Below are 47,954 nucleotides of genomic sequence, written 5' to 3' on the forward strand. Positions count from 1 at the left end.
GCAGAAGCCGCTATCAGGCGATATTCGCCAGCAGCTTTTCCCACTCCTTGTTTTCCTTCTTCGACACGCCGCCCAGCAGGTCGATGGCCTGGCGCAGACGGTAGCGGGTCAGGTCGGGGCCGAGGATTTCCATGGCATCGAGCACCGACACCGAGCTGGCCTGGCCAGTGATGGCGGCAAACATCAGTGGCATGGCATCGCGCAACTTGAGCTCCAGCGACTCGACCACCGCCTGGATGCAGGCGGTGATGCGGTCTTTCTCCCATTGGCGCAGGCTTTCCAGCTTCCACAGGATCAGCTGCATCACCTGGCGCACCTGGTCGGCCGACAGTTTCTTGCTCTCGAACAGCTTGGCGTCAAGCTTCAATGCACCTTCGAAGAAGAAGCCACCCAACGGAGCAACTTGGCTGAAGGTTTCAACCCGGCCCTGCACGTGCGGGGCGATCTTCATCATGTAGTCGCTGTTGAAGGCCCACTTCTGCACGCGCGCGGCGAACTCTTCCACCGGCAGCTCACGCAGCCACTGGCCGTTGAGCCAGGACAGCTTCTCGATGTCGAAGATCGGGCCACCCAGCGAGATGCGCGACAGGTCGAAGTGCTCGACCATCTCCGCCAGCGAGAACTTCTCACGCTCGTCCGGCATCGACCAGCCCATGCGGCCCAGGTAGTTGAGCATCGCTTCGGGCATGAAGCCCATGCGCTCGTAGAAGGTGACCGAGGTCGGGTTCTTGCGCTTGGACAGCTTGCTCTTGTCCGGGTTGCGCAGCAGCGGCATGTAGCACAGCTTGGGCTGCTCCCAACCGAAGTACTCGTACAGCTTGATCAGCTTGGGCGCCGAAGGCAGCCACTCTTCACCACGCAGTACATGGGTGATGCCCATCAGGTGATCGTCGACCACGTTGGCCAGGAAGTACGTCGGCAGGCCGTCGTTCTTCATCAGCACCTGCATGTCCATGCGGTCCCACGGGATCTCGACATCGCCGCGCAGCATGTCCGGCACCACGCAGATGCCTTCGCTCGGCACCTTCATGCGGATCACGTGCGGCTCGCCGGCAGCCAGGCGGCGCTGCACTTCTTCATCGCTCAGCAGCAGGGCGCGGCCGTCGTAGCGCGGGGTCTCGCCGCGGGCCATCTGCTCGGCACGCATCTGCTCCAGCTCTTCGGCGGTGCAGAAGCAGTAGAAGGCGTGGCCCGCATCGACCAGCTCCTTGGCGTACTTGGCGTAGATTTCGCCACGCTCGCTCTGCCGGTAGGGGCCGTGCGGGCCGCCGACGTCCGGGCCTTCGTTCCATTCGATGCCGAGCCAGCGCAGGGCGTCGAAGATCTGCTGTTCCGACTCGCGGGTGGAGCGCAACTGGTCGGTGTCTTCGATACGCAGGATGAACTCACCGCCGTGCTGCTTGGCAAAGCAGTAGTTGAACAGGGCGATGTAGGCAGTGCCGACATGGGGGTCGCCAGTGGGCGATGGCGCGATACGCGTGCGAACGGTGGTCATGGAGAGTCTCGAACGAAGATTCAAACAAAGGCGGGATGTTAGCAGGGAGCGGGCACTGGGCTCCAGCAATGGCGCTATCGTCACTTGTGACGGTGCCGGTTGCGGTTGTTAAATTTGCTTACACTTTTGGAACCATAGTCCTCATGCCCGCCCAACTCAAACGTCGCCTGCTGATCTTCATCACCCTGGTCGCACTGATCGCCCTCGCCTTCCTCGCCCACTGGTACTTCAAGGGGCGCTTCTTCGAGAGCACCGACAACGCCTATGTACAGGGCGAAATCACCCGCGTATCCAGCCAGCTCGGCGCGCGCATCGATGACGTAAAGGTGGAAGACAACCAGCACGTCAACAAGGGCGACCTGCTGGTACGCCTTGAAGCGGCCGACTTCGAACTGGCCGTGGCCCGCGCCCGCGCCGCGCTGGCTACTCGCGAAGCGGAACGGGTGCAGGCGCAGAGCCGGCTGGCACAGCAAGGCAGCCTGATTGCCGCCGGCCAGGCCCAGGTGGCCGCCAACCAGGCCAGCTTCGACCGCTCGCAGCTCGACCTCAATCGCGCCCAGGCCCTGCGCAAGCCTGGCTTCGTTTCCGAAGAGCGGGTCACCACCCTCTCGGCGGAGAGCCATGTGGCCCGCTCCCAGGTGGACAAGGCCCAGGCCGACCTCAAGGGCCAGCGCCAGCAGGTTGACGCCCTGAGCGCCGAACTCAAGCGCCTCGATGCGCAGATTGCCAATGCCCGCGCCGACCTGGCGCAGGCCGAGATCAACCTGACCCGCTGCGAGATCCACGCGCCGATCAGCGGCACCATCGGCCAGCGCAGCGCGCGCAACGGCCAGGTGGTGCAGGCCGGCGCCTACCTGCTGTCGATCGTTCCGGACCAGGACATCTGGGTGCAGGCCAACTTCAAGGAAACCCAGATCGGCAAGATGCACCCTGGCCAGCGCGCCGAACTGCTGTTCGACAGCTACCCCGACACCCCGATCGAAGGCCGCGTCGACAGCCTGTTCGCCGCATCCGGGGCACAGTTCAGCCTGCTGCCGCCAGACAACGCCACCGGCAACTTCACCAAGGTGGTGCAGCGCATTCCGGTCAAGCTGACCTTCGCCGCCGACAACCCGCTGCATGGCCGCATCCGCCCGGGCATGTCGGTGACGGCCACCGTCGACCTGCGCAGCCAGGACGACAGCCGCGATGGCCGGTGACCAACTGCTGCGGCCCAGCGCAGAGCCCACCCGGCGCGACTGGATCGCGGTGATGAGCGTGATGCTCGGCGCCTTCATGGCGGTGTTGGACATCCAGATCACCAACTCTTCGCTCAAGGACATCCAGGGCGCGCTGTCGGCCACCCTCGAGGAAGGCTCGTGGATCTCCACCTCCTACCTGGTGGCCGAGATCATCATGATCCCGCTGACCGCCTGGCTGGTGCAGCTGCTGTCGGCCCGGCGCCTGGCGGTGTGGGTGTCGCTGGGTTTCCTGGCCTCGTCGCTGCTGTGCTCGATGGCCTGGAACCTGGAAAGCATGATCGTGTTCCGCGCCCTGCAGGGCTTCACCGGCGGCGCACTGATCCCGCTGGCGTTCACCCTGACGTTGATCAAGCTGCCGGAGCACCACCGCGCCAAGGGCATGGCCATGTTCGCCATGACCGCCACCTTCGCCCCGTCGATCGGCCCGACCCTGGGTGGCTGGCTGACCGAAAACTGGGGCTGGGAATACATCTTCTACATCAACATCCCGCCGGGGCTGCTGATGATTGCCGGGCTGATGTACGGGCTGGAAAAGAAAGAAGCCCACTGGGAGCTGCTGAAAAGCACCGACTACGCCGGGATCGTTAGCCTGGGCTTGGGCCTGGGCTGCCTGCAGGTGTTCCTTGAAGAAGGCCACCGCAAGGACTGGCTGGAATCCAGCCTGATCGTCAGCCTGGGCAGTGTCGCCCTGGTCAGCCTGATCCTGTTCGTGATCCTGCAGCTGTCCCGCCCGCACCCGCTGATCAACCTGCGTATCCTCGGCAACCGCAACTTCGGTTTATCCAGCATCGCCAGCCTGGGCATGGGTGTGGGGCTGTACGGTTCGATCTACCTGCTGCCGCTGTATCTGGCACAGATCCAGGGCTACAACGCCCTGCAGATCGGCGAGGTGATCATGTGGATGGGGGTGCCGCAGCTGTTCCTGATTCCACTGGTGCCGCTGCTGATGAAGGTGATCTCGCCGAAGCTGCTGTGCGCCCTGGGCTTTTGCCTGTTTGGTGTGGCCAGTTTCAGTTCGGGGGTGCTCAACCCGGACTTCGCCGGGCCGCAGTTCAACCAGATCCAGGTGATCCGCGCCCTTGGCCAGCCGATGATCATGGTGACCATCTCGCTGATCGCCACCGCCTACATCCAACCCCAGGATGCGGGGTCAGCGTCGAGCCTGTTCAACATCCTGCGCAACCTCGGCGGCGCGATTGGCATCGCCTTGCTGGCGACCTTGCTGGATGCGCGGGCCAAGGTGTACTTCGACTACCTGCGTGAGGCGCTGGTGCCGAGCAATCCGCAAGTGGCCGAGCGCCTGGCGCAACTCACCGAGCGGTTGGGCAACGACACCGCGGCGCTGGGCAAGCTCAGTGAGATCACCCACCAGCAGGCGATGATCATGGCCTACAACGATGCGTTCCACTTCGTCGGGATTGGGTTGGCGGTGAGCATGCTGGCGGTGTTGTTGACACGCAAGTTGCCGCAGGGGTTGAAGGCAGGGGAAGCGCACTGACGGGTACCGAACATGGGTAATGCGCTGGCTTCTTCGCGGGTAAACCCGCTCCCACAGGCAGCGGGTAACCTGTGGGAGCGGCGGTTCGGCGCCCCGATTTATCCGCGAAGAAGCCAACACCGATACCGGCTGCTCAGCTGGCGATCAGGCGCTCGCGCAGCTTGCCGATCTCGTCGCGCAACTGCGCGGCGGCCTCGAACTCCAGGTCGCGGGCGAATTGGAACATCTTCTCTTCCAACTGTTTGATGCGTTTGGTGATCTCGGCCGGGGTCTGCAACTCGGCTTCGTAACGCCCGGCCTCCTCTGCCGCCTTGGCCATGCCCTTGCGCTTCTTGCTGCGCGCACCGGGCACGGTGGCACCTTCCATGATGTCGGTGATGTCCTTGACCACACCCTTGGGCACGATGCCGTTGGCTTCGTTAAATGCAACCTGCTTGGCCCGGCGCCGCTCGGTCTCGTCGATGGCGCGCTGCATGGAACCGGTGATGTTGTCGGCGTAGAGGATTGCCTTGCCGTTGAGGTTGCGCGCCGCACGGCCAATGGTCTGGATCAGCGAGCGCTCGGAACGCAGGAAACCTTCCTTGTCGGCATCGAGGATGGCCACCAGCGACACTTCCGGCATGTCCAGGCCTTCGCGCAGCAGGTTGATGCCCACCAATACGTCGAAGGTGCCCAGGCGCAGGTCGCGGATGATCTCCACCCGCTCGACAGTGTCGATGTCCGAATGCAGGTAGCGTACCCGCACATCGTGATCGGCCAGGTAGTCGGTGAGGTCTTCGGCCATGCGCTTGGTCAGGGTGGTGGCCAGCACCCGCTCGCCCAGGGCGACGCGCTTGCCGATTTCCGACAGCAGGTCGTCCACCTGGGTAAGCGCGGGACGCACTTCGACCTGCGGGTCGACCAGGCCGGTGGGGCGCACCACCTGCTCGACCACGCGCCCGGCGTGCTCAGCTTCATAAGGGCCGGGCGTTGCGGAAACGAAGATGGTCTGCGGGCTGACCGCCTCCCACTCGTCGAAGCGCATGGGGCGGTTGTCCAGTGCCGATGGCATGCGGAAGCCGTACTCCACCAGCGTTTCCTTGCGCGAGCGGTCGCCTTTGTACATGGCGCCGACCTGGGGCACGGAAACGTGGGATTCGTCGATCACCAGCAGTGCATCCGCCGGCAGGTAGTCGTACAGCGTGGGTGGCGGCGCACCGGCCGGACGCCCGGAAAGATAGCGCGAGTAGTTTTCGATGCCGTTGCAGTAACCCAGTTCGAGGATCATCTCCAGGTCGAAGCGAGTGCGCTGCTCCAGGCGCTGAGCTTCGACCAGCTTGTTGTGCTTGTGCAGGTACTCCAGGCGCTCCTTGAGCTCTTCCTTGATGCCCTCCACCGCTTCGAGCAGCGTTTCGCGCGGCGTGACGTAGTGCGACTTGGGGTAGAAGGTGAAGCGCGGCAGCTTGCGGATCACCTCGCCGGTCAGCGGGTCGAAGGCGGCGATGTTCTCCACCTCGTCATCGAACAGTTCGATGCGGATGGCCTCCAGGTCCGATTCGGCCGGGAACACGTCGATCACATCGCCACGCACGCGGAAGGTGGCGCGGGCGAAGTCCATCTCGTTGCGGGTGTACTGCAGCTCGGTCAGGCGCCGCAGCAACGCACGCTGGTCGAGCTGGTCGCCACGGTCGACGTGCAGGACCATCTTCAAGTACGCCTCGGGGCTGCCCAGGCCATAGATGCACGACACGGTGGTGACGATGATCGCGTCGCGCCGCTCCAGCAACGCCTTGGTCGCCGACAGGCGCATCTGCTCGATATGGTCGTTGATCGAGGCATCCTTCTCGATGAAGGTGTCCGACGACGGCACGTAGGCTTCGGGCTGGTAGTAGTCGTAGTAGGAGACGAAGTACTCGACCGCGTTGTTCGGGAAGAACGCCTTGAACTCGCCGTAAAGCTGCGCCGCCAGGGTCTTGTTCGGCGCCAGCACCAGGGTCGGGCGCTGCACCTGCTGGATGACGTTGGCGATGCTGAAGGTCTTGCCCGAGCCGGTCACGCCCAGCAGCGTCTGGTGCGAAAGCCCGGCCTCGATGCCCTCGACCATCTGGCGGATGGCCTCGGGCTGGTCGCCGGCCGGCTGGAATCGGGTGACGAGCTGGAACTCGGACATGACGGACCTCGTGAATGTCGCGGCAACTGTAAATTTAGCCAGTAGTCTATACGCAAATGCGCCCGCCGGGCGCGGCTTTCAAGCCCGGCCCGGCAGCCTGCATGGCAATGGACCGGGCAATTCGACCAATGGTCGAAAAATATTTGCGCAAACAACTGGAAAAGCTGCGCCAGACTGTCGCAGTGACCGGGCGGTATCACTATACTGACTCCCCGTTTGTGCACCGCTTCAGTGCATTCGGCTGGAGCGTGGCAACCCCTATCACTCTCCTATCCGAGCCAAGGTAACAATGAGCCTGTTTTCCGCTGTCGAGCTGGCACCCCGCGACCCTATCCTGGGCCTCAACGAAGCATTCAATGCCGACCCACGTACCGACAAGGTCAACCTGGGCGTAGGTGTGTACTGCAATGAGGAAGGCCGCATTCCGCTGCTGCGCGCGGTGATCGAAGCCGAGACTCAGCGTGCCGCCCAGCACGCCTCCCGCGGCTACCTGCCGATCGATGGCATCGCGCAGTACGACCAGGCCGTGCAAAAGCTGATTTTCGGCGCCCAATCGCCACTGCTGGCCGCCGGCCGCGTAGTGACCGTGCAGGCTGTCGGCGGTACCGGCGCGCTCAAGATCGGTGCCGACTTCCTCAAGCGCCTGGCGCCGGGCGCCGTGGTTGCCATCAGCGACCCGAGCTGGGAAAACCACCGCGCACTGTTCGAGACCGCAGGCTTCCCGGTACAGAACTACCGTTACTACGACGCCGCCAGCCACGACGTCAACCGTGCCGGCATGCTCGAAGACCTGAACAACCTGCCCTCCGGCTCGATCATCGTGCTGCACGCCTGCTGCCACAACCCGACCGGCGTCGACCTGTCGCTGGACGACTGGAAGAACGTGCTGGAAGTGGTCAAGGCCAAAGGCCACGTGCCGTTCCTCGACATGGCCTACCAGGGCTTTGGCGACGGCATCGCCGAAGACGCCTTCGCCGTGCGCCTGTTCGCCGAGTCGGGCCTGGAGTTCTTCGTGTCCAGCTCGTTCTCCAAGTCGTTCTCGCTGTACGGCGAGCGCGTCGGCGCGCTGTCGATCGTCACCGCCTCGAAAGACGAGAGCACCCGCGTGCTGTCGCAGGTCAAGCGCGTGATCCGCACCACCTACTCCAACCCGCCGACCCACGGCGCGACCATCGTCGCCACCGTGCTGAACAGCCCTGAGCTGTGCCAGATGTGGGAAGCCGAACTGGCCGAGATGCGCACCCGCATCCATGGCATGCGCAAGCAGATGGTCGAGTTGCTGGCCGAGTACGGTGCCAAGCGCGACTTCAGCTTCGTTGGCCGCCAGGCCGGCATGTTCTCCTACTCCGGCCTGACCGTGGAGCAAGTGGCACGCCTGAAGAACGAGTTCGGCATCTATGCCCTGGACACCGGCCGCATCGCTGTCGCAGCCCTGAACCAGAGCAACATCCACGTGGTCACCAAGGCCATCGTAGAAGTACTGTAACTCCTTGATTGCCAAGGGGAAGCTTGACTTCCCCCTGGCAACCGGTAAGATACGCCGAAATTCCGCGATAGCTCAGTCGGTAGAGCAAATGACTGTTAATCATTGGGTCCCTGGTTCGAGTCCAGGTCGCGGAGCCAAACAGCGTTGCAAAGATTGCCTCCACAGTCTTTGAACACCCGAAGAACCCGCCGCCTGGCGGGTTTTTTCGTTTTGCCGTGTAGCTGCTTGCCGCTGCTTCCAACCGTGTGAACGCTCTCAATGGCCAGCCCAAATCAGCTTGCCCGTGGCAACGCCTGCACTGTCTCGCCAACCAGGTAGGCACTGCCGGTTCTTTTGCACACGCCCCTTGTTTTCCAAGTGCCCTGAACTATCGTCTGCATGCGCATCCGGCGCCTCAACGACAGGGAGTCAAGATGGAAACCAAGCAGACCGCCCAAAATGCCCAGCAAGCGGTGGAACTCGTTGCCAACCAGGCCATTCTGGCCAGCCAGCAAGGCACCTTCGCAGTTGGTGGCTGCATCATCGACAATGCCACCGGCAACGTGCTCGCCGCCCTGCACAACAATGTGCTGATGCCCTACCCCGGCAGTACCGCGCAACCGCCGTTCCTGCCCCACGATCCGACCGCCCACGGTGAACGACAGCTGGTGGACTGGTATTTTGCCAACCGCCAACGTCTGGGCCTGCCAGCGCCGGAAAAACTGACCGTGGTGACCACCCTCGACCCCTGCGCCATGTGCGCCGGCTCGCTGCTGACTGCCGGCTTCAACGTGGCGGTCAGCGCCATTGACACCTACGCGGGGATCAACTTCAACAGCCAGTTCGATTTTCCCAGCCTGCCACCCGCCGTGCGCCAGAAGGCGCAGGCCAGTTGGGGCTACTATGCGGTTGCCGCGCCGATCAACCGCCCCTATCAGGGCGCAGGCAGCGGGCCGGTCTATGCCGGCTGCGGTATCGATGCCGCAGCCTTCAGCCTCACCGGTTCGATCTTCGACGCCAGCGTGTCCAACGTGCGTGACGCTAGCAACAACAGTGGCCTGCCACCTGACCAGTTGCGCAACCCGAGTTCGCTGCCCGCCGACAGCAAAGTCCGGCAGGCCCTGGCCGCACTGAGCCCCTGGAGCCTCAAGGTGAGCAGCGCCAACCCGCGCATGCCCGGGCAGGAACTGGCCCGCCCACTGATCGAAACCGCCCGGCAGGCCGACACCATGAACGCCGTGGCCTTGCTCGACCCGTTCGGCAACCTGTTGGCCTGCCTGGGGGGCGTGGAGAAGCAGTCGCCAATCCGCACCGCGTTCATGGAGACCACGCGTGGCTATGCCGAACTGCGTTGGAAGCTGATGAACGACAACGACCCTGCTGTACGCGCCCAGGCGAAGCAATGCCTCACACACCCCAAATACGGCACCTTCGTGTTCCTGTATATCCCTGACCCGGCGACCAGCCAGGCGGTGATGACCTTTGGCGCCTACGGCTCAACCATGGAAGGGCCGGTACCGCAGTCATTCCCCTCCAACTTGCAGTATGTGCTACTGCCTGCCGGCGTCAGTGCCCAGGCCGTGGCGCAACTGGCGCAGAACCTGCCGCCCTTCTATACCCAGAGCGTCCAGGTGGCACCCAGCCAAGTGCTGGACACGGCCCTGATCAGCGCCGTGCAGCGCGAACTGTAGCCACGACGCCCAGACGGGCGACTCATCGGGACAGGGGTTCGGTCACTGGCCGCCCCTCGTCCACCAGGCTCCACACCAGCAGCTTGGCCGGCGCGGTCTTGCTGGCATTGCTCGATACGCTGTGCACGGTGCCGGGCGCTTCGTACCAGAACTCGCCAGCCTTGTAGGTTTTCTGCGGCTCGTCGTTGAGCTTCGAGACGACTGCACCTTCCAATACATAAGCCATGACCGCGCCTGGGTGCTGATGGGCGGGCGATGCCTGGCCCGGTGCGTAGCTGACGGTGAGCATCACCGCTTTCTTGCCAGGAGCATTGCTGGGCAACTGCTCCTGGAGAATCTTCACCTGGTCGGGATGCTGCGCGTCACCATGCGCCCAGGCAGGCACGTTGGTACCCAGCAAGCCGAGGGTGGCAAACACGCAGAGGGAAAGACGGGGAATGCTCATGAAGGGAATCTCCTGATTGGCTGTGGCCCTCAGGTTATGCCCCGCCCGCTACAGGAGAAACGGCCAATCCGCGGAAAAAGCAGGAGGCCGATCTTCGCTCAGGCGTCGCGCCCGATCGGGTAGAACCGGCCATGGCTCCACACCCCGAGCCACTGCTCGCCCTCGATGGTCTGCGGCACCGCCAGCTCCACCAACTGGTAGAACACGTTGCGGTGAATCAGCGCCTCGAGATTGCCACGCATGAGCACATAGGGCGCAGGCTCCTGGGTGATCGGGTCGATCACTACCCGCAGCGGGTTGGCCGGGCCGGCTTCGACCTGATCGTCGACGTTGCTGGTGAAGCGCAGCACCTGCTGCTCGCCACTCCCCTGCACATCCAGCAGCACCGCCACGAAGGGCGCGTCATCAACGCGAATACCGACTTTTTCCACCGGCGTGACCAGGAAGTAGTCGTCGCCATCGCGGCGGATGATGGTGGAAAACAGCCGGACCATCGGCTTGCGCCCGATCGGCGTACCCAGGTAGTACCAGGTGCCGTCACGGGCGATGCGCATGTCGATGTCGCCGCAGAAATCCGGGTTCCACAGATGCACCGGCGGCAGCCCCTTGTGTGCGGGGATCTGGCTGAGGAGATCGCTGGCCTTGCCGGAGTCGGTCATATCACGCTCGCTTACTTGCTCATGCCCAGGAGGCTACGAGCGTACTCGCGCATGGGCGCGGCAAGCAAATCCTGCGGGGTATTGTCGTGGAACGTCAACAAACCGCCACGGCTCTTGATGCGCGCGGTATCGATCAGGTAGCGGGTGTTGGTCTCGATCAGCATCATCTGCACCACGCCAGTGTCCCAGCCCAGGCGGTCGACGGCCTGTTCGTCATACCACTCATCGCCATTGCCGATACGGTCGTCGGTGCGAGCGAAGCGGGTGTACAGCACGTAATCGGCGCCGACCGAACGGGCTTCGGCGATCGCGTCTTCCAGGCCGAGCGGGCCCTGGGCGCGGCGCACCAGCGGGAAATACTCGATGAAACTCTTGAAGGCTTCCTCGGCCACGGCGTTCTGGCGCGGCTGCGGCCCCTTGCCAGGCGGCATGAACGCGCCCTGGCCAATGAAGATGAACGAATCGGGCTGCAGACGAATTGACAGGGTACGGGTGGTGTTGCTGTGGTCCAGCAGGCCCACGTCGCTCATCTGGTCACGGACCTCCTCCCCCATGTCACTGACTTTCATGCAACCGCCCAACGCCATCAGCGCCAGCAGCAAGACCAGGCTACGCATCTTTCCTCCAGAGGCCGGTGACGAAAAACCGGCGAATAGCCGCCAGATGCAGCTTTTGCGCCAGAGTCAGCCGCCGATCACCTTCATCACCATCACATCGCCGGAGAACGCCTGGTCCTGCTTGTCCGCCAGTGCCTTCACCAGCAAGCGCTGCAACGCTGGCAGGGCCTGGTGGCGCGGCTTGTCCAGCAGGTCGCCGACAAAGTGACGGTTGCTTGAGGACAAGCAACCATGCAACCAGCCGGTGGACGACAAGCGCAGCCGCGAGCAGGCGCGACAGAAGGGTACGCTCTCGTTGGCGATCACCCCGAAGTGCCCTTTTCCGGGTATGCGATAACGCAGCGCGGTCGCATCCACCGGGCGCTGCGCCTGCTCGAACTCATGGGCTTCGCCGATCAGCGCGAGCAGTTGCTCAAGCCCCACGAACTGCTGCCCGAAGGCGTTGCTGTCACGGGCCAGGTGGCCCATGCGCATCAGTTCGATGAAGCGCAGCTCGTAACCCTGCTGCAGGCAGTAGTCGAGCAGCGGCAGTACCTGATCGAGGTTTTGCCCCCGCATGGGCACCATATTGACCTTGATCGCCATGCCGGCAGCGCTGGCCTGGGCCATGCCGTCGAGCACGCTGGCCAGATCGCCGCCACGGGCAATACGGCGAAACGCCAGGGGGTCGAGGGTATCGAGCGAGACATTCAGCCTGCGGATGCCGGCAGCAAGCAGAAGCGGCAGTTTGCGGGCAAGCAGTTGGCCATTGGTGGTGAGGCTGATGTCCTCCAGCCCGAGCCCGGCCACCGCGGTCAGGAAGCCCTCGAGCCGCGGGCTGATCAGCGGCTCGCCGCCAGTGATGCGCAAGCGCTCGACACCGGCGGCCTCGACCAGATAGGCCACGCCGCGCCCCAGCGCCTCGGCCCCCAGCTCGTCCTGCGCCGCCACCAGGCGCTTGCCGTCGGGCACGCAGTAGGTGCAGGCGTAGTTGCAGGCAGCAGTCAGGCTGACGCGCAGGTTGCGAAAGCGCCTGCCTTGACGATCGACGATCATGGGGTGACTCCGGCATGGAAGAAACGAACCGGCAAAACCTGACTCATAAATCAGGTTTTTGCAAGTCTTCCTGTCGAAGGCTGAATCACGCGATGCTCGCCGAGGGCCGGCAAGCACCGCCCGGGCCGCTTCAGTTCGCGGTTTCTGGGTCGCGCTTGCGCTTGTTGCCCATGCGCACGCCGATGTCCATGAGGAACTGGAAGAAGCCTTCCTGATCTTCCAGCACGTTGCTCCAGAACGGCGAGTGGTACAGCGCCACCGCACCGTGGACCAGCGCCCACGCCGCGCAATAGTGGAAGTACGGCGGCACGTCCTCGAGCTTGCCTTCGCTGATGCGGCCCTTGATCAGCTGCGTCAGGCGGTCGAAGTTGGAGGCACGAATGCTGTGAAGCTGCTCGACCATTTCCGGCACCTGGTTGCCCTTGACCACCTTTTCTTCCAGGCGGTCGAACAGGCGGTAGCGCTGCGGATCGCGCATGCGGAACTCGAAGTAGGCGCGCGACAGCGCCTCTTTGTCACGGTCGACGTCAGCGGAATGCAACAGCTCGTTCAGGTCACGCTCATAGTCGAGCATCAGGCGCAGGTAGATCTCCGCCTTGGACTTGAAGTGCTTGTAGATCGTGCCTTTGCCGATGCCGACGGCGTCGGCGATCATCTCGACGGTGACACTGTCTTCACCCTGTTCGAGAAACAGCTTGAGCGCCGTATCGAGGATTTCCTGCTCGCGGCGGCGAAATTCACGGACCTTACGAGGTTCTTTGTGCATAGGTAGGACTAGGATGACAATCGAAGCGGATTATTATGCCTAACTGGCGGCAAATTGCACGGATCTTCCAAGCATGTCTGTGTTTCTTGATGAGTTCGAGCAGGCTCCGGGCCTGTGCTACCTGAACCACGCGGCCATCGCTCCATGGCCGCGCCGGGCCACTGATGCCGTGGCGCGCTTCGCCCGTGACAACCTGCAGCGGGGCGCCAGCGACTACCCGGCCTGGCTGGCCACTGAACGACGCCTGCGCGAGCGCTTGGCGCGCCTGCTCAATGCGCCGTCCACAGGCGACATCGCCTTGCTGGGCAATACCTCGCAAGCCTTGTCATTGGTTGCCTTCGGCCTCGACTGGCAACGCGGCGACCAGGTGATCATCAGCGACCAAGAGTTCCCGTCCAATCGCGTGGTCTGGCAGGCACTGGCGGATCAAGGCGTCGATGTGATCGAGACCAGCCTGGCCGGGGATGACCCCGAGGCCGCGCTGCTCCAGGCCTGTGGCCCGCGCGCCCGGCTGCTGGCGGTCAGTGCCGTGCAGTTCGCCAGCGGCCTGCGCCTGGACCTTGCCCGCCTGGGCCAGGGCTGTCGCCAACGGGGCGTGCTGTTCTGCGTCGATGCCATCCAGCAGATTGGCGCCCTGCCCTTCGACGTGCAGCACTACCAGTGCGATTTCGCCATGGCCGACGGCCACAAGTGGATGCTCGGCCCCGAGGGCCTGGGGGTGTTCTATTGCCGCAGTGCCCTGCGCAGGCGGTTGAAACTGCATGCCTACGGCTGGCACATGCTCGAACAGCTGGGCGATTTCGAGCGCCGCACCTGGCAACCGGCGCGCAGCGCCCGACGCTTCGAGCCGGGCAGCCCGAACATGCTCGGTGCCTGTGCGCTGGAGGCCAGCCTGTCGTTGCTGGAAGATGTCGGCATGTATGTGGTTGCAGAGCAACTCGGGCATCGCGTCGAGCAACTGCACCAGGGGCTGACGGCGATCCCGGGGGTGCAGTTGCACAGCCCGGCAGACCCAAGGCGCCGCGCAGGCATCGTCAATTTCACTGTGGCCGGCCGCGCCAATGCCGACATTTATCGAGCGCTAAGCAACCAGCAGGTGATCTGCGCCCTGCGCGGGCCTGGCGTGCGTTTTTCCCCACACTTCTATACCGATGAGCACCTGATCGACGAAGCACTGCGGCTGGTCAGGCAAATCGCCATGCACTGATCGCCCAAGGGACCGCCGACGTATTCCAAATCTGTTTAAAAAACGATCAGTGAGCGCTGGCAGGGCGCCAATCCTGGCCAATACTTGAAGTGTTGGCGCGGCGCATCCCCCCCAAGTGGCGCGCCGATAAAGGTGCCCAGGGACCGCGTACCTTTGTTTTACTCCTAATGGTCTTAACCCGGATTCCCCCCCCAGAACCCGGGTTTTTTTTGCCCGGGCGCCAGCGACGAACTGCGGATCAGGCCACCCGTGCCAGCGGGAACAAGCGTTTGAAGTTGGCGGTGGTCTGCTCGGCCAGCTGCTCATAGCTGGCCCCGCGCAGCGAGGCGACATATTCGGCCACCTCCCGCACGTACTGCGGCAGGTTCGGCTTGCCGCGGTGCGGGATCGGCGCCAGGTACGGCGAATCGGTCTCCACCAGCAGGCGATCGACCGGCACCTGCCGGGCCACCTCGCGCAGGGCATCGGCGTTGCGGAAAGTCACGATGCCGGACAGCGAGATGTAATAGCCCAGGTCCAGCGCAGCCTTGGCCATCGGCCAATCTTCGGTGAAGCAGTGCAGCACTCCGGCCTGGGGCAGGTTGGCTTCACGCAGCAGGGCCAGGGTGTCCTCGCGGGCCGCACGGGTATGCACGATCACCGGCTTGCCGGTCTGCCGCGAGGCTTCCAGGTGCAGGCGGAAGGAGGCCTGCTGCAGCTCGGCGGCTTCGGGCTCGTAATGATAATCCAGGCCGGTCTCGCCAATGGCCACCACATGCGGATGAGCCAGCTCGCGCAGCAGCCACTCCAGGGCCGGGGTTTCACCCGGCGCCAGGTCCAGCGGGTGCACCCCCACCGAGCAATCGACGTCGGCGTACTGCTCGCTGAGCGCCTTGACCGCGCCGGCGTTCTCGGCACTGACGCCGATGCACAGGAAATGCCCGACGCCGCGTTCACGCGCGGCCTGCAGGGCAGCATCGAGGGAGCCCTGATGGGCGCTGAGGTCAAGACGGTCGAGGTGGCAATGGGAATCTACGAGCATGGGAACACACACATGAATGAACGATGGAGATCAGCGCATGCCCGGCAGCTGCACCCAATGGGCGAGCAAGGCTTCGAGCAGCAGCACACGGTTGAGGTTGGCCTTGCCCAGCACTTTCTGGCGCTGCTCCAGGATCCACGCCTGGACCTCCAGCACCTTGGCCTGGCGGCTCTTCTGCGCCAGGTACTGCAGCACCTTGCGCATGTCGGCCAGGCCTAGCCCGTCCTCGTCCTGAGTCAGCTGATAGCGCAGGATCAGGTGCGACCAGTCGCAGAACCAGTCGAACAACAACAGCAACGGCACGTTGTTCCAGGCTTCGGCCAGCTGGCTGGGCGACTGCTGCTGCTTGAGCAGCTTCTTCACACCCTCGGTGACCAGCGCGCGCTGCTCGCGCACGCCCTTCGCCTGCAGGCTGACAGCCATCAGCGGCGAGCCGGCGGCCAGTGTCAGCAGTTCCTCACGCTCGTCTTCGGCGCTGTCGGCAAGGGCATCGGCCAGCCAGGCACGGCTCTGGGCCAGGCTCGGCTGCGGGCAGGTGACCTGCTGGCAACGGCTCTTGATGGTGGGCAGCAAGCGGCTGGGCTGGTGGCTGACCAAAAGCAGCACGGTATCGCCGGAAGGCTCCTCCAGGCTCTTGAGCAAGGCATTGGACGCGTTGACGTTCATCGCCTCCACTGGCTCGATCAGCACCACTTTGCGCCCGCCCTGCTGGGCCGTCTGCACGATGAACGACACCAGCTCGCGAACCTGGTCGACCTTGATCGGCTTTTCGGCTTCTTCTGGCTCCAGCACGAAGTTGTCCGGATGGCTGCCGGCCTTGAGCAGCAGGCACGCCTTGCACTGCCCGCAGGCATCCAGCCCCTGGGGCGCCTGGCACAACAGCCGCGCCATCAGCCGCTCGGCCAGGGCACGCTTACCGATACCCTGGGGCCCATGCAGCAAGTAGGCGTGGGCATGCTGGCTGCGCCCGGCCAGTTGCTGCCAGAGCGCCTGCTGCCAGGGGTAGGCTTCAGCCACGGCAACGCTCCAGAAGGCCCGGCAGCAGCGCATCGATCGCACGCTGCACCGCGCCCAGCGGCTGAGCGGCATCCAGCAAGCTGTAGCGCTGCGGCTGCTGGGCGGCGCGTTGCAGGTAGGCCTGGCGCACCGCTTCGAAGAAGGCCTGGCCCTCCTGCTCGAAGCGGTCCAGCCGGCCACGGGCAGCAGCACGGGCCAGGCCGACCTCGACGGGCAGGTCGAAGACCAGGGTCAGGTCCGGGCGCAGTTCGCCCTGGACGAAGGATTCGAGGATGGCGATGCGCTCCACCGACAAGCCACGGCCGCCGCCCTGATAGGCGTAGGTGGCATCGGTGAAGCGATCGCAGAGCACCACGGCGCCGCGTGCCAGGGCCGGGCGGATCACTTCTGCCAGGTGCTGGGCACGGGCAGCGAACATCAGCAGCAACTCGGTATCGACCGCCATGGGCTCGTCGCTGGGTGCCAGCAGCAGCTCGCGGATACGCTCGGCCAGTGGCGTGCCGCCGGGCTCGCGGGTCATCACCACATCGACACCCTGCTCACGCAGGCGCGCCGCCAGGTAGTCGCGGTTGGTGCTCTTGCCCGCGCCTTCGGGGCCTTCCAGGGTGATAAACAAACCGCTCACGGGTGTTCCTTACTGTTTTTCGGGTACCGGCGCCTCGGCCGGCACGGATTCATCGGTAGGCGCGCCAGCGTCGCTTTCGGGCGGGGCTGCCTCGGCAGGGGCCTGCTGGTCGGGCGCCGGCTGCTCGCCTGCTCCCGGCTGCGCCGCAGGTGCGGGGCTGGAGCGATAGTCTGCCCGCCGCTTGAGCTGGAACTCACGCACAGCGCTGTTGTGGTCGTCCAGGTCATCGGAGAACACATGGCTGCCATCGCCACGGGCGACGAAATACAGGCTGCTGCCATCGCTGGGGTTGAGCGCGGCATGGATCGCCTCGCGGCCGACCATCGCGATCGGCGTGGGCGGCAGGCCGCTGATGGTGTAGGTGTTGTAGGGCGTCGGCTCACGCAGGTCGGCCCGGGTGATCTTGCCGTTGTAGCGCTCGCCCATGCCGTAGATCACGGTCGGGTCGGTCTGCAGCATCATGCCCAGGCGCAGCCGGCGCACGAACACACCGGCGATCTGGTTGCGTTCCTGCGGGATGCCGGTTTCCTTCTCCACCAGCGAGGCCATGATCAGCGCCTGGTAAGGATCGCGATACGGCAAGCCGCTGCCGCGCTCGGCCCACTCCTTGGCCAGCACTTCGTCCAGGCGCATGTAGGCCTGCTGCAACAGTTCGACATCGCTCATGCCGCGCACGAAGCGGTAGGTATCGGGGAAGAAACGCCCCTCGGGGAAGACGCCGGTGTGACCGAGCTTGTCCATCACCTGCGCGTCGGTCAGGTCATCGAGGGTGTGCTTGATCTTTTCGTGCCTGGCCACTGCGGCACGCACCTGACGGAAGGTCCAGCCCTCGACCAGGGTGAGGTTGTACTGCACCACATCGCCGCGCTTCCAGGCATCGAACAACTGCCCCACGGTCATGCCGGGGGTCAGGCGGTATTCACCGGTATGCAGCGGGGTGCCGGCCATGTTGAAGCGCCAGTAAAGGCGCAGCCAGAGCGCATCATCAAGCAGCCCCTCACTTTCCATGCGGTAGAACATGCGATTGGGCGTGGTGCCGCCAGGCACATCGAGCAGGCGCTCCTGCGCCACTTGCAGGGGCTGCTCCAGGACCGAGTTGACCTTCCAGGCAGCCCAGCCCAATGCCAGGCCGGCGAGGATCAAACCCATTTCCAGCAGCAGCAGGAATTTGCGTCTCACGAATCAGGTATCCAGTAACGTACGGGCAACGGCCTGCAGTTTAAGGGTGAGCGGGCCTGCCGGCCAGTTCAGTGCAGCGAATTCACGTACGGGCCAGATGCCGTAGACACTGTTGCAGACAAACACCTCGTCGGCCTGCTGCAGATCTTCCAGCGTCAGGTCACGCACTTCGACGGCAAGACCCGACAACGGCGCCTGTTCGAGCAATGCGCCACGCATCACGCCAGCCACGCCACAACGGCTCAGGTCGGCGGTCAGCAGCACCTTGTCACGCACCAGGAACAGGTTGCTGTACACCCCTTCGATCACTCGCCCTTGGCTATCGCGCATCAAGCCTTCGGCATAGGTACTGTCCTGCCATTCGGCACGGGCCAGCACCTGCTCCAGGCGGTTGAGGTGTTTGAGTCCGGCCAGCAGCGGTTGTTCCGCCAGCCGTGTCTGACAGGGGAACAGGCGCACACCCAGCTCGGCGTGTTGTGCAGGATAGACGGGCAAGGGGCTGCCCTGAAGAATACGCCGCGCCTGGGCACCGGGCGCCGGGGCATAACCGCGCTGGCTGTCGCCACGGGTAAGGATCAGCTTGGCGACGCCCTCCCCCAGCAACTGAGCGAATTGCAACAGTTCATTGCGAACCAGCATCAGGTCAACGTCGATCGCCAGGCGCTGGCAACCCAGTGCCAGGCGGTCGAGATGCCGGGTCAGCAGGCTGGGCTTGCCGCCATGCACGGCAATGGTCTCGAACAGACCATCACCGTAGGCCAGGCCGCGATTCTGCAAATTGACTGCAGTCGCTTCCTGGCCATCGATCCAGCAGTGCATCAGTCGGCGAACCGGCGGAACACCAGCGAACCGTTGGTCCCGCCGAAGCCGAACGAGTTGGACAGCACCACGTCGATCGGCATGCTGCGCGCCTGGTGCGGCACGAAGTCCAGGTCGCAACCTTCGTCCGGCTCGTCCAGGTTGATGGTCGGCGGCGCCATCTGGCTGTTGATCGCCAGCACGCTGAAGATCGCTTCCACCGCGCCAGCGGCACCCAGCAGGTGGCCGGTCATCGACTTGGTCGAGCTGACGGCCAGCTTGTAGGCATGCTCGCCGAACACGCGCTTGATCGCCGCCACCTCGGCGATATCGCCCGCAGGGGTCGAAGTGCCGTGGGCATTGATGTAGCTGACTGCTTGCGGCTCGATGCCTGCATCGCGCAGGGCGTTGGCCATGCAGCGCGCAGCACCTTCACCCGAGTCAGGTGGCGAGGTCATGTGGTAGGCGTCGCCGCTCATGCCAAAACCGACCAGCTCGGCATAAATGGTCGCACCACGCGCCTTGGCGTGCTCCAGTTCTTCGAGCACCAGGGCACCGGCACCGTCGGACAGCACGAAACCATCACGGCCCTTGTCCCACGGACGGCTGGCGCGGGTCGGTTCATCGTTGCGGGTCGACAGCGCGCGCGAGGCCCCGAAGCCACCCATGCCCAGGCCGCAGGCGGCCATTTCGGCACCGCCGGCAATCATCACGTCCGCTTCACCGTAGGCGATATTGCGCGCGGCCATACCGATGCAATGGGTACCCGTGGTGCAGGCGGTGGCGATCGCGTAGTTCGGCCCCTGCAGGCCCAGGTGGATCGACAGGAAGCCCGAGATCATGTTGATGATCGAGCCCGGCACGAAGAACGGCGAAATGCGGCGCGGGCCCTGTTCGTGCAGGGTCCGGCTGGTTTCTTCGATGTTGGTCAGGCCGCCGATCCCCGAGCCCATGGCCACGCCAATGCGCTCACGGTTGGCGTCGGTGACCTCCAGGCCGGCATTGCGTACCGCCTGGAAACCGGCTGCCAGGCCGTATTGAATGAACAGGTCGAGCTTGCGAGCTTCCTTGGCCGACAGGTACTGCTCGACCTCGAAGCCCTTCACCGAGCCGCCAAAACGGGTGGAGTAGGCAGACAGATCCGTGTGTTCGATCGGACCAATGCCACTGCGGCCAGCCAGAATGCCCTGCCAGGTGCTCGGTACATCGGTACCCAGTGGCGACAGCATACCCATACCGGTGACCACGACGCGTCTACGCGACACAGTACTCTCCTTTTCCAATAACAGAGTTTCTTGCCATTGCACTCAAGGCAATGGAATGAAATGGCAACAAGCTCTAAAGGCTCGCAACTCGACGCTGGCGTCTCGCAAAGAAAAAACCGCACGCCAGCAAAGGCAGTGCGGTTTTCCCCGACAAGAAGCGTCGACTGAAGCGTCTTAGGCCTGGTGGCTGTTGACGTAGTCGATGGCAGCTTGAACGGTAGTGATCTTCTCGGCTTCTTCGTCAGGGATTTCGGTCTCGAATTCCTCTTCCAGAGCCATCACCAGCTCAACGGTGTCAAGCGAGTCGGCACCCAGGTCTTCAACGAAGGAAGATTCGTTTTTGACTTCTTCTTCCTTGACGCCCAGTTGCTCGGCGACGATTTTCTTGACGCGTTCTTCGATGGTGCTCATACCTAGTTTTCACTCCTAATGGACATATGTCAGGCAGCTGGCCGGTGACCAAGTTTATAGAAAGACGCCTGCTTTTCAAGCGGAACACGCCTTCAGCTAAGTCACCCAACCCTCTGCCCGGAATCTGATTGCAGCTTTATAACGGATTTTAAGCTCGGAGTATGACTCTTTTTTGAAGCAATCCGTCACATCGCGTTGCGGTTTTTACATGTACATCCCGCCGTTCACCGGCACGGTGGCGCCAGTGACATAGGCTGCGCCGTCGGAGGCCAGGAACGAAACCACCTTGGCGATTTCGTCGGCCTGGCCCAGGCGGCCCAGCGGAATTTCTTTCTGCAGGGCTTCGCGCTGCGCTTCCGGCAGCTCGCGGGTCATGTCGGTGTCGATGAAGCCCGGGGTGACCGAGTTGACGGTGATGCCACGCGAACCCACTTCACGGGCCAACGCACGGCTGAAGCCTTCCAGGCCGGCTTTGGCCGCCGCATAGTTGGCCTGCCCTGCGTTACCCATGGCACCGACCACCGAGCCGATGCTGATGATACGGCCCCAACGGGCCTTGGTCATGCCGCGCAGCACGCCCTTGGACAGACGGTAGAGGCTGTTGAGGTTGGTGTCGATCACGTCGAACCACTCGTCATCCTTCATGCGCAGCATGAGGTTGTCGCGGGTGATGCCAGCGTTGTTGACCAGGATGGCCGGGGCACCGAACTGCTCGCCGATGGCGTTCAGCACCGCATTCACGGATTCTGCGCTGGTCACGTTCAGTTCCATGCCGGTACCGGCGACGCCGTGCTCCTTGAGCGTGGCGGCGATGCGCTCGGCGCCGGAGGCCGAAGTGGCGGTGCCGATGACGATGGCGCCTTGGCGACCAAGCTCAAGGGCGATGGCCTGGCCAATGCCACGGCTGGCGCCGGTAACCAGTGCAACTTTACCTTGCAGGCTCATGCAAGCGTCTCCAGATTCAGGCCAGCGCCGCACGGGTGGCGGCGACGGCGTCAGGGGTATTGAGGTTGTAGGTGGTCACACCGTCGGCGCAACGCTTGTTCAGGCCGGCCAGCACCTTGCCCGGGCCGCACTCGACCAGGTTCACCGCACCGCGCTCGGCCAGGGCCTGCACGCATTCAACCCAGCGCACAGGCTGGTACAGCTGTGCCAGCAGGTCCTGCTTGAGCGCTTCGAGGTCGGCGGCGATGGCAGCGGTGACGTTCTGCACCACCGGAATCTGCGGGGCCTTCCACTCGATGGCGTTGACGAATTCGGCGAAGCGTTCGGCGGCAGGCTTCATCAACGCGCAGTGCGACGGCACGCTGACCGCCAGCGGCAGGGCACGCTTGGCGCCGGCCTCTTTGCACAGCGCCATGGCGCGATCGACCGCAGCCTTGTTACCGGCAATCACCACCTGGCCCGGCGAGTTGAAGTTCACCGCACTGACCACTTCATCTTCAGCGGCCTTGGCGCAGAGATCGACCACGACAGCATCGTCCAGGCCCAGGATGGCAGCCATGGCGCCATGGCCGGCCGGTACGGCTTCCTGCATCAGCTGGCCACGGCGCTCGACCAGGCGAACGGCGTCCTTGAGCGACAGGCTGCCGGCAGCGACCAGGGCACTGTACTCACCCAGGCTGTGGCCCGAAACGAAGGCCGGCTGCGCGCCACCCTCTTCCAGCCACAGGCGCCACAGGGCGATGGAGGCGGTCAGGATGGCCGGCTGAGTCTTGTCGGTTTGGTTGAGTTGTTCTTCCGGACCTTCTTGGACCAGCTTCCACAGGTCGTAGCCCAGAGCCTCGGAAGCTTCCTTGAAGGTTTCGACGATTACCGGCTTTTCAGCGCCGAGCTCGGCGAGCATGCCCAGCGACTGGGAACCTTGACCGGGAAAGACGAATGCGAGGGATGCAGACATTGAACAAGCCCTTATGATCTTGTCGTCGGATAGGGTGCGCCGGGCCACAGGCCAGGCGCGAAATCTGAAAGCTTGGATGGAACGGCGGACCAAGCGGTCACATTTAAGCACTTCATGGGCGATATGCCCAAAGTCTTTGTTTTTCCAGCACCCGCCTCATCGCAGGGCAAGCCCGCCCCACGACACTCAGGGCAACAGGTCTTCGAGACGCCCGTGCAGGCGCTGCGGCAGGTTCTCCTGGATCTCGATCAGCGCACGCTGGATCGCGCTCTGGAAACCCCGCACACCCGCCGAACCATGACTCTTGATGACGATACCCTGGAGCCCGAGGAAACTTGCGCCATTGTGTCGCGCCGGCGCCAGGTCGGCCTGCAGGCGCTTGAGCAATGGCATGGCCATGGCCCCGGCAGCCCGCGCCAGCACACCGCCACGGAACAACGCCTCGATGCGCGCAGCAATCATGGTCGCCAGGCCTTCGCTGGACTTGAGCAGGATGTTGCCGACAAAACCGTCGCACACCACCACGTCCGCCTCGCCGCGGTACAAGCCGTCACCCTCGACAAAACCGATGTAGTTCAGGCCACGTGCGTTCTGCAACAAGCTGGCGGCCAGCTTGACCTGCTGATTGCCCTTGATGTCTTCGGTGCCGATATTGAGCAGCGCCACGCGCGGGCGATGAACCCCAAGCGCCTGGGCAGCCACCGAACCCATCACCGCAAACTGGTAGAGGTTTTCGGCACTGCAGTCGACATTGGCGCCCAGGTCGAGCAACTGACAGTAGCCTGCCTGGGTCGGGATCGCCGCCACCATCGCCGGGCGATCGATACCGGGCAAGGTCTTGAGCACGAAACGCGACAACGCCATGAGCGCGCCGGTATTGCCGGCACTGACGCAGGCCTGGGCCTTGCCGTCTCGCACCAGTTCGAGGGCGATGCGCATCGACGAGTCGGGCTTGCCGCGCAACGCCTGCGACGGCCGCTCGTCCATGCCCACCACTTCACTGGCCGCAACAATTTGCAGGCGCGCGCGATCCGCAGCCGATTGGCCGCTGACAAGCTCTTCAAGAAGGGAGGGTTGACCGACGAGGGTCAGGTGCAGCGAGGGAGTAGCCGAAAGGCAGGCTAGGCTAGCCTGGACAATGCTGCGGGGACCGAAGTCCCCGCCCATTGCGTCGATCGCGATGATCTGAGCGGACAAGGATTACTCGTCAGCGCCCTTGTCGATCACTTTGCGACCACGGTATACGCCTTCTGGCGAAACGTGGTGACGCAGGTGTACTTCACCGGTGCTCTTCTCTACCGACAGGGCGTTTTCCGACAGGGCGTCGTGCGAACGGCGCATGTCACGGGCAGAGCGGGATTTTTTGTTCTGCTGAACAGCCATAATTGATTAACTCCTAAACGTTTGGGTCACGCTTTAACTGCGCCAATACACTGAACGGGTTGGACCGCGTTACCTCGTCCTTGCTCGGTTCGGGCTCATCTGCGCCCGCCGGCTGCTGGCATTCTTCCGGATGATGAGCAGGCACGATCGGCAGGGCAAGCAGCAGCTCTTCCTCGACCAGGGCCTGCAGATCCAAAGGATCTTCGCCCAGTTCCAGCACGTCATAGCCTTTCGGCAACGACTGGGTATTCGCACCCTCCTTCACCACGGCGTAAGTAGATTCGCTGTGGATTGGAAGGGTGACCAGCTCAAGACAACGCTGGCAAACCATTTTGACTTCGACGTCCAGCTCGCTGTGGATAACCACAACTTTCTGTTCGTCTCGTTCAAAATCGAACTTCGCCTGCACCATACCGACAGTGTCGGAAAGCGGGTCGCAGAGTCTTTCCAAATCAGCGAGTTGCAGCGAACCACTCAGGGTTACGCCTCGATCGGCTAATTTGCGCGGGTCAACGTGAGGTGGAATCGGGTCATTCAACATAGGCGCAGCATTCTAGGGATGCACCCCCTCCCTGTCAAAGGAAATTAGGCACATCTCGCATGTTAGAATTCGGGGCAATTGACCAGGAGTCTATCATGCTTCCTTTGTTACTGGCTTCCAGCTCCCCCTACCGGCGCGAACTGCTCACCCGCCTGCGCCTGCCCTTCAGCTGGGCAAGCCCCGATCTAGACGAGCAGCGACTGGCCGATGAGCCCGCCGTCGAACTGGTTCGCCGCCTGGCCCGGCAAAAAGCCGAAGCGCTCGCGAACAGCCACCCGAGGCATCTGATCATCGGCTCTGACCAGGTTGCGGTGCTCGGTGAGCAGATTCTCGGCAAGCCTCATACCTTCGAACGCGCCTGCGAGCAACTACTGGAAGCGAGCGGCCAGCAGGTCACCTTCCTCACCGGCCTGGCACTGCTCAACAGCACCACCGGCCAGTGCCAGGTCGATTGCGTGCCATTCACGGTCACCATGCGCGAATTGGATCGGGCGCACGTGGAGCGTTACGTGCAGGCCGAGCAGCCGCTGGATTGCGCAGGCAGCTTCAAAGCGGAGGGGCTGGGTGTAAGCCTGTTCCAGAGCACCCACGGCTGCGACGCCACGAGCCTGATCGGGCTGCCGCTGATTCGGTTGGTGGATATGCTGCACAAGGAAGGCGTGCAGGTACCCTGAAACGCATCGCGGGGCAAGCCCGCTCCCACGAGCCAATTCGTGGGAGCGGGCTTGCCCCGCGATGAATGCCGCGCCGACTTCAGATCAGCGCAACGAAGGCCCCTGGAAGCCCATGTACAGGGCCAACCGCTCGGCCACACTGGCACCGATACGCTTGGAGAAACGATCGAACGGCGACTCCTGCACGGTGAAATCCACCAACTCTTTCTCGCCGATGATCTCGCGAGCCACATAGCTGGCACTGCCCAACCCATCCACCAGCCCCAGCTCCTTGGCCTGCTCGCCGGACCAGATCAAACCACTGAACAACTCAGGATGATCCTTGTCCTTGAGGCGCTCACCCCTACCCTGCTTGACCATGGCGATGAACTGGCGATGCGTGGTATCCAGCACCCCCTGCCAGAACGCGGTCTCTTCCGGTTTCTGCGGCGAGAACGGATCGAGGAAGGCCTTATGCTCACCCGCGGTGTAGGTGCGGCGCTCAACGCCCAGCTTGTCCATGGCGCCGACGAAGCCATAACCGGCGGCAGTCACGCCAATGGAGCCGACCAGGCTGGCCTTGTCGGCATAGATCTCATCGGCGGCACTGGCGATGTAGTAAGCGCCGGAGGCACCCAGATCGGTAATCACCGCATACAGCTTGATGGCTGGATATTCAGCGCGCAGGCGGCGAATTTCGTCATAGATGTAGCCCGACTGAACCGGGCTGCCGCCAGGACTGTTGATACGCAGCACCACACCCTTGGTTTTCGAGTCCTTGAATGCCTCACGCAGGCTCTTGACGATATTGTCGGCGCTGGCAGGCTCCTGATCGGCGATCATCCCGCGCACCTCGACCAGCGCCGTGTGGTTGGCACTGCGCGACGCAGCCTTGTCCACGTCCAGCAGCGGCGTGAACAGAACCAGCATGCCGAACAGGTAGACGAAGGTCAGCAACTTGAAAAAGATGCCCCAACGCCGCGCCCGGCGCTGCTCCTGGACGCCTGCCAGCAGCGTCTTCTCCAGCAGCTTCCAGCTCTTGCGCTCTTCGTTGTCTTCGGACTCGGGTGCCTTCCACTCGTCAGCCATGCTCACCTACCCTGGAAATTGAGTTGCGCGCCATTGGCCAGCCATTCGCGCAATTGAGAGAAATGTTCGATGCACACTTGCGGCCCGAACTCGGCCAAGGCCTGCAGCGGCATCGCGCCATAACCGACCGCCACCGAGTGCATGCCTGCATTGCTGGCCATCTGCAGATCGAATGCCGAATCGCCGACCATCAGCGCCCGCCCCGGCTCGACCCGGCAATGGGCGAGGATTTCTTCGAGCATCAACGGGTGCGGCTTGCCACGGGTCTCGTCGGCGCCGCGAGTGATATCGAAGTAACCCTCCCAGCCGTTGGCCTTGAGCACCCGATCCAGCCCGCGACGCGCCTTGCCGGTGGCCACCGCCAGGCGATAGCCCTCGGCACGGAAGGCCTCGAGGGATTCGACCACCCCCTCGAACAGCGGCGAAGGCTGCTGATCCAGCGCCATGTAGACATCGGCGTAATGCTGACGGAAAGCCTGCACCTGCAAGGCATCCAGGTGCGGATACAGCGTGGCGATCGCCTCGTCCAATGCCAGGCCGATGATGCCCTTGATGGCCTCATCGCTGCTTGGCGCCTCACCGGCGCGCCCGGCCGCCACATTCATGGCCTCGACGATACGCCCGATGGAATCGGCCAAGGTGCCGTCCCAGTCGAAGATCAGCAGCTCGTAACGCTTGTTCATAGGTCAGGTCGCGCTCAGGCGCTCCACGGTCTTGGCCCACACTTCATCCACAGGTGCCTCGAGCTTGAGCTCACCGCCATCAGGCAGCGGCACAGTGAGTTGATAGGCATGCAGGAACAGGCGCTTGCCGCCCAGCTCACGAATCTCGCGGCTGAAATCTTCATCGCCGTATTTGCTGTCACCGGCGATCATGTGCCCGGCATGCAGGGTGTGCACACGAATCTGGTGGGTGCGACCGGTAATCGGCCGAGCCTCGACGATGGTGGCGAATTCGCCGAAACGGCGCAGCACGCGGAACATCGTCAACGCCTCCTTGCCTTCGTCATTCACCTCGACCATGCGCTCGCCCGAACGCAGGTTGCTCTTGAGCAACGGCGCGTTGACCTGCTTCTTCGCGGTCGGCCAATGGCCGCGCACCAGCGCCATGTAGCGCTTGTCCACGCCATCGCCGCGCAGGGCGGCATGCAGGTGGCGCAGCATGCTGCGCTTCTTGGCGATCATCAGCAGGCCCGAGGTATCGCGATCCAGGCGATGCACCAGTTCCAGCTCCTTGGCGTCAGGGCGCAACTGGCGCAGCGCCTCGATCACCCCGAAACTCAAACCGCTGCCGCCATGCACGGCAATACCGGATGGCTTGTTCATCACGATCAGCGCCTTGTCTTCGTAGACGATGGCGGCCTCCAGGCGCTGCAGCAGCCCTTGGGCCACAGGTGCTGGCTCGTCGCGCTCAGGCAGGCGCACAGGCGGCACGCGGACGATATCGCCAGCCTGCAGCTTGTATTCAGGTTTGATCCGCCCTTTGTTGACCCGTACCTCACCCTTGCGCAGGATGCGGTAGACCAAGGTTTTGGGCACGCCCTTGAGGGCCGTGATGAGGAAATTGTCGATGCGTTGGCCGGCAAGCTCCGGCGCGACTTCGATCAGCTGTACGCCGGAAGTCGGAGGGGTATTGGTCGTCATGGCGGGATCATAACAATTTTTTATGGAATTGAAGCACTTAATCATAACTGCTATAGTCGCGAACGCCGCCAAAAGCGGCAGGCCAGTGATACCAGGCGCTACGCCGGTTCCTGACCTTCGCAATTCTCCAGGACGCGAGGCCGTCCTACGGGGTTTTCGCCAGTTTAAACAAATGCCTGGAATCGCCACCAGCGCTGTGTAGAGAAGACCGAAGAAAAACGACAAGCGCGGTGTTCCACCTGCTTACCGAACCTTTTTCGCCGCACCTCTGCCCGCCAGTCGCTTCCACGCAACGCCCGGCGAATGCTTCGGAAATACCTGCCTTGGACATAAATGGCGCCAGCGCGGTACCCGCGCTGACGAAAAATGCAACCCGTTGCGGATTCAGCGCGCGGCAGCACCCGAATTATCAGGGATACGTGCAGGGTGGAGATGCACAGCCCTCGGACCGTGTAGCACCGCGTCCGGCCACCGCCCCACTGAACGGGCGATGAGCGGATAAGGTCCTGAACAGACGCTCTAGCGGCGTCCACGGCTGACGGTTGATTCCTCCTCCTGTCATGAGTGCACGAGGCCTGTCTGGCTGATTCGGCTATCGATGAACGTCGATTCGAACACCTAAGGGGCTCGTTGACACCACAGCGAACAGGACGCGTCGTCGCGACAACGGCAGGCTGGGCAACCGGCTGGTGCCGAACGTTGCTCGACACGGGGGTGGCCCGCCACCCTTTGCGCACCTTGGCACCGACCCAGATACGTCGTGTGTGCCGAACGCCGTTTCCGGCAGCCCGGAAACCGACGGTACAACATGAAAAGAATGCTGATTAACGCAACTCAACCCGAAGAGTTGCGTGTAGCCCTGGTAGACGGCCAACGCCTCTACGACCTGGACATCGAGTCCGGCGCGCGCGAGCAGAAAAAGGCCAACATCTACAAAGGCAAGATCACCCGCATCGAGCCAAGCCTCGAAGCCGCCTTCGTCGACTTCGGCTCCGAACGTCACGGCTTCCTGCCACTCAAGGAAATTTCCCGCGAATACTTCAAGAAGACCCCCGAAGGCCGGGTCAACATCAAGGAAGTACTGAGCGAAGGCCAGGAAGTCATCGTCCAGGTCGAGAAGGAAGAGCGCGGCAACAAAGGCGCCGCCCTGACCACCTTCATCAGCCTGGCTGGCCGTTACCTGGTGCTGATGCCCAACAACCCGCGTGCCGGCGGCATCTCCCGCCGCATCGAAGGCGAAGAGCGCAACGAACTGCGTGAAGCCCTCAACGGCCTGACCGTCCCTGGCGACATGGGCCTGATCGTGCGCACCGCAGGCCTTGGCCGCAGCAGCGAAGAAATGCAGTGGGACCTCGACTACCTGCTGCAGCTGTGGACCGCCATCAAGGAAGCCTCGCTGGACCGCTCCGCGCCGTTCCTGATCTACCAGGAAAGCAACGTCATCATCCGCGCGATCCGCGACTACCTGCGCCAGGACATCGGCGAAGTGCTGATCGACAGCATCGACGCCCAGGAAGAAGCCCTGACCTTCATCCGCCAGGTGATGCCGCAGTACGCCAGCAAGGTCAAGCTGTACGAAGACAGCGTCCCGTTGTTCAACCGCTTCCAGATCGAAAGCCAGATCGAAACCGCCTTCCAGCGCGTTGTCGACCTGCCGTCCGGCGGCTCGATCGTCATCGACCCGACCGAGGCCCTGGTGTCCATCGACATCAACTCGGCGCGCGCCACCAAAGGCAGCGACATCGAAGAAACCGCCCTGCAGACCAACCTGGAAGCGGCCGAAGAAATCGCCCGCCAGCTGCGCCTGCGTGACATCGGCGGCCTGATCGTCATCGACTTCATCGACATGACCCCGGCCAAGAACCAGCGCGCCGTCGAAGAGCGCGTGCGTGAATGCCTGGAAGCCGACCGCGCCCGCGTTCAGGTTGGCCGCATCTCGCGTTTCGGCCTGCTGGAAATGTCCCGTCAGCGCCTGCGCCCATCGCTGGGTGAAAGCAGCGGCATCGTCTGCCCACGCTGCTCCGGCACCGGCATCATCCGTGACGTCGAGTCGCTGTCGCTGGCCATCCTGCGCCTGATCGAAGAAGAAGCGCTGAAAGACCGTACCGCCGAGGTACGTGCCCAGGTACCGATCCCGGTCGCCGCTTTCCTGCTCAACGAGAAACGCAACTCGATCACCAAGATCGAACTGCGCACTCGCGCGCGCATCATCATCCTGCCGAACGATCACCTGGAAACACCGCACTTCGAAGTCCAGCGCCTGCGCGACGACAACCCGGAAGTGCTGAACAACCAGTCCAGCTACGAGATCGCAGCCTCCGAAACCGAAGAAGCGCCGCAGCCGACCGCCACCCGCACCCTGGTTCGCCAGGAAGCTGCGGTCAAGACCGCTCCGGCCCGCGCCAACGCTCCTGTGCCTAGCACGGAAGAAGCCCAGCCTGCCGCAGCACCGGCAGCCGCAGCCGCCCCTAGCGTGCCAGAGCCAAGCCTGTTCAAAGGCCTGGTGAAGTCGCTGGTCAGCCTGTTCGCCGGCAAGGAAGAACCTGTCGCCGCACCGGTCGCCACCACCGAGAAGCCGGCCGCCGAGCGCACTCCGCGCAACGAGGAGCGCCGCAACGGTCGCCAGCAGAGCCGCAACCGCAATGGCCGTCGCGACGAGGAGCGCAAGCCGCGCGAAGAACGCGCCGAGCGTGCCCCGCGCGAAGAGCGCCAACCACGCGAAGAGCGTGCCCCTCGCGAGGAGCGCGCCCCACGTGAAGAGCGTGCACCGCGTGAAGAACGCGCACCACGCCAGCCGCGTGATGACCGCCGTGGCAACCGTGAAGAACGTGTACGCGAACTGCGCGAGCCACTGGACGCCGCACCGGCTGCCCGCGAAGAGCGCCAGCCGCGTGAAGAGCGTGCACCGCGTGAAGAGCGCGTAGCCCGTGAAGAGCGTGCTCCTCGCGAAGAACGCGCACCACGTGAAGAGCGTGCTCCACGCGAAGAACGTGCAGCGCGCGAAGAACGTACTCCACGTGAAGAGCGTGCACCGCGTGAAGAACGCGCACCGCGCGAAGAGCGCCAACCTCGCCCACCGCGTGAAGAGCGCCAGCCGCGCCCTGACGAGCAGGTTGCTGAGCAGGCTGCCGAGCTCAACGAAGAGCAACTGCCGAACGAAGAGCTGCTGCAGGACGAGCAGGAAGGCGCCGATGGCGAGCGTCCGCGCCGTCGCTCCCGCGGCCAGCGCCGTCGCAGCAACCGTCGTGAACGTCAGCGCAACGCCGATGGCGAGCTGATCGAAGGCGGCGACGACGAAGCCGGCGAAGAACAGCAGCCACAACAGCACCAGGCCACCGCGCTGGGCGCCGAACTGGCCGCTGGCATCGCTGTCACCGCCGCCGTCGCCACCAGCAACATCAGCGCCGACGCCGAAGCCCAGGCCAACCAGCAGGCCGAACGCGCCAGCGCCGATGTCGCCGAAGCCCAGGTTGAAAGCAGCGAAGTGGTCCAGGTTGCCGAGCAAGCCGAGGCCATCGCGATCGCTCCCGTGGTCGAGCAGCCGGTCAGCGAGCCTGTAGTTGCCGCCGAGCCGAGCTTCGAACCCGCTGTTGAAGTGGCACCACAGCCAGTGATCGAAGAAGCGGCTGCCGAGCAGGTGGCTGTCGTGATCGAAGCTGAACCGGTCGTGGAGGCTCCAGCAGTGGAAGCCGCCGAGATCGAGCCAGCGCCGGTCGCCGAAGTGGCTGAAGTTCAGGCTCCGGCTGCCTTCGAAGCGGCCCCGGCCGTCGAGGCCCAGGCTGTTGAAGTACAGGCTGAAGTGGTCGAAGCGCCGGCTGCCGAACCGGCTCCAGTGGTTGCCGAGCAGGCGCCTGCCGAAGTCGAAGCCGTGGTCGAGCCGGCCCCTGTCATGCTGCCGAACGGCCGCGCGCCGAACGACCCGCGTGAAGTGCGCCGCCGCAAGCGCGAAGCCGAAGCAGCCGCTGCTGCCCTGGCTGCCGCCCAGGCCGCCCCAGCCCTGGAAACCACCGAAGACGAGCACAAGCCTCATCACGGTTGATCCCGGTCGCTGAATGAAAAAGCCCCGCCAGTGCGAACTGGCGGGGCTTTTTCTTTGCCGGGAAAACTTGGCACCGGCTTCGCCGGTGATCGCGGGGCAAGCCCGCTCCCACGCTACTGTGTACGTGGGAGCGGGCTTGCCCCGCGATTGCGTCAGTACAGGTTCGGCTCCATCTCCAACTCCACGCCGAACCGTTCGAGGATATCCGCCTGGATCTTCTGCGCCAGCGCATGCATCTGCGCCCCGCTCGCCTGGCCATAGTTCACCAGTACCAACGACTGCAAACGATGCACACCGGCATCGCCATCACGATGGCCCTTCCACCCCGCCTGCTCGATCAACCAACCCGCCGCCAGCTTTACCTGGCCACCGGCCTGCGGATAAGCCACCACGGTCGGGTAAGCGCTACGAATCTTGTCTGCCAGCTCCACCGTCACCACCGGATTCTTGAAGAAGCTCCCGGCATTGCCCAGCTCGGCCGGGTCCGGCAGTTTCTCCCGGCGAATACTGCAGATCGCATCACTGATGGCCTGCGCAGTCGGCTGCCCGACGCCCTGCTCGGTCAAACGCTGACGCACCGGGCCGTAATCCAGGTGCGCCCGCAACGTCCGGTCAAGGGCAAAACGTACGCGCAGGATCAACCAACGCCCGGGGTTGCGCTTGAACAGGCTGTCACGGTAGCCGAACGCGCACTCCTGCAGCGTGAAATCGCGCAGCTCGCCGGTCTCTCGATCGAGCGCGGTCAGGCCAGCGAAAACGTCCTTGATCTCGACCCCATAGGCGCCGACGTTCTGCATCGGCGCGGCCCCCACGGTGCCAGGGATCAGGCTGAGATTTTCCAGCCCGCTCAGGCCTTGTGCCAGGGTCCACTGCACGAAGGGATGCCAGGGCTCACCGGCCTCGGCCTCCACCACTACCCGCTCGCCGTCATCGCTGAGCAGGCGCCGGCCACGGCTGGCCATGTGCAGCACCAGGGCGTCGATGTCGCGGGTCAGCAGCAGGTTGCTGCCACCGCCGATCACCAGCACCGGCACCTGCCGCTCGACGGCCTCGGCCAGGGCCTGGCGGGCTTCGTCATCGTCATGGGCCTGGGTGAAGTAACGCGCACGCACATCGATGCCGAAGGTGTTGTAGGGCTTGAGCGATACCTGTTGCTGCCACGCCACCGTCATAACCGCCCCTTGATTTCCACCACCAGCTCACGGCAGGCCGCCTCGATCAGGTCCAGGACCTGCTCGAAACCTTCGGCACCGCCGTAATAGGGGTCGGGCACTTCATCCAGCGCCACGCCATAGCGGCGCAGGAACAGATCCAGCTCGCCCTTGGCATTGTGCGGGCGCAGTGCCTTGAGGTTGGCCAGGTTGCTGTTGTCCATGGCCAGGATCAGATCGTATTCACCGAAATGCGCCGCCTTGACCTGCTGGGCGCGCTGGCGCGACAGGTCGTAGCCACGCGCCAGCGCGGCCTTGCAGGTACGGCTGTCGGGGGCCTTGCCCACATGCCAGTCACCAGTGCCGGCAGACGCCACCTGCACCTGCTCAGCCAGGCCTGCGGCCTCCAGCTGGTGGCGCAACACGCCTTCGGCAGTGGGCGAGCGGCAGATATTGCCGAGGCAGACGAACAAGACGCGCATCAGGCCTCCAGCAAGCGCCGCACGCGCTCCAGGTCTTCAGGGGTATCGACGCCCACCGCCGGGGCTTCGATGGCATCGGCGACGTGGATACGCACGCCATGCCACAGTGCACGCAGCTGCTCCAACGCCTCGGTCTGCTCGAGCCAGCATGGCCCCCAGCCGACGAAATCCTGGAGAAAACCGACACGGTAGGCGTACATGCCGATATGGCGACGGTACGGCACACCCTCGGGCAGCACGTCACGCGCCTTGGCAAAGGCATCGCGGGCCCAGGGCAAGGGTGCACGGCTGAAGGTCAGCGCCAGGCCGTGCTTGTCGCTGGTGACCTTGACCGCGTTGGGGTTGAACACGGTTTCCGGCTCGTGGATCGGCTCGGCCAGCGTCGCGATGCCGGCTTCGGGGTGCGCGGCGAGGTTGGCCGCCACCTGGTCGATGATCACCGGCGGGATCAGCGGCTCGTCACCTTGCACGTTGACCACGATGGCATCGGCCGCCAGCCCAAGCAGGGCGGCAACTTCGGCCAGGCGATCGGTGCCCGACTCGTGGTCGGCGCGGGTCAGCAGCACCTCGGCGCCAAACCCCTGGCAGGCCTCGACGATGCTGGCATCGTCGGTGGCGATGACCACACGTTTGGCGCCGCTCTTGCGCGCCTGTTCCCACACATGCTGGACCATCGGCTTGCCGGCAATCGCCAGCAGCGGCTTGCCCGGCAGGCGCGTGGAGCGCAGCCGGGCGGGGATCACCACGGTGAAGTCCAGGCTCATTTGTCCAAGCGCTCTTCATCGGTCAGGGTGCGCGCTTCGCTTTCCAGCATCACCGGGATGCCGTCGCGGATCGGGTAGGCCAGGCCCGCGCCCTTGCTGATCAGCTCGGTCTTGTCGGCGCTGAGCTTGAGCGGGCCCTTGGTGATCGGGCAGGCCAGGATATCGAGCAGTTTGGTGTCCATGGGGTTTCCTTGAGGCCAGTGGCCGGAAAATGAAAAAGGCTCAGGGGCGGCCGGGCAGCAGGCGATCCAGCTGTGCGTCGAACCAGGCGGCGAAGGCCGCCGAAGGCAGCGCATCGACCGCCAGGTACCACCAGTCGTCGGCAGCGAAGGGCCGGCACTTCACCGCATCCTTCTCGGTCATCACCAGCGGCAGCGGCGGGCTGAACGACAGCAGCTCACGGCTGTACGGCGCATGGTCGGCGAACGGGTGCGGCAGCGGCTGCCAGTTTAGCCCCTGCAGGGTATTGAAGAAACGTTGCGGGTTGCCGATGCCGGCCACGGCATGCAGCGCCTGGCCCACAGGAAACAAGTCAAGGCCACGGCGCTCGCCGCTGCGCAGGTTGATCAGCGCGGTGGGCTGCAGGCTGAACGCGAAGCCTTGCTCACGGTCGGCCACGGCGCCATTGAACAACACCGCGTCGGCCTCGTGCAGGCGCTCGGCCGGCTCGCGCAGCGGCCCGGCGGGCAGGCAGCGGCGGTTGCCCAGGCCACGGGCGGCGTCGATCAGCACCAGTTCCAGGTCACGGGCCAGGCGATAGTGCTGCATGCCGTCATCGCAGAGGATCAGGTCGGGCGCATCGCTGGCCAGTAACGCCTGCACGGCGCGGGAACGGTCGGGGTCGATCATCAGCGGCACGCCGGTGCGCTGGACGATCAGCAACGGCTCGTCGCCGGCCTGTTCGGCGCTCTGCTCGGCGGCAACGCGCCAGGGGTATTCAGGCGGTTTGGCACCATAACCACGGCTGACCACGCCGACCTTGAGCCCACGCTGGCGGCAGTGCTCGATCAGCCAGAGGATCATCGGCGTCTTGCCGGTGCCGCCAACGGTGATGTTGCCCACCACGACCACTGGCACCGGAGCCCGGTAGCTGGCGCTCTCGCCACTGAGGAAGCGCGCGCGTTTGCGCATCACCACCCGGCGGTACAGCGCCTCCAGCGGACGCAGCAGGGCCAGGGCTGGATGACCGTTGTACCAGGCGGCGAGCAGGCGGTCGGCGAAGGCCATCAAGGCTTACCCTGCGCAGCCTCGACGGTGGTCATGCGCAACTTGCTGAAGCCGAGCTTGCCGGCCGCATCCATTGCGGTGATCACAGCCTGGTGCGGGGTCTTGCCGTCGGCGCTGATCGCCAGCGGCAGGGTGATGTCACCGCCGGACTCCTTCTCGATCGCCTCGGTCAGGGTGTCCAGGTCGCTCTTGGGCAGCAGGTGGTTGTTCACCGAATACACACCCTCGGCGCTGATGGAGATTTCCACCAGCTTGCCCTGGTCTGCCGGCGCCTGCTCGGCACTGGAGGCCTCGGGCAGTTCGACACGCAGTTGCGTCTCACGGGTGAAGGTGGTGGTGACCACGAAGAACAGCAGCAGCACGAACACCACGTCGATCAACGACGCCAGGTTGATGTCGACGTTCTCGCGCTGACGGTTGCGCCGGAACTTCACACCTTGCCTCCGGCCACTTCCACTTCACGGTCGCCCTGCAACACTTCCACCAGTTTGATCGCTTCCTGCTCCATGCCCACCACCAGCTCATCGATGCGGCGCAGCAGGAAACGGTGGAAGAACACCGCCGGGATACCGACCATCAGGCCGGCGGCGGTGGTCACCAGCGCCTTGGAAATACCACCGGCGAGCACTGCGGCGTTGGCGGTCATCTGCGAGCCCATGAAGGCGCTGAAGATGTCGATCATGCCCAGCACCGTACCCAGCAGGCCGAGCAGCGGGGCCATGGCGGCAATGGTGCCGAGGGTGCTGATGTAGCGCTCCAGCTCGTGGATGACCCGCGAGGCGGCTTCCTCGATGCACTCTTTCATGATCTCGCGGCCATGGCGCGAGTTGGCCAGGCCGGCAGCGAGGATCTCGCCCAGCGGCGAGTCGGCGCGCAGGGCCTTGAGCTTGTCACTGGTGAGTTGCTTGTCCTTGATCCACATCCACACCTGGCCCAGCAGGTGCGGTGGGGTGACACGGCTGGCGCGCAGGGTCCACAGGCGCTCGACGACGATTGCCATGGCAACGATGGAACTCAGGATGATCGGCAGCATCATCCAGCCACCGGACTTGACCAATTCCCACACAGTAAGCATCCCCTCGGAAAAAGGCCGCCACTCTACCATACGCACGCGGGCGGCTCATCTGCCGGAGGTCAGGGAAATCGCAGGGTTCGTCTTGGAACTTGCGGTGTGGCGCAAATCGAGCGCCGCGCGGGCGGCGCTCGATTTGTGCCCCTCCACAACACCCAAGGCCTGCACCCCAGACATCCAGCAAATGTTCATTCCTGATCGCGCCAGAACCTGCGCTGCCCCCGCTCCCCCTCCACCCCACCATGACTCCCTAACCGCAACCGCAGTGCGCCCTCCAAGGCCGTGTCATGAATGCTCATCCCCTGCCGCAAATAGCGCTCGATCACCTGCGCATGAGGGTGCCCGAACCCATTGTGCCGCCCGCGCGATATCAACACCCCGCGTGGGGCCATGGCCCTGATGAGCGCCTCGCCGGACGACGTGCGGCTGCCATGGTGCGGCGACTGCAGCCAGTCGATGCGCGGATCGCCCGTCGCGGCCAGCCAGGCCCGCTCGGCGCCGGCCTCCATGTCGCCTGCCAGCAGCAGCCGCTCGCCATTGGCCTCGACCCGCAGCACACAGGACCGCTCGTTGCTATTGGGCCCGGCCGGCCAGTGCCAGAGCTCGAAATCGACACCATCCCATTGCCAGCGCTCGCCACTCTTGCAGGGTTGGCCGTGCAAGCCTGCCTGCAACGCCGTCGCTTCGCCGGCAACCACCTGCTTCACCGGCAACCCGCGCTGAATGGCCCCGGCGCCCCCGGCATGGTCGGCATGGGCATGGCTGATCAGCATCAGGTCCAACTGTCGCACCCCGAGCTTGCGCAAGGTCGGCAGCACCACGCTTTCGCCCAGGTCGCTCTCCCCCATCGCGGGGCCGGCGTCATACAACAGGCTGTGCTGGCGAGTGCGCAGCAACACCGCCAACCCTTGGCCAACGTCCAGCTGCCAGACTTCGACCTGGCCATGCGGCACCTGCTCGCGTGGCGCCCACAGGGCCAGCAACAAGACCGCACCCGGCGCACGCAAGGGCACGCCCCGGGGCAACAGCACCAGCAACGCGCCAAGCCCCAACAGCAGCCCGGCCCACAGCGGCGGCGGCTCGGCAATCCACGCCGGCACAAGCCCTGCCACCTGGGCAAGCCAGCCAAACAGGCCGTGCAGCGAAACACCCGCCAGCCACAACAGCCCCTCCCCCAGCCAGGGCAGCGGCAACAGCGCGGTACCGAGCAAGGCCAAGGGCAGCACCGCCAGGCTCAGCCACGGCACCGCCAGCAGGTTGGCCAGCGGCGCCGTAAGGCTGATCGGCAGGCCCAGCGCCAGCAGCACCGGCAGCAGGCCCACGGCTATCACCCATTGCGCCCGCGTCCAGGCCTGCCATGGCCGCCAGGCGCCCAGCCGGGCAGAAAAACACAGCGCCAGCACCGCCACGGCGGCGAACGACAGCCAGAAGCCCGGCAACAGGCTGGCCAGCGGCTCGACCAGCAACACCCCCAGCAGCGCCAGCAACAAGGGCAGCCCCACGCCCAGCTGGCGAAAGCGCAGGCGCCACAGCAGTACCACCGCCAGCATCAGGCAGGCACGCTGTACCGGCACGCCAAAACCCGCCAGCCAGCCGTACAGCAGCGCCGCACCCATGGCCAGGCCGCAGGCCCAGGGCAGCCAAGGCAGGCGTCGCGGCCAGCCGCCCAAGCGGGCCAGCCCGGCCACCGCACCATAGACCAACCCGGCCAGCAGCCCGATATGCTGCCCGGAGATCACCAGCAGATGGACCGTGCCGGTGGCTTGCAGGGCCTGCCAGTCCTGGCGCGCCAGCCCCGCGCCATCGCCCAGCACCAGCGCCGCCAGGGCCGCTTCGCGCCCATGGGCATCGACCGCCAGCAACCGTTGACGGATGCTGTCGCGCCAGTCGTGGGCAGGAGCGCCCAGCCGCTCACCCGCCTTGACCGTGCCGGTCGCGCCGACCCGCCGTGCCAGCAGGGTCGCCTCGCGGTCCGGGCCATGGGGGTTGAGCAGCCCATGCGGGCGGCGCAGATTGACCGCCAGCCGCCAGTGCTCCCCGGCGCGCAATGCGGGGCCATCGAACCAGCTCAGCTGTAACCGCTGCGGCAACTCGGCGCGACGCGAACGGGCCTGCTCCAGCTCGAAGCGCACACCGTGCCCGGTGCGCGCCGGCAGGCCGACCACCCGCCCCTCCAGCCACAAGGTGCGCCCGTCCAGTGCCACGGCCAGCCGATCTTCCAGTGCCTGCTGCGCCGACCAGCACGCCCAGCAAAGCCCCAACAGGTAACAGCCAAGCGGCCAGCCCCGCGCACGCAGGCAGGCCAGCCCCAGCAATGACAGTGCAAGCAACCACCCGACCGGTGGCAGAGCAGGCAGAAAGCGCAGGCTCAACAGCCCGAGCACGAGCGCAAGCATCCCTGTGCGCATGAGATAGAGCTCCAGAAGCGAAAAACGCCCCTGAGGCTTAGCCGATCAAGAGGGAAATCTTGCTAAACAATTGTCACAAACTCTGAACGAGGCTGCGATTCAATCAAGGCATACTGACGCCCTTCGACCCCGCCGGGAGCCCACATGCCGCGCCGTCTGTTCAAACGCTACATGCCGGACCCGACCAGCATCCGGGAACACAAGTCGTTACGCTTTTTCGGCAAGCTGCTCCACGACCCCAACCTCTGGCACCTCAACCGCCACTCGGTGGCGCGGGCCATGGGTGTCGGGCTGTTCGCGGCCTTGATCCCCATCCCCATGCAGATGCTGCTGGCTGCCGCCCTGGCGATCCCGGTACGCGGCAACCTGCCCATCGCGGTGAGCCTGGTGTGGCTGACCAACCCGCTGACCATGCCGCCGGTGTTCTTCGTCACCTACATGACCGGCGCCTGGCTGATGCAGGTACCGCCGCGCACGCTGCCCGAGGAAATCACCGTCGACTGGGTCACCGACCAACTCGCAACGCTCTGGCAACCCTTCCTGCTGGGCTCGGTGGTGTGCGGGGTGGTGCTTGGCGTACTCGCCTACTTCACCACCCAGTTCTACTGGCGCTGGTGGGTGGGCCGGCAGTGGCGCCGGCGCCAGTGCCGCTGCCTACGCCCGCATGCCGCGGCCGCTGACCAGCAAGCGGATGCACAGCAGGTAGAGCAGCGCGGTAGCCACCAGCATGAAGGTGATCGCGGTGCCAATGCTGATGTCCGACACCCCTAGGATGCCGTAGCGGAACGAGTTGACCATGTGCAGCACCGGGTTGGCCAACGACACGGTCTGCCAGAACGGCGGCAGCAGGGTGATCGAGTAGAACACCCCACCCAGGTAGGTCAGCGGCGTCAACACGAAGGTCGGGATGATCGAGATATCGTCGAAATTGCGTGCGAACACCGCGTTGACGAAGCCCAGCAGCGAGAAGATGGTCGCGGTCAGCAACACCACGGCCACGGTCACGCCCAGGTGATGCACCTGCAGGTGGGTGAAGAACAGCGACAGGATCGTGACGATCACCCCCACCGCCAAGCCACGCAGCACACCGCCCAATACGTAGCCGACCAGGATGATGTGCGGCGACACCGGCGACACCATCAGCTCTTCGATGGAGCGCTGGAACTTGCTGCCGAAGAAGCTCGACACCACGTTGCCGTACGAGTTGGTGATCACCGACATCATGATCAGCCCCGGCACGATGTACTCCATGTAGGTGAAGCCACCCATGTCGCCGATCTGCCGGCCAATCAGGTTGCCGAAGATCACGAAGTACAACACCATGGTGATCGCCGGCGGCAGCAGGGTCTGCGGCCAGATACGCAAGAAACGCCGCACTTCGCGGTAGACGATGGTGTTCAGGGCCACCCAGTTGGTGCGCAGCTCCACACTCATACGGCCACCTTCGACAGGTTTTTTTCCACCAGGGACACGAACAGCTCCTCGAGTCGGTTGGTCTTGTTGCGCAGGCTCTGCACCTCGATGTTCTTCAGCGCCAGCTGGCCGAACAGCGCGGTGATGCCGATCTCTTTCTCCACCTGCACTTCCAGGGTGTGCGGGGTGATCAGCCGGCACGGGTAGCCCTGCAGCTCAGGCGCAGCGGGCAAGTCGTGCCTAAGGTCGAGCACGAAGGTCTCGACATGCAGCTTGCCCAGCAGTTGGCGCATGCTGGTGTTCTCGACGATGGTGCCGTGGTCGATGATGCCGATGTTGCGGCACAGCTGCTCGGCCTCTTCGAGGTAGTGGGTGGTGAGGATGATGGTGATGCCCTTCTGGTTGAGCTCGGTGAGGAAGCTCCACATCGAACGGCGCAGCTCGATGTCCACCCCCGCGGTCGGCTCGTCGAGGATCAGCAGGCGCGGCTCGTGGATCAGCGCCCGGGCGATCATCAGGCGGCGCTTCATGCCCCCGGACAGCGAGCGCGACTGCACGTCACGCTTGTCCCACAGCCCCAGTTGGGTCAGATACTGCTCGGCACGCTCCTTGGCCAGCTTCGGCGGGATACCGTAGTAGCCCGCTTGCGTGACGACGATGTCGAACGTCTTCTCGAACTGGTTGAAGTTGAACTCCTGGGGCACCACACCCAGGCAGCGCTTGAGCGCAGCCGGCTCGCGGTCCAGGTCGTGGCCGAACACGTTGACCGTGCCGCTGGTCTTGTTCACCAGGGTGGAGAGGATGCCGATGGTGGTGGACTTGCCGGCGCCATTGGGGCCCAGCAAGGCGAAGAAGTCGCCTTCGGCAACGTCCAGGTCGATGCCCTTGAGGGCCTGGAAGCCGTTGCCGTAGGTCTTGGTCAGCTGTCGGATGGACAGGGCGGAACTCATAGCGGGTCACGTACCGGATAAAGAATGGTTCAGGACACGCCAGGCAAAGTCACTGGCGCAGTGAGTGCGGCCATGGTGCAAGGGCCGGCCGCACAAGTACAGTCACATCTATTGATAATGACTATCGAAGTGGCGTCACGTCAGGGCAGTCATCACTGCCGCCTGGTAGGCCGGGCGTTGCTTGAGGCGCTCGTACCAGGCTTCGAGGTGGTACATCGCCGGGCGTTCGATGGGCATTTCGAACCAGGCGTAGATGAAGCTGCCCAGGGGGATGTCGCCCATGCCGATCTGCTCACCGGACAGGTATGGCTGCTTGGCCAAGGTTTCGTCGGCGATGGCCAGCAACTGGGCGCACTGCTTGTGCGCGGCATTGATCGCCACCCAGTCGCGCTGGTCTTCGGGGGTGCGCAGCAGGCCCCAGAACAGTGGACGGAACGGGGTGGCGAAGGACGAGGTGGTCCAGTCCATCCACTTGTCCGCCAGGGCACGTTGGCGTGGGTCGTCGAGGTACCAGCCCTGCTCCTGGCCGTACTCGGCGCACAAGTAGCGGACGATGGCGTTGGACTCCCACAGCACCAGGTCGCCGTCTTCGAGCATCGGCACCAGGCCGTTGGGGTTGAGGGCGCGGTAGTGGGGTTCGTTGACCACGCCGAAGGCGCCGCCGGCGTCGATGGATTCAAAGTTCAGGCCCAGCTCGTGGGCGATCCACAACGCCTTGCGCACATTGCTCGAATTCTTGCGGCCCCAGATCTTCAGCATGGCAACGTCCTTATGAATGCGGGAGGTGGGACAGTCTACTACCGGTATCCACATGTGGCAGCCGTTCATCCAATTATCTGAATGGCTTCGCCACGCAACTGGCATTTCTGCCAGTTACGCACCCGAGGCGGCTAATGTAGAACAGTCCTGACATCTGGCGGAATCAACCGCCACACATGCCATGTCAATGCCGCGAACGGGCGAATGTGTCGCTCCTCACATTAAAAATGAGACACGTATCATGAAGCCGACTCTACCGAGCAACTGGCGCTCAACTGCACTGCTCTTTCTGCTACTGGCAGCGCAATGCATAAGCGCGCAATTGGCATGGAGCCAAGCAAAAATCGACTTGAAAAATAATAACGGGACAACGTGTTCAATCAACGTTCAGGCAAATGACAAACTGCTCAAGGATACCAGCTGCAAAAACGATGAAGTCTATTACTTCAAGCTGGCCGAGGTGCTGGCAGGAACCAAGATATCGTTTTACGACCACAGAGCCGACGATAGTTGCTCTACGGGGGGGTGGTGGTTCACGGTGGAAGCGGCCAACATCTCCACCAGCACCGGCTGGGTAAAATTTTCAGACCTTCAGGCCAAATCGGAAGGCGAGTTGATTACGCCCGGTCTGTTCCTTGACAAAAAGAAGGGCGAGATCAAGGACGGTAACTTGACATGCGTCAGGAGCTCCAACTTCGACTGACCCCTCCAACCACTCATGCCTGGAGGGCGCGAAACCACGACCTCGTGCCCCTGCTCTCCTTCGCAGCCTGAAATTGCCGACCGACATCACTGCTGCCCCAAGCGGCGTGTGGGCAATCTGTTCCGAACTCCCACGGCCCCACCCTGTCAGTCATGTGGGCAGGCTATGAATCGCAGTGCGTCTAAGCTCTGTGGGTCAGCTGAACGCCCTTGGCTCAAGGAGGAAGGATTATGTTGCTGCTGTGGTTGCTGGTTCTGGTGCTCGGCGCCGCATATCTCACCCATCGCCGCCTGGCTCCACTGCAGATTCTCGGCGCGGTGGCCGCCTATGTCGTGCTGATGGGCATTTTCGGCAACGCGCCCGGCTGGTTGCTCGTGCTGATCTGGGCAGTGATCGCCGTCAAAGTCGCCTTCATCGCCCTGCCCGAATGGCGACGCAAGATATTCACCGCCCCAGTATTCAGGTGGTTCCAGCGCACCTTGCCGCCCATGTCGCAGACCGAGCGCGAAGCCATCGACGCCGGCACCGTGTGGTGGGACGGCCACCTGTTCAGCGGCCGCCCGGACTGGAACACCCTGCTCGCCTACCCCGCCCCGGCACTCACTGAAGAGGAGCAAGCGTTCCTCGACGGCCCCACCGAGCAGCTTTGCGCCATGGTCAATGATTGGCAGATCGGCCAGGACCTCGACTTGCCGCCCGAAGCCTGGACGCATATCAAGCAGCACGGCTTCTTCGCCCTGATCATTCCCAAGGAGTACGGCGGCAAAGGTTTTTCCGCCTATGCCCATTCGCAGGTGGCGATGAAACTGGCCACCCGCAGCGGTGACCTTGCCTCGACGGTGATGGTGCCCAACTCCCTGGGCCCCGCAGAACTGCTGTTGCATTACGGTACCGACGAACAGCGCAACCATTACCTGCCGCGTCTGGCCCGTGGCGATGAGATTCCCTGCTTCGCCCTCACCGGGCCCCTGGCCGGCTCCGACGCCGGCGCCATGCCCGACACAGGCATCGTCTGCAAGGGCCAGTGGAACGCGGAGGAAGTCATCGGCCTGCGCCTGAACTGGGAAAAGCGCTACATCACCCTTGGTCCGGTCGCAACCTTGCTGGGCCTGGCCTTCAAGGCCTACGACCCGGACCATCTGCTGGGCGAGCAGACCGACCTGGGTATCAGCCTGGCGCTGGTCCCCACCGACACCCCTGGTGTGGAGATCGGCAAGCGCCACCTGCCCCTGGGCGCCGCGTTCATGAACGGCCCAAACAGCGGCAAGGATGTGTTCCTGCCGTTGGACTGCCTGATCGGCGGCCAGGCCATGCTCGGCAAAGGCTGGATGATGCTGATGAACTGTCTGTCGGTGGGCCGCTCGATCTCGCTGCCCGCGGTCGGCACCGGAGCGGCCAAGTACACCAGCCTGGTTACCGGCCAGTACGCCAACATCCGCGAGCAGTTCAACGTGCCGCTGGCGGCGTTCGAAGGCATCCAGGAAGCCATGGCGCGCATCGGCGGCAATGCCTGGCTGATGGACAGCGCCCGCCTGCTTACGGCCAAGGCCGTGGACCTGGGCGAAAAACCCTCGGTGCTCTCGGCGATCCTCAAGTATCACCTTACCGAGCGCGGCCGCGAATGCATCCAGCACGCCATGGACGTGCACGGCGGCAAGGCCATCATCATGGGCCCGAACAACTACCTGGGGCGCAATTGGCAGGGCGCGCCGATCTTCATCACCGTCGAGGGCGCCAACATACTCTCGCGCAACCTGATGATCTTCGGCCAGGGCGCGATCCGCTGCCATCCGTTCGTGCTGAGGGAGATGTCCCTGGCCGGGCACGAGGATCACGTCCAGGCGCTCAAGGAGTTCGACGACCTGCTGATTCAGCACATCCTGTTCGCCGCCGGAAACGCTGCCAGCACCTTGGTCCTGGGGCTAGGGCTGGGGCGTTTCGAGAAGGTTCCGGGCGATGCCCTGAGCCAGGGCTACTTCCGCGCGCTCAACCGCCAGGCCGCCGCCTTCGCCCTGCTGGCCGACCTGTCGATGATGTTGCTCGGTGGCACGCTCAAACGTCGCGAACGCCTCAGTGCCCGGCTGGGTGATGTGCTCAGCAACCTCTACCTGGCCAGCGCCGCGCTCAAGCGCTTCCACGACCTGGGTTCGCCAGAACACATGCAACCACTGCTGCGATGGGCGCTCGAAGAGTGCCTGGGGCAGGCGGAAAAGGCCTTGGACTCACTGATTGAAAACTTTCCCAATCGCTTCATCGGTTGCGCACTGCGAGTACTTGTTTTCCCGTTCGGGCGTCGACATACCGGGCCGAGCGACGAGCTGGATGCCGAGGTGGCCGAGCTGATCGGACGGCGCAAGGGCGATCCCGCGCTCGAGGAGCTGCTGGCGGGTTGTTTCAGACCGCAGGCCGAAGATGACCCCATAGCCGCACTGCAACGGGCCTGCGATCAGCTCGCTGACCTTGCACCACTGTACAAAACGCTGCATCAGGGTTTGAAGGAACACAAGGTGAGTCCAACGCCTGGTCAATCAGTGATCGATAGCGCCGTGGCAGCCGGCGTGCTGCAAGCCGCTGAAGGCCAACTTCTGTGTGAGGCCGAACATGCGAGACGAGTGGTGATCGATGTCGATGCATTCGACAAGGAGCAGTTGTCGCTCGGCCCAGGCAAAGTGCGCTGAGCGCCATGTAGGGGTCGCGATGCGGCCCCTCCCTTCCAAAAGCGAACAGGCGTATAGTTCACCCCGATTTTTACCACCCCGAGCCCGAGGACCGCCCACATGGCAACCCCCCACCTGGAGTATCACCTGCAGCTGCTGCATCACCTGCGCACCATCCTGGCCGCGCTGGGTGAAGCCGAGCAGGTACCGGAGGAAAGCCACGCCCTGTTCCTCGAACGGTTCGACGAGTTGCTCGCCCTGCTGCCCCAGAACCCGCTGGAAAGCCAGTACCTGGGCCAGGACCTGATATGCCAGGTGATCCAGCGCTATCCGCAGATCGCCCATCTGGTACCTCGCGATCTACTGTGGTTCTTCGCCGGTGACTGTCTGCATTTCATGCCCGATGAAGAGCTCGATCTCTACCAGCAGCTCGAAGAGCGCCGCTACGAGGCACAGCAGAAAGGCGAGCCCTTCGATTGGCCCCTGGAAAGCCAGCGGATGCACCTGCCTGCCCAGGCCCTCACCCCTCACTGATGGCACCCTGGCCCGCCCCATGGGCGGGTCAGGCCAAGCCGCTCAAGGCTCGTAAACATCGTCCTGTTCGGCCAGCGGCATTTCACCCGCATGCATGATCCGGGTGCTTTCGCCACCGTTGATGTTCACGGCCACCTGATCTCCCTGATAACTGCGATAACCCGCAGTCTCTCCCTGAAGCGTGCCATTGAGCACGTCCAGTGGATCATACGAATATTTAACCTGCGCCCCTTCTTCGCCTGGCTCGGCAAGCGTTACAGAGACCAGTTGGTTGAGTACGTTGTACGTCATCTGGTTGCCCTTCTCATCCCGTGTCATGTTGCCGTTGTCGTCATAAGTCAGTTCGATGGACTTGTCGGGATACACATCGTTGTCGATCTTCCTCAGTTGCACGGGATCCCCGCCAAGCTTCAAATCGCTGGCGAAGGTATAGATGGCCAGGTTACTGCCGCCGTCGAACGTGGTGGTCACCTCCCGGATGTTGTCCAGACCGTCGAACACGAAGGTCTGCCCGGTAATCTTGTTGCCGTAAGGATCCTCTGGTCGCTCGCTACCCGTGCAGGTATAGCGCTCCAGCCGCTGTCGCTGATCGTAGATGAACTGTTCGCTTCGCAGCGTGGTGTTGCCCTGCTTGAGCACACGGGTCTGGAGCGTATCGTTTTCGTCGTAGTAGCCTTGGGTCAAGGTCTGAACGCTGCCACCCCAAGTGAATGTCCTCTTCTGCTCACGCTCGAGTTCGTCGTACTCCAAATCGGTTCTCAAGGTCTGCTGACTGGCCGAATCGCTTGTAACGTAGTTACTGACACGGCCAAATCCGTCATAAGAGAAGACTGTGCTCAAGGTGCCAAGTGTCGTTCTGCTCAATTGGCCATTGTCCGCGTTGTAAGTGTTCACCTGGGTTTCCCCAAGCACATCCTTGTAGCTCAACAGGCGCCCCTGACGGCTGTAGGAATAGGTCATCTCGAACCTTGCGCCATCCTGCTGACGATGGTCGGTCTTGAGCTGCCCGCCCTGATGATAGGTTCGTTCGAGCACCTTGACTCCAGCAACCATGCAGTCCACAAGGCGCGCATTCTGATGATCGAAAGTAAAGTCAATGGTGTCCGCTGACTTGCCATTTGACGTGTTGTTCATCAGCACTCGCTGCGTAGGCTGGTCGTGCAACTTTATTTCGTATTCGTAGCGAATCAATTCCTGGTTGGGCATGGTGACTGACGCTGGTTTGGTCATGCCCGGATCATATCGGTAGGTCTGCAACCTGCCTCCAGTGGTCGCACTGAGCTGCCTGTCCAGGCCATCGAAAGTCTGCTCTCCGAGTTTGAACTCGGCCATGTCGCGGGAGGCATCGGCAACCACGATGGAGATCGGCAAGTCTTCGCTGCTGTGCAAGGCAAAGGTGCGCGACACGACCGATCGATCGGGCAAGGTATGACTGAGGATCCGACCGAAAACATCGCGGGTGTATTCATTGATCCGCCCGTTGATGTCCTCATCATTCCTCTGCAACGTCTCCTTGACCAGCCTGCCAAGACCGTCATGCTCCTTGAGCTCCAGACTGATCAGGGTTGGTCCCATGTTGGCGTCGCGACGCTCGATCCTGATCGCATTGCCGAACAGATCCTGCATGGCAATGGACCGCGCGGTTTCAAGGCCATCGGTGCCTACGCGCCAACGGGTCACGATCGGCCCCTTATGGAGCGCCGAGCCCTGTGGGCTTGTCTGGGTCATCATCCGCGTACCGTCAGGCCCGATTACCGCCAGTTCATTACCCCAGTCGTCATATTCCCTGACGGTCTTGAGGGTCAGGACATCGGCGTCTCGCGCACCGACCCAGTCCTCCTCGATCTCCTCGACCAACTGCGCCAGTTCGTTGAACTTGGCACGATAGATGGTTCGAGCAGTGCCGGACAGGAAATCGTGATCCTGTTGCTTTTCTTCCACAGCACGCCCGAGACCATCCAGCAACGACTCGGTTACGACGCCCTTGACATCCACTCGCCGT

At 63.7% G+C, this 47,954-nt stretch carries 45 protein-coding genes and 1 tRNA gene; 12 read left to right on the forward strand and 34 right to left on the reverse strand.

Going from position 1 to position 47,954, the window contains the following annotated elements; all coding sequences use genetic code 11:
• Window positions 1-13 precede the first annotated feature (13 nt).
• Window positions 14-1,495 carry a glutamate--tRNA ligase gene (gene gltX, locus DM373_RS22405; RefSeq protein ID WP_110995663.1) on the reverse strand — a complete coding sequence of 494 codons (1,482 nt, stop codon included), beginning with the start codon at window positions 1,493-1,495 and terminating at the stop codon, window positions 14-16.
• Between the two features lie 143 nt (window positions 1,496-1,638).
• On the opposite strand from gltX, the gene DM373_RS22410 reads away from it, so the two are divergent.
• Together DM373_RS22410 and DM373_RS22415 are read left to right on the forward strand one after the other, a co-directional pair.
• On the forward strand, window positions 1,639-2,694 hold the full coding sequence (locus DM373_RS22410) for an HlyD family secretion protein (RefSeq protein WP_110995664.1): 1,056 nt from the start codon (window positions 1,639-1,641) through the stop codon (window positions 2,692-2,694).
• Window positions 2,684-4,234 carry an MDR family MFS transporter gene (locus DM373_RS22415; protein ID WP_110995665.1) on the forward strand — a complete coding sequence of 517 codons (1,551 nt, stop codon included), beginning with the start codon at window positions 2,684-2,686 and terminating at the stop codon, window positions 4,232-4,234. Before DM373_RS22410 ends, DM373_RS22415 begins: the two co-directional genes overlap by 11 nt.
• 133 nt (window positions 4,235-4,367) lie before the next feature.
• Here DM373_RS22415 and uvrB read toward each other — a convergent pair whose 3' ends face one another.
• Window positions 4,368-6,383, reverse strand: coding sequence for an excinuclease ABC subunit UvrB (gene uvrB / locus DM373_RS22420; protein WP_110995666.1), 2,016 nt, complete (start codon window positions 6,381-6,383; stop codon window positions 4,368-4,370).
• Between the two features lie 289 nt (window positions 6,384-6,672).
• Here uvrB and DM373_RS22425 point away from each other — a divergent pair, with 289 nt between their 5' ends.
• The 3 genes from DM373_RS22425 (at window position 6,673) to DM373_RS22435 (ending at window position 9,539) form a co-directional block, all read left to right on the forward strand.
• The gene (locus DM373_RS22425; protein ID WP_110995667.1) at window positions 6,673-7,869 is read left to right on the forward strand and encodes an amino acid aminotransferase; all 1,197 of its coding nucleotides are present in this window, start codon (window positions 6,673-6,675) and stop codon (window positions 7,867-7,869) included.
• 61 nt (window positions 7,870-7,930) lie between these two features.
• Window positions 7,931-8,006, forward strand: a tRNA-Asn gene (locus tag DM373_RS22430).
• A 276-nt stretch (window positions 8,007-8,282) separates the two neighbouring features.
• Window positions 8,283-9,539 carry a nucleoside deaminase gene (locus tag DM373_RS22435; RefSeq protein WP_110995668.1) on the forward strand — a complete coding sequence of 419 codons (1,257 nt, stop codon included), beginning with the start codon at window positions 8,283-8,285 and terminating at the stop codon, window positions 9,537-9,539.
• A 22-nt stretch (window positions 9,540-9,561) separates the two neighbouring features.
• Here the strand turns inward: DM373_RS22435 and DM373_RS22440 are convergent, their stop codons facing one another.
• The 5 genes from DM373_RS22440 to DM373_RS22460 form a co-directional block, all read right to left on the reverse strand.
• Window positions 9,562-9,984 carry a cupin domain-containing protein gene (locus DM373_RS22440; protein ID WP_208642823.1) on the reverse strand — a complete coding sequence of 141 codons (423 nt, stop codon included), beginning with the start codon at window positions 9,982-9,984 and terminating at the stop codon, window positions 9,562-9,564.
• A gap of 98 nt (window positions 9,985-10,082) precedes the next feature.
• Window positions 10,083-10,643, reverse strand: coding sequence for a DUF1285 domain-containing protein (locus tag DM373_RS22445; RefSeq protein ID WP_110995669.1), 561 nt, complete (start codon window positions 10,641-10,643; stop codon window positions 10,083-10,085).
• Window positions 10,644-10,654: 11 nt separating this feature from the next.
• Window positions 10,655-11,260 carry a DUF4823 domain-containing protein gene (locus tag DM373_RS22450; RefSeq protein WP_110995670.1) on the reverse strand — a complete coding sequence of 202 codons (606 nt, stop codon included), beginning with the start codon at window positions 11,258-11,260 and terminating at the stop codon, window positions 10,655-10,657.
• A gap of 66 nt (window positions 11,261-11,326) precedes the next feature.
• Window positions 11,327-12,295: a GTP 3',8-cyclase MoaA gene (locus DM373_RS22455; protein WP_110995671.1), complete on the reverse strand. Its 969-nt coding sequence runs from the start codon at window positions 12,293-12,295 to the stop codon at window positions 11,327-11,329.
• Window positions 12,296-12,425: 130 nt separating this feature from the next.
• The gene (locus tag DM373_RS22460; protein ID WP_110995672.1) at window positions 12,426-13,061 is read right to left on the reverse strand and encodes a TetR/AcrR family transcriptional regulator; all 636 of its coding nucleotides are present in this window, start codon (window positions 13,059-13,061) and stop codon (window positions 12,426-12,428) included.
• A gap of 73 nt (window positions 13,062-13,134) precedes the next feature.
• Here DM373_RS22460 and DM373_RS22465 point away from each other — a divergent pair, with 73 nt between their 5' ends.
• Window positions 13,135-14,268 (forward strand): aminotransferase class V-fold PLP-dependent enzyme, encoded by a 1,134-nt coding sequence (locus DM373_RS22465; RefSeq protein ID WP_110995673.1) that lies wholly within the window; start codon window positions 13,135-13,137, stop codon window positions 14,266-14,268.
• A gap of 238 nt (window positions 14,269-14,506) precedes the next feature.
• Here DM373_RS22465 and DM373_RS22470 read toward each other — a convergent pair whose 3' ends face one another.
• From DM373_RS22470 to DM373_RS22525, 12 genes are all read right to left on the reverse strand, one after another.
• Entirely contained in the window at window positions 14,507-15,289 is a 783-nt protein-coding gene (locus tag DM373_RS22470; protein WP_110995674.1) for a TatD family hydrolase, read from the reverse strand.
• A gap of 30 nt (window positions 15,290-15,319) precedes the next feature.
• Window positions 15,320-16,306 carry a DNA polymerase III subunit delta' gene (locus tag DM373_RS22475; protein ID WP_110995675.1) on the reverse strand — a complete coding sequence of 329 codons (987 nt, stop codon included), beginning with the start codon at window positions 16,304-16,306 and terminating at the stop codon, window positions 15,320-15,322.
• Complete coding sequence (gene tmk / locus DM373_RS22480) at window positions 16,299-16,931, reverse strand: dTMP kinase (protein ID WP_110995676.1); 633 nt, start codon at window positions 16,929-16,931, stop codon at window positions 16,299-16,301. Before tmk ends, DM373_RS22475 begins: the two co-directional genes overlap by 8 nt.
• Window positions 16,932-16,940: 9 nt before the next feature.
• On the reverse strand, window positions 16,941-18,110 hold the full coding sequence (mltG, locus tag DM373_RS22485; RefSeq protein WP_110995677.1) for an endolytic transglycosylase MltG: 1,170 nt from the start codon (window positions 18,108-18,110) through the stop codon (window positions 16,941-16,943).
• 3 nt (window positions 18,111-18,113) lie between these two features.
• A complete protein-coding gene (gene pabC, locus DM373_RS22490) occupies window positions 18,114-18,929 on the reverse strand; it encodes an aminodeoxychorismate lyase (RefSeq protein ID WP_110995678.1) in 816 nt (271 codons plus the stop codon).
• A complete protein-coding gene (gene fabF / locus DM373_RS22495) occupies window positions 18,929-20,173 on the reverse strand; it encodes a beta-ketoacyl-ACP synthase II (RefSeq protein ID WP_110995679.1) in 1,245 nt (414 codons plus the stop codon). Before fabF ends, pabC begins: the two co-directional genes overlap by 1 nt.
• A 174-nt stretch (window positions 20,174-20,347) precedes the next feature.
• Entirely contained in the window at window positions 20,348-20,584 is a 237-nt protein-coding gene (gene acpP, locus DM373_RS22500; RefSeq protein WP_010223225.1) for an acyl carrier protein, read from the reverse strand.
• Between the two features lie 204 nt (window positions 20,585-20,788).
• A complete protein-coding gene (gene fabG, locus DM373_RS22505) occupies window positions 20,789-21,529 on the reverse strand; it encodes a 3-oxoacyl-ACP reductase FabG (RefSeq protein WP_110995680.1) in 741 nt (246 codons plus the stop codon).
• A 16-nt stretch (window positions 21,530-21,545) separates the two neighbouring features.
• The gene (fabD, locus tag DM373_RS22510; RefSeq protein WP_110995681.1) at window positions 21,546-22,484 is read right to left on the reverse strand and encodes an ACP S-malonyltransferase; all 939 of its coding nucleotides are present in this window, start codon (window positions 22,482-22,484) and stop codon (window positions 21,546-21,548) included.
• Window positions 22,485-22,670: 186 nt separating this feature from the next.
• Entirely contained in the window at window positions 22,671-23,681 is a 1,011-nt protein-coding gene (gene plsX, locus DM373_RS22515) for a phosphate acyltransferase PlsX (protein WP_110995682.1), read from the reverse strand.
• Between the two features lie 3 nt (window positions 23,682-23,684).
• A complete protein-coding gene (rpmF, locus tag DM373_RS22520) occupies window positions 23,685-23,867 on the reverse strand; it encodes a 50S ribosomal protein L32 (RefSeq protein ID WP_008096416.1) in 183 nt (60 codons plus the stop codon).
• A 13-nt stretch (window positions 23,868-23,880) separates the two neighbouring features.
• Entirely contained in the window at window positions 23,881-24,408 is a 528-nt protein-coding gene (locus DM373_RS22525) for a YceD family protein (RefSeq protein WP_110995683.1), read from the reverse strand.
• A 95-nt stretch (window positions 24,409-24,503) separates the two neighbouring features.
• On the opposite strand from DM373_RS22525, the gene DM373_RS22530 reads away from it, so the two are divergent.
• Entirely contained in the window at window positions 24,504-25,082 is a 579-nt protein-coding gene (locus DM373_RS22530) for a Maf family protein (RefSeq protein WP_110995684.1), read from the forward strand.
• Between the two features lie 84 nt (window positions 25,083-25,166).
• On the opposite strand, the gene sppA is transcribed toward DM373_RS22530, so the two are convergent.
• From sppA to rluC, 3 genes are read right to left on the reverse strand one after another with little or no spacing between them, the layout of a single operon-like run.
• A complete protein-coding gene (gene sppA / locus DM373_RS22535; protein WP_110995685.1) occupies window positions 25,167-26,150 on the reverse strand; it encodes a signal peptide peptidase SppA in 984 nt (327 codons plus the stop codon).
• A 2-nt stretch (window positions 26,151-26,152) separates the two neighbouring features.
• Window positions 26,153-26,833, reverse strand: coding sequence for an HAD family hydrolase (locus DM373_RS22540; RefSeq protein WP_110995686.1), 681 nt, complete (start codon window positions 26,831-26,833; stop codon window positions 26,153-26,155).
• 3 nt (window positions 26,834-26,836) lie between these two features.
• Window positions 26,837-27,793, reverse strand: a complete 957-nt coding sequence (rluC, locus tag DM373_RS22545) for a 23S rRNA pseudouridine(955/2504/2580) synthase RluC (RefSeq protein ID WP_110995687.1) — start codon at window positions 27,791-27,793, stop codon at window positions 26,837-26,839.
• Window positions 27,794-28,601: 808 nt separating this feature from the next.
• Between rluC and rne the strand changes: the two genes are divergently transcribed.
• Window positions 28,602-31,832 (forward strand): ribonuclease E, encoded by a 3,231-nt coding sequence (gene rne, locus DM373_RS22555; protein ID WP_110995688.1) that lies wholly within the window; start codon window positions 28,602-28,604, stop codon window positions 31,830-31,832.
• A gap of 152 nt (window positions 31,833-31,984) precedes the next feature.
• Here rne and murB read toward each other — a convergent pair whose 3' ends face one another.
• The 8 genes from murB to DM373_RS22595 form a co-directional block, all read right to left on the reverse strand.
• On the reverse strand, window positions 31,985-33,004 hold the full coding sequence (murB, locus tag DM373_RS22560; RefSeq protein WP_110995689.1) for a UDP-N-acetylmuramate dehydrogenase: 1,020 nt from the start codon (window positions 33,002-33,004) through the stop codon (window positions 31,985-31,987).
• Window positions 33,001-33,465, reverse strand: a complete 465-nt coding sequence (locus DM373_RS22565) for a low molecular weight protein-tyrosine-phosphatase (RefSeq protein WP_110995690.1) — start codon at window positions 33,463-33,465, stop codon at window positions 33,001-33,003. The genes murB and DM373_RS22565 overlap by 4 nt, the downstream gene beginning before the upstream one ends.
• Window positions 33,465-34,229, reverse strand: a complete 765-nt coding sequence (gene kdsB, locus DM373_RS22570) for a 3-deoxy-manno-octulosonate cytidylyltransferase (protein ID WP_110995691.1) — start codon at window positions 34,227-34,229, stop codon at window positions 33,465-33,467. Before kdsB ends, DM373_RS22565 begins: the two co-directional genes overlap by 1 nt.
• The gene (locus DM373_RS22575; protein ID WP_011532874.1) at window positions 34,226-34,411 is read right to left on the reverse strand and encodes a Trm112 family protein; all 186 of its coding nucleotides are present in this window, start codon (window positions 34,409-34,411) and stop codon (window positions 34,226-34,228) included. The genes kdsB and DM373_RS22575 overlap by 4 nt, the downstream gene beginning before the upstream one ends.
• 40 nt (window positions 34,412-34,451) lie before the next feature.
• Window positions 34,452-35,456 (reverse strand): tetraacyldisaccharide 4'-kinase, encoded by a 1,005-nt coding sequence (gene lpxK / locus DM373_RS22580; protein WP_110995692.1) that lies wholly within the window; start codon window positions 35,454-35,456, stop codon window positions 34,452-34,454.
• Window positions 35,456-35,890, reverse strand: a complete 435-nt coding sequence (locus DM373_RS22585) for an ExbD/TolR family protein (RefSeq protein ID WP_110995693.1) — start codon at window positions 35,888-35,890, stop codon at window positions 35,456-35,458. The genes lpxK and DM373_RS22585 overlap by 1 nt, the downstream gene beginning before the upstream one ends.
• Entirely contained in the window at window positions 35,887-36,522 is a 636-nt protein-coding gene (locus DM373_RS22590) for a MotA/TolQ/ExbB proton channel family protein (RefSeq protein ID WP_110995694.1), read from the reverse strand. Before DM373_RS22590 ends, DM373_RS22585 begins: the two co-directional genes overlap by 4 nt.
• 194 nt (window positions 36,523-36,716) lie before the next feature.
• Complete coding sequence (locus DM373_RS22595) at window positions 36,717-38,936, reverse strand: DNA internalization-related competence protein ComEC/Rec2 (protein ID WP_110995695.1); 2,220 nt, start codon at window positions 38,934-38,936, stop codon at window positions 36,717-36,719.
• A 144-nt stretch (window positions 38,937-39,080) separates the two neighbouring features.
• On the opposite strand from DM373_RS22595, the gene DM373_RS22600 reads away from it, so the two are divergent.
• On the forward strand, window positions 39,081-39,707 hold the full coding sequence (locus tag DM373_RS22600; protein ID WP_157966878.1) for a DUF2062 domain-containing protein: 627 nt from the start codon (window positions 39,081-39,083) through the stop codon (window positions 39,705-39,707).
• Here DM373_RS22600 and DM373_RS22605 read toward each other — a convergent pair.
• The 3 genes from DM373_RS22605 to DM373_RS22615 form a co-directional block, all read right to left on the reverse strand.
• Window positions 39,591-40,370, reverse strand: a complete 780-nt coding sequence (locus DM373_RS22605) for an ABC transporter permease (RefSeq protein ID WP_110995696.1) — start codon at window positions 40,368-40,370, stop codon at window positions 39,591-39,593. The genes DM373_RS22600 and DM373_RS22605 overlap by 117 nt on opposite strands.
• The gene (locus DM373_RS22610; protein WP_110995697.1) at window positions 40,367-41,299 is read right to left on the reverse strand and encodes an ABC transporter ATP-binding protein; all 933 of its coding nucleotides are present in this window, start codon (window positions 41,297-41,299) and stop codon (window positions 40,367-40,369) included. The genes DM373_RS22605 and DM373_RS22610 overlap by 4 nt, the downstream gene beginning before the upstream one ends.
• 135 nt (window positions 41,300-41,434) lie before the next feature.
• The gene (locus DM373_RS22615; RefSeq protein WP_110995698.1) at window positions 41,435-42,058 is read right to left on the reverse strand and encodes a glutathione S-transferase; all 624 of its coding nucleotides are present in this window, start codon (window positions 42,056-42,058) and stop codon (window positions 41,435-41,437) included.
• A 241-nt stretch (window positions 42,059-42,299) separates the two neighbouring features.
• Between DM373_RS22615 and DM373_RS22620 the strand changes: the two genes are divergently transcribed.
• From DM373_RS22620 to DM373_RS22630, 3 genes are all read left to right on the forward strand, one after another.
• On the forward strand, window positions 42,300-42,761 hold the full coding sequence (locus DM373_RS22620; RefSeq protein WP_110995699.1) for a hypothetical protein: 462 nt from the start codon (window positions 42,300-42,302) through the stop codon (window positions 42,759-42,761).
• A 230-nt stretch (window positions 42,762-42,991) separates the two neighbouring features.
• Window positions 42,992-45,439, forward strand: coding sequence for an acyl-CoA dehydrogenase (locus tag DM373_RS22625; protein WP_110995700.1), 2,448 nt, complete (start codon window positions 42,992-42,994; stop codon window positions 45,437-45,439).
• Between the two features lie 99 nt (window positions 45,440-45,538).
• A complete protein-coding gene (locus tag DM373_RS22630) occupies window positions 45,539-45,952 on the forward strand; it encodes a PA2817 family protein (RefSeq protein WP_110995701.1) in 414 nt (137 codons plus the stop codon).
• Window positions 45,953-45,994: 42 nt separating this feature from the next.
• Here the strand turns inward: DM373_RS22630 and DM373_RS22635 are convergent.
• A partial coding sequence (locus DM373_RS22635) for an RHS repeat domain-containing protein (RefSeq protein ID WP_425272607.1) occupies window positions 45,995-47,954 on the reverse strand: 1,960 nt, incomplete at its 5' end.

Source organism: Pseudomonas sichuanensis (assembly GCF_003231305.1).
GTDB classification, from domain to species: domain Bacteria; phylum Pseudomonadota; class Gammaproteobacteria; order Pseudomonadales; family Pseudomonadaceae; genus Aquipseudomonas; species Aquipseudomonas sichuanensis.

Excerpts from the sequence above, each read along its gene's own strand:
- DM373_RS22410 (WP_110995664.1), top strand. The coding sequence starts at position 1,639 with ATGCCCGCCCAACTCAAACGTCGCCTGCTGATCTTCATCACCCTGGTC.
- DM373_RS22575 (WP_011532874.1), bottom strand. The coding sequence starts at position 34,411 with ATGGACACCAAACTGCTCGATATCCTGGCCTGCCCGATCACCAAGGGC.
- DM373_RS22620 (WP_110995699.1), top strand. The coding sequence starts at position 42,300 with ATGAAGCCGACTCTACCGAGCAACTGGCGCTCAACTGCACTGCTCTTT.
- DM373_RS22615 (WP_110995698.1), bottom strand. The coding sequence starts at position 42,058 with ATGCTGAAGATCTGGGGCCGCAAGAATTCGAGCAATGTGCGCAAGGCG.
- DM373_RS22540 (WP_110995686.1), bottom strand. The coding sequence starts at position 26,833 with ATGAACAAGCGTTACGAGCTGCTGATCTTCGACTGGGACGGCACCTTG.
- DM373_RS22625 (WP_110995700.1), top strand. The coding sequence starts at position 42,992 with ATGTTGCTGCTGTGGTTGCTGGTTCTGGTGCTCGGCGCCGCATATCTC.
- DM373_RS22600 (WP_157966878.1), top strand. The coding sequence starts at position 39,081 with ATGCCGCGCCGTCTGTTCAAACGCTACATGCCGGACCCGACCAGCATC.
- DM373_RS22425 (WP_110995667.1), top strand. The coding sequence starts at position 6,673 with ATGAGCCTGTTTTCCGCTGTCGAGCTGGCACCCCGCGACCCTATCCTG.
- acpP (WP_010223225.1), bottom strand. The coding sequence starts at position 20,584 with ATGAGCACCATCGAAGAACGCGTCAAGAAAATCGTCGCCGAGCAACTG.
- DM373_RS22470 (WP_110995674.1), bottom strand. The coding sequence starts at position 15,289 with ATGCTCGTAGATTCCCATTGCCACCTCGACCGTCTTGACCTCAGCGCC.
- DM373_RS22455 (WP_110995671.1), bottom strand. The coding sequence starts at position 12,295 with ATGATCGTCGATCGTCAAGGCAGGCGCTTTCGCAACCTGCGCGTCAGC.
- rpmF (WP_008096416.1), bottom strand. The coding sequence starts at position 23,867 with ATGGCTGTTCAGCAGAACAAAAAATCCCGCTCTGCCCGTGACATGCGC.
- DM373_RS22435 (WP_110995668.1), top strand. The coding sequence starts at position 8,283 with ATGGAAACCAAGCAGACCGCCCAAAATGCCCAGCAAGCGGTGGAACTC.
- sppA (WP_110995685.1), bottom strand. The coding sequence starts at position 26,150 with ATGGCTGACGAGTGGAAGGCACCCGAGTCCGAAGACAACGAAGAGCGC.
- DM373_RS22460 (WP_110995672.1), bottom strand. The coding sequence starts at position 13,061 with ATGCACAAAGAACCTCGTAAGGTCCGTGAATTTCGCCGCCGCGAGCAG.
- kdsB (WP_110995691.1), bottom strand. The coding sequence starts at position 34,229 with ATGAGCCTGGACTTCACCGTGGTGATCCCCGCCCGGCTGCGCTCCACG.
- DM373_RS22440 (WP_208642823.1), bottom strand. The coding sequence starts at position 9,984 with ATGAGCATTCCCCGTCTTTCCCTCTGCGTGTTTGCCACCCTCGGCTTG.
- DM373_RS22530 (WP_110995684.1), top strand. The coding sequence starts at position 24,504 with ATGCTTCCTTTGTTACTGGCTTCCAGCTCCCCCTACCGGCGCGAACTG.
- DM373_RS22630 (WP_110995701.1), top strand. The coding sequence starts at position 45,539 with ATGGCAACCCCCCACCTGGAGTATCACCTGCAGCTGCTGCATCACCTG.
- uvrB (WP_110995666.1), bottom strand. The coding sequence starts at position 6,383 with ATGTCCGAGTTCCAGCTCGTCACCCGATTCCAGCCGGCCGGCGACCAG.
- fabD (WP_110995681.1), bottom strand. The coding sequence starts at position 22,484 with ATGTCTGCATCCCTCGCATTCGTCTTTCCCGGTCAAGGTTCCCAGTCG.
- DM373_RS22610 (WP_110995697.1), bottom strand. The coding sequence starts at position 41,299 with ATGAGTTCCGCCCTGTCCATCCGACAGCTGACCAAGACCTACGGCAAC.
- pabC (WP_110995678.1), bottom strand. The coding sequence starts at position 18,929 with ATGCACTGCTGGATCGATGGCCAGGAAGCGACTGCAGTCAATTTGCAG.
- murB (WP_110995689.1), bottom strand. The coding sequence starts at position 33,004 with ATGACGGTGGCGTGGCAGCAACAGGTATCGCTCAAGCCCTACAACACC.
- DM373_RS22565 (WP_110995690.1), bottom strand. The coding sequence starts at position 33,465 with ATGCGCGTCTTGTTCGTCTGCCTCGGCAATATCTGCCGCTCGCCCACT.
- DM373_RS22595 (WP_110995695.1), bottom strand. The coding sequence starts at position 38,936 with ATGCGCACAGGGATGCTTGCGCTCGTGCTCGGGCTGTTGAGCCTGCGC.
- fabG (WP_110995680.1), bottom strand. The coding sequence starts at position 21,529 with ATGAGCCTGCAAGGTAAAGTTGCACTGGTTACCGGCGCCAGCCGTGGC.
- DM373_RS22465 (WP_110995673.1), top strand. The coding sequence starts at position 13,135 with ATGTCTGTGTTTCTTGATGAGTTCGAGCAGGCTCCGGGCCTGTGCTAC.
- gltX (WP_110995663.1), bottom strand. The coding sequence starts at position 1,495 with ATGACCACCGTTCGCACGCGTATCGCGCCATCGCCCACTGGCGACCCC.
- DM373_RS22450 (WP_110995670.1), bottom strand. The coding sequence starts at position 11,260 with ATGCGTAGCCTGGTCTTGCTGCTGGCGCTGATGGCGTTGGGCGGTTGC.
- DM373_RS22605 (WP_110995696.1), bottom strand. The coding sequence starts at position 40,370 with ATGAGTGTGGAGCTGCGCACCAACTGGGTGGCCCTGAACACCATCGTC.
- DM373_RS22445 (WP_110995669.1), bottom strand. The coding sequence starts at position 10,643 with ATGACCGACTCCGGCAAGGCCAGCGATCTCCTCAGCCAGATCCCCGCA.
- rluC (WP_110995687.1), bottom strand. The coding sequence starts at position 27,793 with ATGACGACCAATACCCCTCCGACTTCCGGCGTACAGCTGATCGAAGTC.
- DM373_RS22525 (WP_110995683.1), bottom strand. The coding sequence starts at position 24,408 with ATGTTGAATGACCCGATTCCACCTCACGTTGACCCGCGCAAATTAGCC.
- rne (WP_110995688.1), top strand. The coding sequence starts at position 28,602 with ATGAAAAGAATGCTGATTAACGCAACTCAACCCGAAGAGTTGCGTGTA.
- lpxK (WP_110995692.1), bottom strand. The coding sequence starts at position 35,456 with ATGGCCTTCGCCGACCGCCTGCTCGCCGCCTGGTACAACGGTCATCCA.
- DM373_RS22415 (WP_110995665.1), top strand. The coding sequence starts at position 2,684 with ATGGCCGGTGACCAACTGCTGCGGCCCAGCGCAGAGCCCACCCGGCGC.